The following is a 52,139-nucleotide window of genomic DNA, read 5'->3' on the forward strand; positions in this document are numbered from 1 at the left end:
GAGCCTTCGCCGCTGGCACCGCTGGCACCGCTGGCACCGCGGGCGCCGCGGCGGTCCCGCCGGTCCCGCCCGCCGGGGCCAGCCCGCACTCGTCGCAGTAGCCGTCGGCGTCGATCCTGCCGTCGCCGGAGCACTCCGGCCGTTCGCACCTCTCGCCCATCACCCTCAGCCCCCCTGGACCTGTCCGTCGGCCGGCGCCTGGCCGGCCGCCTCCTGAGCCTGCCCGGCCCCGGCCTCGGTGTGGGCCGGCCGCAGCGACTGCTGGAACCGGGCCACCGCGGCGGCCGCCGCCCGCAGGTCGCAGGGCGCGCTCCACAGCAGCCAGCGCGCCTTCTCGTACCGTTCGATCACTTCCGGGTCCTCAGAGACCCGCAGCCGGGCCGCCATCGCCTTGTAGGCGTCCAGCCGGCCGCGCAGCTCGGCCCGGACGGCCAGCGGCTGGGTCACCTCGGTGAGCGACTGCCTGGCCCGGGTCAGCTCCTTGGCGGCGGCGTCCTCCAGGGTGTCCAGCAGCGGCGCCAGCCGGCCCCACTGCCCGGCCTGGCGCAGGTCCAGCGCCGCGACGATCCGCTCGCGCAGCGCCGAGGCGGGGCCGGGCACCGCGGGGACGTCGCTGGAGGCTATCTTCGCCAGCACCTCGCCGCGCGCCCGGCGGGCCTCGGCCAGGGTGGCGTCGGCCCGCTGGAGCAGGTCGCCGACGCCCTGGAGACGCTCCTCGGCCTCGTCGCGCAGCCGCAGCAGGTCCTCCAGCTCCAGCCGGACGCCGTCCAGCGCCCGCCCGGCCCGGTCGAACCGCTCGGTGTCCACCATCCCGGCCGGGCCGGCGAAGGCCGAGCCCTCGGGGACGGTGCCGCGCTGGGCGGGCACCCGGGCCGGACGCCACAGCGCCAGCGGGTCCCCGTGCACCTCGGTGCGCAGCCCGGTGAGGTCCTTCTCGATCCCGGACAGGTCGTCGCCCAGCGGGTGGCTGCCGGTGCGCACGCCGAGCGAGGCACCCAGGGTGCGCACCCGCTGGAGCTCGGCCAGCAGCAGGTCGATCCGGGCCGGCAGCGCCGACCAGACCGCGTCGGCGGCGCTGACCACCTCCAGCACGGTGGCGTACCAGGAGTTCATCCGGGTCATCAGCGCGTCCAGGCTGATCCGCTCGACCAGCCTGGCGGGCGCGCCGAGCACCTGCGGGCCGTCCGGCACCACCCCGCCGGGGACGGTCACCGCGTCGCCGGTCAGCAGTTCGCTCAGCTCGGCGAGTTCGGGCGAGCCCGGCTTGGCCTTGCGGGCCCGGACGGCGCGCGCCGAGGCCAGCGCCTCGGAGTAGCGGTCGAACAGCGCCCACAGCAGCGGCAGGCCCTTGCCGGCGACGGACCAGCGCTCCAGGGTGCGCCCGGACAGCTCGGCGCCGTCCAGCAGCCGCAGGCCGGGGTGGTCCTGGAGGGCGAGCAGCGCGGACTCGACCGCGTCCCGCTCCGCTCCGAGGCGGGCGAGCGCGCGGTCCACCTCCTCCCGGTTCAGTACCGGGCCAGCCGATGCCGCCACCGCGGTGCCCTTCCTTCCTCGGGTGCGTTCCCGACGTTCCCGACCATTCCGACGTGCCTGACGATCCCGGTGTTCCCGGCCTGCGGTCCCACGACAACCCCCCCCATGCCCACCACCGGTCTCCCCGGGGTGATCGTCCCGAACCCTAACCGGTGGCCGTCCGGGCGGAGCGGGCGCGGGGCGTCCGGAGGCCGTCAACGCCCCGCTGACGGCCCGTGCGCTACCTCCTCCGCGCCGCCCCGCGCGTCACTCCCCGGCCGGCTCAGCGCGTGCCCGGCCAGTAGCGGTCGGCCTCGTTGAGCATGTACGGCTTGAGCCAGCGGTCGTACGAACGGGCCCAGTCGCCGCGCGCGTAGTAGTCGGCCAGCACCTGGTTCACCCGGGCGGTCAGGTCGGTGCTGTCCTTCAGCATGGCGACGCCGGTCACCTCCGGCTGCGCCTCGCCGTCCACGATCCGCACGGTCTGGTCCTGTGCGGCCTGACCGGCCGCCAGACCGTTGTCGGTCATGACGGCGTCGACCTTGCCGAGCTGCATCAGGACCAGGCAGTCCAGCTGGTTCTCCACGGTGACGACCTGCCGGGCGGTGTTCTTCTCCTTGACCACGTTCAGCGCGGTGGAGCCGTCGGCGGCGCAGACCGCCTTGTCCTTGACCGCCTCGTCGATGTTCTTCGCCGGGGACGACTTCGGCACCAGGACGCGCTGGCTGATGTTGAAGTACGGCTTGGAGAAGGCGACGTCCTCCATCCGCTTGCAGTTGATCGTCATGGTGCGGACGATCAGGTCGACCCGGCTCTTCTTGATGGCCTCGACCCGGTCGGCCGTGGCCACCGGCTTGAGCACCACCTTGTCCGGGTCGCCCATGACGGCGGCGCCGATCGCCCGGGCGAGGTCGATGTCGAAGCCCTCGATCTGGCCGGTGTTCGGGTTGCGGGCGCCCCAGCGGTAGCTGTTCTGGTCCACGCCGATCACCAGGCTGCGCCTGGCCTTGATGGCCTTCACGGCCGGGCCGTCCTCGGTGCTCGGCGGCACGCTCTTGTAGATGTCGCAGCCGTCGGCCTGGGCCTGCTGGTCCTGCTGCGCGTCCCGTACGGCCAGGGGCGCGGCGGTGCCGGCCGGTGCGGCGCCGACCGGGCCGCCGCCGGCCAGCACGGTGGCGCCGGCCGCCAGCAGGGCCAGCGCGACGGCGGGCCTGGTCCTTCTCCTGAGGCTTCTCTCGCTCATCGGTCCGTCTCCCCCTTGCCCGTTACCGGTACTCGGCCAGTCGCCGGCCCAGGCCGCGCAGCGCGGCGGCCGCGGCCACCAGGCCGAGCAGCACGGTGGCGACGGCGGCGGTGCGCAGGTCCCCGCGGGTGCCCTCGGCGGCCTGCGTGAAGCGCTTCTGTTCGATGTCGGCGGCCCGCGCGAGCGCCTTGTCGGTGGCGTTGAAGATGACATCGGCGGTGGCCGTGTCGCCCTTGGCCGTCACGGTGGCCTCCAGGGCGCCCTGGTAGTCGGCGTGCGCGACCTCCAGGTCGCGGGCGGCGTCGTGCTGCACGCGCCACTGGCCGAACTGCTTCGCGGCCTCCTGGACGTCCGGTTGCGCGGCCTCCGGCGCCAGCCGGACGGCCTCCGGCAGCGAGCCGCCGGACCGCTCCGGCGGCAGGTTCCCGGCTCCGGCGAGGTGCTCGGTGGCCTTCGCCCACTGGTCGGCGTACCTGGTTGTCGAGCCGCGGGCGACGAAGTGCAGGTTCTCCGCCAGCCGGGCGGTCAGCACGTCCACCCGGGCGGAGTTGAGCGCCCGCAGCGGGGTCGCGCCCTCGCGGTCGCTCTGCTTGAGCGCCGCACTGGTGGTCAGGCCGGTGACGGTCAGCCACAGGGCGCCGGACAGGACGGCGGCGGTGGCGCCCAGCAGTCCGATGTTGAACACCCGGTTGGTGCGGCGGAACAGCGTCAGCTGCACCCAGACCAGCGCGGCCAGGGTGACCAGCGCCAGCCCGTACGCCCCCCACGGCACCGCCTTGGCGGCGGCGTAGTCGTCGGCCAGCTCCCGGTTCTCGGCGGCGGCCAGTTCGGCGGCGGCCGGCAGCAGCACGGTCTGCATCTGCTCGGAGGCGTACCGCAGGTAGGCGCCGCCGAGCGGTATGCCCTGCCGGTTGTCGGCCCGCGCGGTCTCCACCAGGCCCGAGTACACCGGGAGTTGCTGGTTCAGCCGGGCGAGCGAGTCCTGTGCGGGGGAGGTCGCCGTGGTGCGGGCGGCGGCCTGGGCGATCAGCTTGGCGGCGGTGGCGATGTCCTGCTCGTAGCGGCTGCGGACGCTGTCGGGCTCGGCGCCGGCCAGCAGGAAGCCGCTCGCCGCGGTGGTGGCGGCGTCGGCCAGGCTGCGGTGGATCTCGGCGGCGTCCCGGCTGAGCGGCTGGCTGTACGAGACCACCCGGTCGGCGGCCTGCGTCCTGGTCTCCAACTGCCAGGCGGTGAGGCCGCCGAAGGCCACGGTCAGCACCGCGAGCACCACCCCGGCCAGCCGCAGGCGGCCGGGCGGCGTGCGGGTGGCCTGCGCGAGCCGGGCGCGCACGCCGGTGGCGACGGCCTTCGGGGGGCGCTTCGCGGGCGCCCCGCCGGGTCTGGGCGCCGGGGGAGCGCCGCCGGGCGTCGCGAGCGGGGCCGCTCCGCGGACGGCCGGTGTTCCGGGCGCAGCCGTCGTCACCGGCGTGCCGTTGCCTACTGGTGTCGCCACCCGCCTCATCCTCCCCTGGGGCCCGGCCCGCTCCCCGGGGCCCGACCGATGGCAGCAGTATGGCCGCGAGTCCCTCCGGCCACACCCGACTTGCGCCGGACTTGAGCATGTCGTGCACGTTCTCCCGGACGGCTCGTGCCCGCTCGTGCCCGTGCGTGTCCGGCGGTGCTCGCCCGCCCGTGCACGTGCCGCCCGCCCCGAGAGGTGGCGAACCGTCCGACGCGCGCCGCACCCTACGCGGTTCCCGCGACCGGGCGGAGCGCGGGGGTCCGGTTACGGGCGCGCGTTCCCGGGTGCGGCGCCCCCTCCCTCCGTACGATGGAGACATGCGCCTGCTTGGAACGATCTCGCCCGACCGTCCGCTGCTCGTCGTCGCCGTGCGCGAGGAGGCCGCCCACCTGGACGACCGCCTGCCCGTGCTGCTCACCGGGATCGGGAAGGTCAACGCCACCGCCGCGCTGGCCACCGTCCTCGCGCAGGGCGAGAGGCCCTCCGAGGTGATCAACCTCGGCACGGCCGGTGCCCTGCGCCCCGGCTGGGAGGGCACCCACCACGTGGTCCAGGTGATCCAGCACGACCTCGACACCGCGTCCCTGCACGCGCTCACCGGGCGTGAGTACGGCGCCCCGCTGGTGATCGGCAAGGGCGACGGGCCGGTGCTGGCCACCGGTGACCTCTTCGTCTCCGACACGGACGCCCGCGACCGGCTCGCCGAGCACGCCGACCTGGTGGACATGGAGGGCTACGCCGTCGCCACCGTCGCGCACCGGGCCGGGGTGCCGGTGCGGCTGGTCAAGCACGTCAGCGACGAGGCCGGGGACGGTGCGGGGCACACCTGGAAGCAGTCGGTGGACGACTGCGCCCGGCACCTCGCGGACTGGGTGACCGCGCAGGGCTGGTGACGGCGCATGGCCGGCGACGGAAAAGGCCGGTGACGGTGGATCAGCGGCTGGCTAGGGTGGCGCGGTGACCGAAACGAACACCGAGGCGCCCACGTTCTCCGACGTCCGTCCGCCGAGCCTGAACGCGGACGAGCCGACCACCCTGCTGGCCTTCCTGGGCTACCTGCGCACGGCGGTGATCGCCAAGCTCGACGGAGTGCCCGACGAGGACGCCCGGCGTCCCGGCGCCGCCTCCGGCACCAGCCTGCTGTGGCTGGTGCGGCACCTCGCGGTGGTCGAGGACAACTGGTTCACCTGGGCCTACCAGGGCGTGGGCGAGGAACCGGGCTCGACGGACGAGGTGCCGCTGGACGGCGCGACCGTGGCCGCGGAGGTGGCCGCCTACCGGGCGGCGATCGAGCGGTCCGACGCGGTGGCCGCGGCCGCCCCGGGCCTGGACCGTCCCGGCGTGCGCTCGCTGCGGCCGGACGACGCCGAGGGGCCGTCGCTGCGGTGGGTGCTGGTCCACATGATCGAGGAGACCGGGCGGCACGCCGGGCACGCGGACATCATCCGGGAGCAGCTGGACGGCGCGACCGGGCGCTGAGGGGGCTGAGAGGGCACGCCGGGCCGCCGGGGGTGGCGGGGGCGGAACGGGGATGAAGGGCCGAGCCCTGCCACCCCCGTTCCGTCTTCCCGGCGGCTCCACCGGTCGAGCCGGTCGTACCGGTTCTGCCGGTCCGGCCGGCTCTACCGGTCCCGGAAGGCCGTGAGGTCCAGCGCCGCCAGCCGCTCCGGATCGGTGAGCACGTCGATCGCGGCGATCGCGCCGCCCACCACGGTGAACGCCATGACCGACAGCGCCCGTCCGTTGTCGCCGATGACCACCGCGCCCGCGGTGCCGTTGACCAGCGCCGGGCGGGCGAACGGCGACAGCGTGCCCCACAGGACGGCCTGGCCGGCCACCGTGCCGGCGCCGGAGAGCACCACCGTGTGCCGGGCCATCGCCGCGCCGCCGTCCGAGCGCAGCACCACGTCCGGGTCGAGCACGGCGAGCAGCGCGCCCAGGTCGCCGTTGCGGGCGGCGGCGAAGAACGCGTCCACCGCCAGTCGCTGCCGGCCGAGGTCGGGGTCGGGCGCGGGCGCCTGCCCCCGCACCCTGCGGCGGGCCCGGCTGGCCAGCTGGCGGGTGGCAGCCGCGGTCCGCTCGATCAGCGGGGCGATCTCCTCGAACGGCACCGCGAACAGGTCGTGCAGCACGAAGGCGACCCGCTCGGCCGGCGACAGCGACTCCATCACCACCATCAGCGCCAGCCCGACCGAGTCCGCGAGCATCACCTCCTGCTCCGGGTCCACCACTCCCTCGCGCCGCAGCAGCGGGTCGGGGATGCGCGGCGGGCCCGGCTCGCCGTCCGGTCCGGCGGGCTCCAGCGGCTCCTCGCGGCGCTGGGCGCGGGTGCGCAGCAGGTTCAGGCAGACCCGGGAGACCACCGTGGTCAGCCAGCCGCCGAGGCTGGCCACGTCGCCGGTGTCGGTGCGGTCGTAGCGGAGCCAGGCCTCCTGGACGGCGTCCTCGGCCTCGCTGATCGAGCCGAGCATCCGGTAGGCGACCGCGCGCAGGTGCGGGCGGTGCTCCTCGAAGAACACGGCCCGGGCAGATTTCTCATCCACCGTCTCGTCCACGTGTCACATTCCTTCGTCGCCGGGGGTCAGGGCAGCAGGAGCCACCCAACAACGGCCGCGGCGGGGAGATCAACTCCCTTCCCGGCCGAGGATGAATCGGAGACGGTCATGACGAAGAACACCGTGCTGGTCACCGGCGGCACCGACACCCTCGGCCGGCAGGTGGTCCCGCTGCTGCGCGCGGCCGGACTGCCGGTGCGCGTGCTCAGCCGGCGGGAGCGCCCGGCCGCCGACGGCGTGACGTACGCGCGCGGCGACCTGCTCGGCGATCCGGCGGCGGTGGCCGGGCAACTGGACGCGGCGCTGACGGACGTGGACATCGTGCTGCACCTGGCGGGCGGCCCCAAGGGCGACGACGTCGCGACCCGGCTGCTGGTCGACGCCGCGCGGCGGGCCGGGGTGCGGCACCTGGTGTACATCTCGGTGATCGGCGCGGACCGGCTGCCGCTCGGCTACTTCAGGGCCAAGCACGCCGCCGAGCGGGCGGTGGCCGGTTCGGGCCTGCCGTACACCGTCCTGCGGGCCGCGCAGTTCCACGACCTGGCGTTCACGGTGGCCGAGAAGATGGCGAAGCTGCCGCTCGTCCCCGCGCCCGGCGGCATCCGCTGGCAGCCGGTGGACGCGCGGGAGGTCGCCGCCCGGCTGGTGGTGCTGGCGCTGGGCGAGCCGGCCGGGACGGTGCCCGACCTGGCCGGTCCGGCCGTGTACGAGATGGGCGAGCTGACCAGGGCCTACCTCGCGGCGCGCGGCCGCAGCCGCCGGCAGCTGCCGGTCCGGGTGCCGGGCAAGGTCGGGCGGGCGTACCGGGCGGGGGAGAACCTGGCCGCGGCGGGGGCCGAGCACGGGCGGCGGACCTGGGAGGAGTACCTGGCGGAGCGGCTGGCGGCCTGAGCCCGGCGGGGCCGGCCTGAGGGGCCGGCCGGAGAGCTGTCCCGAGGGCGGCCGTGCTGTCGGAGGCCGGTCGTAGGGTGGCCGCCATGTCCCTCCTCGATGCGATCCGCGCCGACTCCGCCGCCGCCGGCTTCCTGGCCTGGCCGGGCGACTTCTCCCTCGACGCCTACGAGCACGGGGAGGAGGTGGTGCTCGCCTCGGGCGAGGCCCTGGAGCCGGTGGCCAAGGACGGCGCGGGTGGCACCTTCTTCCTCTGCGGCGAGGGCGGCGAGGAGCGCCCGGTGCTGTACGCCGACTCGGAGGGCGGCGCGGCGCTGCTGGCCGTCGGGCTGCCGGAGCTGGTCCGGCTGCTGCTGGCGGTGCCGTGGTGGCGGGACTGCCCGCGGCTGACGGTCGAGGAGAGCGGCGAGGCGGCCGAGGAGTACCTGGAGGACCAGCCAGGGCTCTACGCCGAGCGGGACGCGGCGGCGGCCGCACTCGGACTCGACGTCCCCTCGGCGGCCGAGGCCCTGGCGCGGCTGCGGGAGCTCACGCTGGGCCCCGGGGCCTCGTACGTGCTGCTCAACGCGGAGGAACGCCTCGCGTACGAGCCGCTGTTCAGGCCTTAGCGGCCCGGAGCACGTCCTCCGTCGTCACCACCTTGGCGAAGCGCATCGCGTGCAGGGTCGTCGCGGTGGCGCGGGCGAGTTCGGCGGCGGGGACGGTGGTGCCGTCGGGGCCGGTCATGTCGAAGGCGTGCATGGCGTCGGTGGGGAAGACCGCGTCGTAGCCGAGGTTGCCGGCCATCCGGGCGGTGGTCTCGTTGCACACGTTGGTGATGATCCCGGTGACCACCACCTGCCGGGCGCCGCGCTCCCCGAGCCAGGCGTGCAGGTCGGGGGTGCCGTAGAAGGCGCTGTTGACGGTCTTGGTGACGTGCAGCGCGGGAGTGAGCCCGGAGACGAAGTCCTTCAGCTCGTACCCCGGGGTGCCCACGGCCAGCGGGCCGGCCGGGGAGGTGTGCTGCACGGTGACGATCGGGCGGCCGGTGGCCTGCCAGGCGGCGATCAGCTCGGCCATCCGCTGCTCGGCCTGCGGGTTGTCACGGGGGCCCCAGAACGAGGTGTCCTCGAAGCCCTTCTGGACGTCGATGAGCAGCAGGACGGCGTCGGGGTCGAGGGTGAGCGGGGCGTCGAGGGCGTCGGTGTTCGTCATGCCGTCCATGGTGGTCGGCGCCGCGGGGGAGGCGTGATGGGCGGAGAGGCCACCCCTCGATAGATTCCTGCCATGCGAACCGTGGGCTGCCTGATCTTCGACGGTGTCCGGGCCTTCGACTACGCGGTGATCGCCGAGGTCTGGGCGAACCGGACCGCCCGGCCCGGCCTGCCCGCCTTCGACCTGAGGGTCTGCGGACCGCAGGGCGTCCGGGTGCGGCTGGGCGGCGGGCTGGAGCGGGTCCCCGACCACGGGCCGGCGGCGCTGGCCGACTGCGACCTGGTCGTGGTGCCGGGCGTCGAGGACCCGGCCGCCCGGCGGAGCCCGGAGATCCTGGAAGCCCTGCGGGCCGTCGCCGCCGCCGGAATCCCGGTCGCCTCGCTCTGCGCAGGCGCCTTCGTCCTCGCCGAGGCCGGTCTGCTGGACGGCCGCGAGGCCACCACCCACTGGTCGCTCGCCGCCGAACTCGCCCGCCGCTTCCCGGCGGTGACGGTCCGGCCGGAGGTGCTCTTCACCGGCGGCGAGGGCCTGTGGACCTCGGCCGGGGTCGCGGCGGGCATCGACCTCTGCCTGCACCTGGTGCGCACCGCCCACGGCCAGCAGGCCGCCGCCACCATCGCCCGCGGCATGGTCACCGCCCCCTACCGGGCGGGCGGCCAGGCCCAGTTCATCCCCACCCCCGTCCCGGACGCCACCGCCGACGGTGACCCGCTCGCCCGCCTCCGCGCCGAGATCCTGGCCACCCTCGGCACCCCCTGGACGGTGCGCCGGATGGCCGCCGCCGCGCTGATGTCCGAACGCACCCTGGCCCGCCGCTTCACCGCCTCCACCGGCACCACCCCGATGCGCTGGCTCCTCGACCAGCGCGTCCTCACCGCCCAGCGCCTGCTGGAGGAGACCGACCTGCCCGTCGACACCGTCGCCACCCGCTGCGGCTTCACCTCCGCGGTCTCGCTGCGCCCGGTCTTCACGGACCGGGTCGGCGTCGCTCCCCGGGAGTACCGTCGGGCCTTCCGGGGCCGGTCGGAGGGTTAGGGAGTAGGTGTAGGCATCTCCGAGGGCGCAGCCGATTCGGGTGGTGGCATCAGGCAGGGGGTCCGGACGACGAGGGACAGGCGGTTGTGGCCCGCCGTGCTGTCGACGTCGATGACGTACCGGCTCTCGGGGTGACGGGCGGAGAAGGCGGCGATGGGCTGGGCCGAAGGATCCCCGGTGGGAACCTCCCGGTACTCGGTGACCTTGAGGCCTTCGCGGGTGAGCAGGTCCCGGGCCTTCCTGAGGACTTCGTTGTGCTGGTCGTCGGGGACGTCGGCGTGCACTCCGTAGTCGAGCGTGTAGCGGCCGTCCGGTGCGGACTCGCCGTTCCTGCCGATGCAGGGAGTGAACCCGAAGTTCTCGGGCTCCGGGTTGATGCGGGCTCCGGTCTCCTGAGCCACGTGCGCGATGATCTGGCGCGCCCAGTCCAGGGAATCCTGCTTGGACTTGACGGGCAGTGGGTCGTCCTTCCCGTCGAACCTTCCGTTGCCGGGCCCGGCCATGCAAGCTCCAAGGGTGGTGGTCAGCAGCACTGCGGCCGTGAGCCGGCTCAGCTGCGTGGCGATGTGCCGTGTGCGAGAGGGCGAGATGGTCATCGGTTCCAATCAGGGATTCGTCAGTGGGGTATCGAGCCCCAGATCGGGTCCTCCTTCGGCCCGGTGGTGGGCGGAACACCGGCGATGATCTTCCCGATGTTCTTGAGGCTTTCGGAGTCCTGGGTCCAATATCCGTCGTGGCCCGATGTGTCGACCTTGATGTTGTGACCGCCGAAACCGGCGATGTGTGGTGCGGTGCCCAACACCGTGCTGCCGACGGCGCGGATGGGGTCGTCGGTCGCCGTTCCGGCCCACACGTGGTCGGGGTCGATGTTCAGCTGGTCGGCGAGGAGGACGCCCATGCCCGGACTGCCGAGGGCGAGGATGTCGTCGGCGTGCAGACCGCCCGCGTCCTGGGCGGCCTCGCCGACGGCGTAGGTCCCGTAGCTGTGCGCCATCCACGTGAGATGGGTCTTCGGTTCGCCGTGGGCCACGCGGAGTCCGTTCGAGAATCTCCGCATGTCCTCGGCACCGTCGATGCCCCGCATGAGATTTGCTGCTCCCGGCAGACTCTCCGGGGTGTCGTAGCCGAGGTAGGAGATCACTGACACGGGCTTGCCGGCGCCGGCTTGATACTCGGCAGCCCGCTGGAACTGGCGGATGCGGTCGATCTGGTTCGGGACGCCAGGGAGTTCGGTGCCTGTGCCCGGGGCGAACACGGCGGTGTGGGCGGCCTTGTCGGGGTTCCCGGTGGCGATGATGGCGCGTCCGTCGCCGTCGAACCGCTCCGGGTCGATGGCGAGGAGGAACATCTGCTTCGATTCGTCCTTCTCGTTCGCGCTCTCCTCCAGTTTCTTCCTGATCTCCATCAGCGCGTTCTTGCGCTTGTCGTAGTCCTTCTGGTCCAGGCCGAACACGGAGGCCGAACCGGCCTCCAGTGCGTCGATCTTCTGGTCCAGTACGAGCCGGTTGGCCCTGTCACGGGCCCCGGCCGGGATGCCGTCGAGGTCGCCCACCTGTGCGGCGTTCAGCGTGAGGTAGGTCTCCTGCTGGTCGAGGGTGAGGCTGTTCCACCAGGCGGCGTTCTTCGCGGGGTCCTTGCCGTCCGGGATGTAGGGGTCGACCAGGTGGAGGTCCCGCATGATGCCGTCGACGGCGTACTTCGCCGTGAGGAGTGATCCGTTCGCGCGGGACGGGTCCAGTGTGTTGGCGCTGAGCCGCACGAGGGCGTTATGGCCTTGGTCGCTCGCCTCCTGAGCCGCCTTCAGTGCGGCGTTGATACGGTCCTGGAAGCCCTTCATCTCCGAGCCGAGTTGCTGGCGGGCCTTCTGGGCCTCCGGGTCGTTCGCTTCACCCTTGCCCTGAGCCGGGAGACTGAGGGTACCTTCGGCGGACACGGTCAGGCCGGCGGCGTCCGCCCGGTGTACGGCGTTGGTGAGGTTGGTCTGCGCCTGGTACATCCGCTCGGCCACGGTGTTCAGTACCAGGGCCGCCGCCTCGGACTCCATCCGGATGATCTCCATCTGGACTTCCGTCTTCAGCATGAAGGGCTGTGCGGCCTTGGCGTCGGCGCCCTCCCAGCCGGGGCCCTGTGGTCCGTTGGCCTGGAGCGGTCCGGTCACCTGATTGCGGTGGCGTTGCCCGGTGTTGTCCATTGCGTGGCCGAGAGCTTTCCAAGCCTTCGCGGCGTCGCGCAGGCCGTGCGGATCGAACTTCAGCAGGAGGTCGTAGAGGTTGGTCACTTGGGCCCCTGCTGGGGTACGGCCCACCCGCCGGCGACTGCCTGATCGCGGTGCTCGTGGGCGGACGCGTTGGCGTTGAGGTTGGTCGCGGTGTCCGCGAGCCGCTGCCGTAGGTCGCCGAGCGGTTTGGCCCAGCCAGTCCCCAACTGGCCGAGTCCGCCGGAGATCGACCAGCCGGTGAGCTGGGTCGAGACCGTGGTGCTGGTGTTCAGTGCGGCCTGGACGGGTTTGTCCAGTTCGTCACTCAGCGTCTTGGCAATGCCTGCGGATGCCCACAGGTCAGCCGTTTGAATCGCGATCCTGTCGCTCATCTGGGTTCCCCTCCCCGGAGACGGATGCGTAGGCCGCGCTCGTCCAGCGAAAACGCCAGGTGCGAGCGAAGCGCTGCGTATCCGTACAGATATTCAGATGATATTTGCGACTCGGGCGGTAGGTCGGCGGATCTCGGGAATCTGTTGGCCGCCATCGTGCGAGCTCGCGCGGGTACGGTCACCCGGGAGGGCGCAGTCGGGAGGCGGAGTGGTGGCGGAGCGGGTGCCGGGGTGGTTCTGGGAGGTCCTGGAGGCGGCGCGGCCGCGGGTGGCCGCGCTGGAGGCGTGGCTGGGGGGTCAACCGCGGGAGGTGCTGGAGGAGTTCGCGTGGGCGTACGCGACGGCGGCGGAGGAGCTGGCGGACTTCGCGGAGGGGGTGGGTGTCGACGGGGAGGTGTGGTCGGAGGACAGCACCGAGGACCTCTGCCTGTGGGTGGTCGGGCAGGGGTACGGGCTGTGGCGGGCGGTGCTGGAGGGGGAGCGGGCGCTGGAGGAGGCCGCGCGGGTGTACCTCGGAGGGGAGGCGGCCTGGGACGGGGAGGTCGCGGATCCGGCGCACCGGGGCTACCAGTCGCCGGACGCCATCGTCCACGGCGTCCACCGGTCGCGGTTCGGCGAGGAGTTGCGCGAGCGGCCGGAGGACTACTGAGGACGCCTGAGGGCGGGCGGCGGGCGGCGGGCGGGGTGGCGGTTCTCGGTGCCGCCACCCCGCCGGCCTCCCGGCACGCGGCCGTGGTCCGTCGGGCCGGACGGTCCGTCAGCCGTCAGCCGGCGTGGGAGTCGCGCAGGAGCTTCTTGTCCGGCTTGCCGACGGGCGTCAGCGGGATCTCGTCCACGAGGTGCAGCACCTCGGGGGCGAAGATCCGTCCCTTGCGCTCGGTGACGAACGCGCGGAGTTCCGCCAGCGTCGGCCGCTGCCCGGGGGCGGGGACGACGGCGACGTGGACGTGTTCCGTCTCCTGGTCGTCGCGCACGCCGAAGACCGCGCAGCGGGCGACCGCCGGGTGGGTGATCAGGAGGTCCTCCACCTCGGACGGGTAGACGTGCCCGCCGACCACGATGATCAGGTCCTTGGCCCGGTCGGCGAGGTAGAGGTAGCCGTCCTCGTCGAAGTAGCCGACGTCGCCGGTGTTCAGCCAGCCGTCCCGCAGCACGGCGGCGGTGAGGTCGGGCCGCTTCCAGTACCCGGCCATGACGGTGTCGGAGCGCAGGTGGACCTCCCCCTGCCCGCCGGTCGGCAGGTCGGTGCCGTCGAGCGCGCGGATCGCCACCTCGACGCCCGGGACGGGCCGGCCGACCGAGACCTGGCCGCCGTGGCCGATCCGGTCGTGCTCCTGCGGGGTGAGCATGGAGATCAGCTGCGCCTCCGACATCCCGTAGACGCCGAACAGGACCGGCCCGAACACCTTGAACGCCTCGCGGATCCGGGTCGGTGAGGCGGCACTGCCCCCGTACGGGATGGTCCGCAGGCTGGACAGGTCGGTGTGGCCGACCGCCGGGTGGTCGAGCAGCTGGTGGAGCAGCGGAGGCAGCAGCCAGAGGTCGGTGATGCGTTCGCGCTCGATGGCGGTGAGGACCGCGCCGGGCTCGAAGGAGCGCTGGAGGACCACCGTGCCGCCGCGCTGGAGGGTCAGGTCGGAGAGGATGCCGGAGAGGTGGGCGAGCGGGGTGGGGGCGAGGAGGCGGGGCGCGCCGGCGGCGGGGTCGCTGCCGACCGGGGCGTCGAAGACGCGGCGGTAGGGCCCGTGCAGGCTGAGGATGCCCTTCGGGATGCCGGTGGTGCCGCCGGTGTGGCGGATGCCGAGGTCGTCGTCGGGCCCGACCCGCACGGCCGGCGGCTCGGCGGGGCGGTGGGCGGAGGCGGCGATCACGTCCTCGCCGACGGCCCCGTCGGCGGCCACCGGTCCCGGGCCGAGGGTGAGGACGGCCGGGACGTCGACCAGCGGGAGCAACTCGGGTGCGGTGGCGTACCGTTCGGCGTCCACGAGCAGGAGGCTGGTGTCGACGCTCGCGGTGATCTCGGCCAGGACCGGCGCGCTCATGCCGTCGTACAGGTTGACCACCCGGGCGCCCGCGAGGCCCGCGGCGTAGCGGGCGCTCAGGGCCTCGGGGGTGTTGCCGGTCAGCAGGGTCACGGTGCTGCCGACGGTCACTCCCCGGGCGATCAGCTCGTGGGCGAGACGGTAGGTGGTGGCGGCGAAGTCGCCGGCGGTGATCCCGGCGCCGTCGGCGGTGACGAAGGCCTGACGGCCGGGGTCGGATGCGAGGGCCCGGAGGATCAGCGCGGGGCCGCTGACGAACTCGGAGTCCCGCGTGGCCACTTCGTGCTTGTAGTTTGCAACCATGGCCACAGGCTAACCCCAACCCCGGTGCCGTACTGGGGATGCCCGGAGGGTAATTGGCGTGAACCTTGCGCTGACGGCGCATTCATGACGGTGCATCAGGGTACCGCTGCTGCCCGCGCCGCCCCGTCCGGGTGAAGCGTGCGGGTGAAGCGTGGGCGAAGTGAGGGTGGGTCGCGGGGCTGGGCGGCCCCGCTCAGAACGCCGTCGGAGACCGGAGGGCGAGGTCGGTGGCGGTGGCCCAGTGGGCGGCGGTGGCGGTCACGATCACGTAGCCCTGCTGGGAGGGGAGCCGGGGGACCGTGGCGCTGAGGCAGCCGTGGCTGCGGTGGACCTCGACGGGGACGGGGACGCCGTGGAGCAGCACCTCGCCCGGGGTCGGCGGCCCGTCGAGCGGGGCGAGCTGGGTGCGGGGGTCGAGACGGCTGGAATTGGCGAGGAAGGTGGAGAGTTGGGACTGCGGGGTGGTGAGGGAGCCCACCCGGTGGCCGGGCGGAACGGGGCGCGAGGTCTGGACGACGGCGACGAGTTCGCCGTCCAGGTGGTAGTTGAGGTCGAGGTGGCAGAGGTAGCCGTCCGAGGAGAGCCGCCCCAGCAGGAAGAACCACCCGGGCGGGGCGGCGCGGAGTGCGGCGATCTGCTCGCCCCACTCGTCGGCCGTCTCGCGGTGGGTCGGTATGTGGATGCTGCGCGGGCGGGTGTCGCGGAACAAGGGCTTCCCCCAACGGTCGGCTGACAGGCGGTCGTTGGGACGAGTATGCGGTTTCGCCCGGAGGTTCGGGGACGGATCGGCGGCGGATCGACCGTTGGGGCCGGCCGGGTGGTGTCGCTGTGGGCTTCTTCGTCGGCCGGAGCGCGTGAGAAGTCGGCGGGGCCGACGTCCGATGCGGGGCCCGGCGGCGCGGGGTCAGCCGGGCCGGCGGTGGGTGCGGGCGGCGTGGAGGGCCAGGGGGGTGACGAGCGCGGCCGTCAGGGCGCAGGCGAGGGCCAGGGTGCCGTAGCCGCCCGCTGCGGCGAGCGGGGCGGAGAGCAGGCCGCCGGTGCTGCCGGCGACGGCGAGGCCGACGTCGGCCAGGCCCTGGGTGGAGGCGCCGCGGGCGGACGGCGCCGCGGCGGTGACGATGGCCGTCCCGCTGACCAGGCCGAGGTTCCAGCCGGCGCCCGCCAGGGTCAGGGCCACGGCCAGGACCGGGACCGAGTCCGCCGGTGCGAGGGCGGCGAGGAGGGCGGCCGCGGAGAGGAGGGTGCCGCAGGCCGCGGCGACCGGCAGAGCCCCCCAGCGGTCGACCAGCAGGCCGCTGAGCGGGGACGGGAGGAACATCGCGGCGATGTGGAGGGAGACGACGAGGCCGATCGTGCCCGTGCCGTGGCCGTTGGCGGCCAGGTGGACGGGCGTCATCGTCATGATGGCGACCTTGGGCAGCTGGGCGAGCAGCATGATCCACAGACCGGTCGCCACCCCGGGCCCGCGGCCCGGCCGCCCGGCCGGGGCGTCCGCGATCGGGACGTCGTCAGGGACGTCGCCAGGGACGTCGTCCGGTGCGGGCCCGGGAGCCCGGGTGCGTGCCAGACGGAGGGGATCGGGACGCAGGGCGGTGGTGAGGACGACGGCCGCCACCGTGTAGCCGAGGGCGGCGAGCAGGAACGGTCCGGCCAGCGGGGGGATGCCCCAGGCCTGGGCGAGCCGGCCGGTGAGGGGCACCAGGTTGGGCCCGGCGACCGCCCCGAGCGTGGCGGCGAGCAGGACCCGGCTCAGGGCGCGGGCACGCCGCCGGGGGGACGCGAGGTCGGCGCCGGCGTAGCGGGCGAGCAGGTTGGTGGCGGTGCCGGCGCCGTAGACCAGGAGGGAGGGCAGGAGCAGCGCGACCTGGTCGGCGGCCACCGCGGCGACCACCCCGACGCTGCCCAGGGCGCCGGCGGCGTAGCCGAGGCCGAGCCCGGGGCGGCGGCCCCTGGACTGGCACAGCCGGCCGATGGCCAGGGCGCCGAGCATCGATCCGCCGGTGAACAGGGCGGTGGGGATGCCGGCGAGGCCCCTGGAGCCGAGCATGTCCTCGGCCAGCAGTGCTCCCACCACGATGCCGGCGGTCAGTCCGGCGCCGCTGACCAGCTGGGAGACGACCAGGACGGCCAGCACCCGCCGCTGCTCGGGCGGTTCGGGCGGTTCGGGGGCCCGGCGGGGCCTGGTGGCGGCCCGGGCGGGCGGTGTCATCCGGTCGCCAGGGGGCGCAGCGCCGAGATCTCCGCCAGCGGCATGTTCAGCTGCTCGTGGAGGTAGCGGACGATGGTCCAGTGGGCGAGGGCGCCCTCGTCGAAGGGGCCGAACTCCCGGCAGTAGAGCGGGATCCAGCGCAGTGCCTCCTCTGCGGCGCGCGCCCGGCCGGGCTGCTCCTGGTAGGACTCGTAGGGGATGCCGCGGTGGTGGATGAAGTACCGGCCGGGCAGGCGTTCCTCGCACAGGGCGCGGTACTCGCGGGTCTGGAGGATGAGGTAGTGCCAGACCTCGTCGATGTGCTGTTCGACGGGGAGGAAGAGGCCGGCGAGCTGCTCGCGGTGGCGCGAGACGAGGTAGAGGTAGCGCAGGCACTCGGTGACCTGGCGCTCGGCCTCGGCGGGGGTGGTGGCGGTGCGGGCGGCCGTGTGGGCCACCACCTCGGCGTGGAGGTCGTCGTCGAGCAGGGCCCTGAGCTGCCCGGCCGGGACGCGGGGCGCGGGCTGCGACGGCGTTCCGGGCCGGGGCTGGGCGGTCATCGGAGGTCTCCGTGGGTGGTCCCGGCCGCCGGGCCCGAGGACGGGGCCGGGGCGACGGTGGCGGTGGCGACGGTGGCGGTGGCGGTCGGGGTGGCGGGCGAGGACGGGGGCGCGGCGAGCCACGGGTACTTGCCGGAGGGGCCGATCGGCAGCTGGGCGTGGTGCTCGACGCGGCAGCGCCGTCCGGTGAGTTCGCGGACCGCGTGGGCCAGGGCGTCGGTCTCGTCCGCCCGGAGCGGGGCCCCGTCGAAGGTGGTGCAGCGCAGGACGGCTCCGTCCTCGTCCCCGTCCCCGAGGTGCAGCCGGTGGAGGAAGACGCGGGGGGTGACGGCGCTGACGGCGTCGTCGAGGTCGCCCTGGGCGACGGGGCCGCGGGGGGTGGGGAGCAACTCCTTCTCGCGGCCGCAGAAGCGGGTGATCAGGGCCGGGTCGGTGCTGCCGTCCGCGGTGCGCACGCAGTCCCCCGAGCGGTAGCGGACCAGCGGCATGTACGGGTTGCGCACGCTGGTGACGATGAGGCTGTGGATGGTGCTGTCCGGGGCGACGGGGAGGAGTTCGACGCTCATGTCCTCCAGGTGCGGCCGGTAGCCGCCGTCGCGGTCGCTGGAGTAGAGGTAGCCCAGCTCGGTGCTGCCGAAGAGGTCGACGATCGGGCAGTCGAAGTGTTCGCGCAGGTACCGGGCCACGTTCGCCGGGGTGTACTCGTAGGCGTGGACGATGCTGGCCGGCCGGGGGAGGTGCTCCCACAGGCCCCAGGCCACGGCCTTGCGCACCAGGTGCGCCAGGTGGGAGGAGGAGCAGTCCAGGTGGTAGCGGCCCCCGGGGTGGGCTCGGGCCGCGTCACGGATCTCCGTGAGCATGCGCTCGACGTCCGCGCGCTGCCAGTGGCCGGGGTCCAGGGTCAGGTTGAGGTAGAAGGTGTGCTCGTCCAGCCGGCGGTCGGCCGGGGAGGGGGCGCCGGACGGCTCCTCGCCGCGCTTGCGGGCGTTGACGCGGGCGACGTGCTCGGTGGCCAGCACGGTGGTGAGCGAGACCCTCGGACAGCCCTCCGCCCAGGTGGCGGCGATGTCGGGGTGTTCGCTCCACAGCCGGTAGTAGGAGTTCAGCAGGAAGTAGGGCGGCCGGATGATCTGCATGCGGGCGTGGTTCGTGCCGGTGGAGAGCACGAACTCCGCCTCACCGGTGGCGAGCGCCGCGGCGAGGCGCGGTGTCATCCAGTTGTCGGGAAATCCCCGGGCGATCTCCGGTTTCTCCAGAATGGGGAAATGCCCCCGCTCGATCGCGGCGCGGTAGAGCGGGATGTCCCTGATCCGGTCGATCACGTCGGGGGTCGGCTGACCGTTCACTGTGTCCTCCAGTCGGCGCCCGGCACCCGGACCGCCGGAGCCCGACGGCCCGGACGACCGGGCCGGGCAGGTGGTCCGGGTGCCGGGCGGTGCGTCAGGAGATACAGCCGGACTTCGCGACGCTGATGCACCCGTCCTTGGCCACGCTGATGCAGCCGTCCTTGGCGGTGCCTCCGGAGTTGGCGGCGACCCAGCCCTTCCACACGTCTTCCTGGATCATCTTCTTGACGAGCTGTTCCATTCGGACCTCCGAGATGTGTCGGTATTCCGGCGGCGCGGATCGTCGCCGCCAAAACGACAGTAAAGCGATGGTCAAGGAAGTGTCAATGATGGTTAATCAGACAGCGATGAGTGGCGTGTGGCCGAGAGTTGACGGCCCGACAGATCGGTGCCGAAACGGCGGATCCGGTTCCGGAAACGGCCCGCCGGGCGGCCGCGGGGGTGCTCGTCGGCAGGGGCGTCCCGGCCGTTCGCCCGAGGCGGGGTCCCGGCCGGTCGGCCGGCGGTCCGTTACGGCCGGGCGCGGTTGACGATGGTGCAGATGTCGTCCGCGGTGCAGGCGGCGGGATCGGTGCTCGCGGCGCGGTCCGCGAGGCCGCGGAGCGCCTCCCGGGTGGTGGCGAGGTCGGCCATGCGCCGCTCGATGTCGGCGAGGTGCTCGTGGATGAGGCCGGTGACGTGACCGCAGGGGGCGTGGCCGTCGTCGCGCAGCACGAGGACCGAGCGGATCTCGGCGAGGGTGAGGCCCGCGCGCTGGGCGTCGCGGACGAACCCCAGCCGGGTCACGGTGCTCTCCGGGTAGTCGCGGTAGCCGCCCGCGGTGCGCGGCGGCGCCGGCAGCAGGCCGCTGTCCTCGTAGAAGCGGATGGTCCTGCCGGTGAGCCCGGTGCGGGTGGCGAGGTCGCCGATGCGCATGCCTCCAGGGTAGCCCTTGACCTTCCAGTGCACTGGAAGGTCTAGCGTCGGATGGAGAAGCGGGGAAGCCGAACGACGGTCCGGAGGACTGGGCACATGCGGATCACGGTGCTGACGGTGGCGGACTGCCCGAACGCGCGGCCGGCGCTGGAGCTGGCCACCGCCGCGCTGGACGGCCGGGAAGCCGAGGTGGAGCTGGTCGAGGTGGCCGACGAGGCCGAGGCCACCCGGCTGGGGATGTGCGGTTCGCCGACGATCCTGATCGACGGCACCGACCCGTTCCCGCCGCCCGGGGCGGCGCCCAGCCTGTCCTGCCGCCTCTACTGGAGAGCGGACGGCACGATGTCCGGCCTGCCGGAGGAGACCGCCCTGCGCCTGGCCCTCGCCGGGACGGCCGCTCCGGTCCGGGGCGCCGGGGCGGCGGACTGCTGCGCCCCGCCGCCGGACGTCCGGGATGTCGTCGACCGCTCCGGCCGTGGCCGCCGGGCCCCGGCCGAGCGCGGCCTGCGCGCGGTGCAACAGCGCATCCTGCGCCACTTCTCCGCCACCGGGACCGCCCCCGGGGCGCGGACGCTGCGGCCGGAAGCGGCCGAGGCCGGGCGGAGCGCCGGCGAGGTGCTCGCCGAGCTGGCCGAGGAGGACTTCATCACCCTGGACGAGGCGGGGAACATCCGCGCCGCCTATCCCTTCTCCGCCGTCCCCACCCGGCACCGGGTCCGCCTCGGCATCGGGGTGGAGGTGTGGTCGATGTGCGCCATCGACGCCCTGGGCATCCCGGCGATGCTCGGCCAGGACGCGGTGATCTCCTCCACCGACCCGGTGAGCGGCGACGCCGTCACGGTCACCTCGGCCGACGGCGTCCTGCGCTGGGACCCGGTGGACGCCGTGGTCTTCGTCGGGCAGCGTCCCGGAGGCGGTCCCGCGGCGGCGGCCTGCTGTGACGCGCTGAACTTCTTCACCGGTGCGGCGAACGCCGAGGCCTGGACGAGCGGGCACCCGGACGTCCCCGGCCGTACGGTCGGCCGGTCCGAGGCCGAGCGCATCGGCCGGGAGACCTTCGGGCACCTGCTCGCGCCCTGAGCGCCGGCCGACGGGCGGGCGCGGCGGGGCCTGCGGGCACGGCGCGGGCCGGTGCCGGCTCGGCTGGCCTCCGCCCGGCCGGCGCCGGTCAGGATCCGGTGGGCAGGAGCGCGGCGAGTTCCCCCAGGACCCGGGCCGCCGGCGCCGGGTGGACGAGCCAGCGCAGGTGGCCGCCTTCGAGGGTCCGGACGTCGAAGGGGTTGTCGGGGGTGAGCGCGTCGGCCTCGCGGATCATGCGGTCCTGCATGGCGGGCGGAATGCTGGTGTCGGCGGCCAGACGCACGTAGGTCCTGGGAATCCGGCCCCAGGTCGTGGCCTGCGCCCGGTCGGCGGACGTGCCGGCGTCGAGGTTCTCGTCGGGCTGGAAGGTGTTCAGGAAGGTCCGGAACTCGTCATCGGTGAGGTCGGCGGCGAACGCCTGCCGGAACGCGGCGAGCGCCGTCGGGTCGGCGGTGCGGAAGTTGACCCGGAGCAGGCCGAGTTCGGCCGGGTTCCCGGCGAGCGCGGCGGCGAAGGCGGCAGGGTCGACGGTCGCCATCTCCGGCTGGGCGTAGTAGCCGCTCACGTCCAGATCGACAGGGCACCAGGCGGAGACGTAGACGATCCGGTCGACCAGCTCGGGCCGAGCGTTGGCGACGGCGGTGGCCGTGATGCCGCCCCTGCTGTGGGCGACGAGGACGGTGGGTCCGTTCCGCTTGGCCCGTTCGAGGACGTCGGTCACGCGGGCGGCGTTGTCGGCGAGCGTGACCCCCTTGATGCTCCCCGGCTCCGCGGCGAGCGCTTCGAGGTCCTGGGGAGCCTGGTAGGGCGCGGGGAAGGTCGCCTCGAATCCGTGCCCCGGAAGGTCGACCGCGACGGATCGGTGCCCGAGCAGGGCGAGTTCGGCCTGTAGCGGCGCGAACGAGAACGAGTTGGCGAAGGCCCCGTGGACGAAGACGAAGGTCGGCAGGTTCTGCATGGCCTCAGCCTCCAGCAGAACGATCTTCGGAACAAGACCGGACCGAGGAGGGATCAGCTCCGGCGGGCGGGTGCGAACAGGCCGGTCCGCGTGACGCGTCCGGGCGGCCGGGGCCGGGAGGGCCGCGGAACCCGCGTGCGTCACGCGGCAGTCGGGCCTCAGCCGCCGGTGGTGGTCCGGGCGGCCTGGGTACGGCAGTGGGTGAGGGCGTAGGTGATGCGGCGGTCGGGGCTGGGGGTGGTGGCGAGGAGTTCGCCGGCTGTGACGAGGGTGGTCCAGTACCGGGCGGGGTTGCCGGTGCGGGGCAGGGGGCGGGCGGCGGCGAGGGAGAGGTAGGCGGTGGTGAGGTTGCCGGTGGTGAACCAGCGCTGGAGGCCGTGTTGGTGGCCGGGGCGGATGCCGCCCATGGCGTCGATGGCGGTCAGGAAGTGTTCCACGACGGCGAGTTCGGTGTCCGTGAGGCTCTTGGGGATGTCGAAGACGCCGAGGGCTTCGAGGAGTTCGCCGGTGTCGTTCTCGGAGTTCGGGCGGGGGTCGGCGAGCAGGGCGTCGCGGCAGTCGGCGAGGCGGCGGGTGGTCTCGGCGAGGGGGATGGCCAGGGCGAGGCAGACCGCGCGGGCGGAGGGCAGGGGCTTGCCGGAGCGCTTGGCGAGGAGCGCGTAGGTGGCGGCCGGGGTGGTGCCGCGGGACATGGCGTGGCGGGCGAGGGTGGCGAGGTTCATGGGGGCTCTCAGATGCTGACGAGGGTGGGGGCGCACAGGGCCCAGACGAACTTGCCGATGCCGCAAGGGCGGGTCTCGCAGCCCCAGCGGTGGGCGAGTTCGTTGACGAGGAACAGGCCGCGGCCGCGCTCGTCGTCCGGAGCGGCCGCACGGAGCGTGGGGTGGCCGGCGCCGGCGTCGTGGACTTCGAGGCGCAGGAGGCGGTCGGGGGTGAGGGTGAAGCGGATCTCGATGTGGCGGTCGTCGGGGGCGTCGGAGTGCTGGACGGCGTTGGCGAACAACTCGCCGAGGAGGAGTTCGGCGGTGTCGGCGTAGCGGTCGCCGGCGGGGAGACCGGAGAGGTAGGCCCGCAGCAAGTACCTTGCCAGGGGCGTGGATTCGGTCTCGGAGTCGAGGCGCGCGACGAACATACGGGGGCGACGGGCAGTGGGCATGGGGGTGCACCTCAGGGGGCGGAGGGGGCGTGCGAATGGGGCGCGCAGTTCACTCTGTGCATGCGGGTGACTGCGTTCCGGTAACAATGATCGACCTGCGGAGGTACGGTGACGCCCAGATCCACGTGTTGGGCGCGTGGCGCACAAGCAGGGGACAGCGATGGCACAGCGGAAGATCAAGCGCGGACCGACGGCCAGCTCCGCGATCATGTTCGGCGAAGAGCTCCGCTACGCGCGGGAGTCGGCGGGCTACACCCAGGAGGACCTGGGCAAGCTGATGCACCTCGACCGCACGGTGATCTCGCGGATGGAGACCGGGCGGCGGAAGCCGTCGGTCTTGGAGGTCGAGGAACTCGAAGGGATCCTGAACGCGGGTGGCCTGCTGAGGCGGTTGTACGGCCGGGTGGACTGGAACGCCTCGATCGAGCACCCGGATTGGTTCCAGGAGTATGTGGACCATGAGGCCGTTGTGGTCGGGCTGCGTGCGTACCAGGACAGCGTGATGTACGGCTTGTTGCAGTGCCGGCAGTACGCGCGGGCGCTCTTTACTAGTGGCGTTGCGGGCGGGAATCTGGAGGAGGTCGAGGAGCTGACCAGGGCCCGACTGAGTCGGCAGAGTCGCTTTCTCGAACCCGGTGGGCCGTTGTTGCTCGTCATCCTTGACGAGAGCGCCATCCGAACGGTCGTGGGTGGACCAAGTGTGATGAGGAGCCAGATGGAGCATCTGCTGCGCGTGGCTCAGCTACCGAACATCGTCGTTCAGGTGGCGCCGTTCTCGTGCCGTCGGATCATCTTCAACGCGGCTATGGTGTTGCTGGAGTTGCCGGACGGGCAACGCTCGGTGTACTCGGAGAGCCTCGATCGGGGTCATTTGACCGATGCTGCCGAAGCTGTGGCCAGGCATCAGCTTCGCTATGATCAGCTCCGGGCTGAATGCCTGTCAGAGGGTGACTCGCTTCAACTGGTCGCCGATGCGCTGGAGGGGTTCAAGGATGATGAGCAACGAGCTCGCCGCAGCCGCCTGGCGGAAGAGCAGCTACAGCGGCGACAACGGCGGCAACTGCATCGAGGTAGCCCCCGGTTTCCCGGGCCTCGTTCCTGTGCGTGATTCCAAGGACCCGCTGGGCCCGGCCCTCGTTTTCCCGGCCGCCGCGTGGGAAGCCTTCGTCAGGGCCGTCCGTGAGGGCGACTTCCCGGCGTAGCGCTCCCGGTGCCGGCGGCGCCTCCGGGGTGACCAGGGCCGTACCCGGGAGAGGGGACCTCCGGCCGTCGCCCGGAGGTGGCCGGAACCACCCCTCCGGATGGTCTATAGTTGTCCTCATCACCCAGATGCGCGGGTGGCGGAATAGGCAGACGCGCTGGATTCAGGTTCCAGTGCCCGAAAGGGCGTGGGGGTTCAACTCCCCCCTCGCGCACAGCGAACGGCCGTTCGCTCCGACACTTTGTCGGAGCGAACGGCCTTTTTGCTGTCCTGGCACCTATCAAGGTCGTCCCCTGGTGACATCGGGCCGACGGTGTTGCCGCTGTTCAGGTGGGTTTCGCAAGGTGGGGCGCTGGTGCCGTGCGGTAGTGGGGACCGGACGGTCGGTCCCCCGTCGACGGTGGGCGCGTCGAAGGCCGCGGTGGGTGGATCGTCGTCGGGCGAACGATTCACGGGTGACAGAGGGAGCCGGAGGATCGGGAAAGTACGCCTGCTTCTCCTCCGGTGCGAAGTCACGGGCAACGGCCGCACAGATCGCATTGATCGCTTCGGCGGTGTCCCACAGTCGCACGGTGGCGTCGTCGCCGGCGGTGGTCATAGAGACGGACCGGGCGGCGAGCATCCGAGACCGGTCGGCTTGACCGACGGCAGTTATGGTCCGGGCAACTGCGGCCTTCAGGTTGTCGTAGTGGACCTTGCTCCGCGGAACCCCGCCCAGCGTTCGCGAGGTTGGCACGACGCTCATGGCGTGCGAAGTGCGCCTCAGGTGGGGGATAGGACCGGGTGGTGGTCGTGCAACTGCGTCTCGCCGGCGGCGGACTGGAACGCCTCCGGCTCCCCGGCGTGCTTCGGTTCCCTCGGAGGGCGGGTCTCGGACTGCGGCATCGCCAACCGCTCCAGGCGGCCGCGTCGTACGCGCGCAGCGCCATCAATAGCTTGCTCAGCCCGTCGCAGGCCCAGGAGGCCAGCTGGTTCCCGTTCTCGCCGACGCCGAGCAGGACTGGAACGACGACGGTGGCGACCTTGCCGCTGCCCGGCCTCATCCGCAGCGCCCGCCCGACGGCCTGGCCCAAATGATCCGGCCGGACCCGCCACAGCCCGCCCAACGGCCCCCCGAGCACGCCGCCGACGCCATGCCGCGCTGCGTGGTCAACCGACGCAATGGGGCCGGCCGATCCGACCCTATGTCGGGTTGACCGGGGTACTTGCTGTCCGGGCCCGTATCAGGGTCGTCCCTTGCTTGCATTGGCCTGGTGGCGTTTGGGCTGGTCAGGCGGGGTTTGGAGGGTGGGGCAGATTGCGGTGCCTGGTGGTCTGCGGTAGTGGGATTCGGATGATCGGTTCCGTGCCGGCGGCTGGGGTGTGCTGCGACGCGTGCTCCGTGGCAGGACTGTCGTTGGGCGGATGGTTCATGAACGGCAGACGGGCTCGGAGGTAGCGGGTAGGTATGTTTGCTTTTCTTCGGGGGTGAGGCCACGGTCGACGGCCGAACAGATCTCGCTGATCGCGGTGTCCGGCGCGGTGTGGAACCAGAGCCGCACGGTGCTGTCGTTGCCGCCGGTGGCGAGGGTGTGTCCGTCCGGACTGAACGCCACCGCGAACACGGGACCGGTGTGGCCGGTGAGGGTGGTGGTGGTCTTGCCGGTGGCCATGTCCCACAACCGCACGGTGCCGTCGGCGCCAGCGGTGGCGAGGGTGTGTCCGTCCAGGCTGAACGCCACCGCCTTCACGGGACCGGTGTGGCCGGTGAGGGTGGTGGTGGTGGTCTTGCCGGTGGCCATGTCCCACAACCGCACGGTGTGGTCGTCGTCGCCGGTGGCGAGGGTGTGTCCGTCCGGACTGAACGCCACCGCATACACGAAACCGGTGTGGCCGGTGAAGGTGGTGGTGGTCTTGCCGGTGGCCACGTCCCACAACCGCACGGTGCCGTCGGCGCCAGCGGTGGCGAGGGTGTGTCCGTCCGGACTGAACGCCACCGCATGCACGGAACTGAACCGTACCGGGTACACGGTATCGGTGGAGACGGTGAGGGTGGTGGTGGTCTTGCCGGTGGCCACGTCCCACAACCGCACGATGCTGTCGCCGTCGCCGGTGGCGAGGGTGTGTCCGTCCGGACTGAACGCCACCGCATGCACGGAACCGGTGTGGCCGGTGAGGGTGGTGGTGGTCTTGCCGGTGGCCACGTCCCACAACCGCACGGTCCTGTCGCCGCTGCCGGTGGCGAGGGTGTGTCCGTCTGGACTGAACGCCACCGCGTACATGGGACCGATGTGGCCGGTGAAGGTAGTGACGGTTCTGATGGCGGCCACGTCCCACAGTCGCACGGTGTGGTCGTAGCCGCCGGTGGCGAGGGTGTGTCCGTCCGGACTGAACGCCACCGCGTTCACGGGACCGATGTGGCCGGTGAGGGCGGTGATGGTCCTGCCGGTGGCCACGTCCCACAGTCGCACGGTGTGGTCGTAGCCGCCGGTGGCGAGGGTGTGTCCGTCCGGACTGAACGCCACCGCGAACACGGGACCGGTGTGGCCGGTGAGGGTGGTGGTGGTCTTGCCGGTGGCCACGTCCCACAACCGCACGGTGTCGTCGCCGCCGGCGGTGGCGAGGGTGTGTCCGTCCGGGCTGAACGCCACCGCGTTCACGGTATCGGTGTGGTCGGTGAGGGTGGTGGTGGTCTTGCCGGTGGCCACGTCCCACAGTCGCACGGTGTCGTCGCCGCCGGCGGTGGCGAGGGTGTGTCCGTCCGGGCTGAACGCCACCGCGTTCACGGGACCGGTGTGGCCGGTGAGGGTGGTGGTGGTCTTGCCGGTGGCCACGTCCCACAACCGCACGGTCCTGTCGTAGCCGGCGGTGGCGAGGGTGTGTCCGTCCGGGCTGAACGCCACCGCGTTCACGGTATCGGTGTGGTCGGTGAGGGTGGTGGTGGTCTTGCCGGTGGCCACGTCCCACAGTCGCACGGTGTGGTCGCCGCCGGCGGTGGCGAGGGTGTGTCCGTCCGGGCTGAACGCCACCGCGTTCACGGTATCGGTGTGGTCGGTGAGGGTGGTGGTGGTCTTGCCGGTGGCCACGTCCCACAGTCGCACGGTGTGGTCGTCGCCGGTGGCGAGGGTGTGTCCGTCCGGGCTGAACGCCACCGCGTTCACGGTATCGGTGTGGTCGGTGAGGGTGGTGGTGGTCTTGCCGGTGGCCACGTCCCACAGTCGCACGGTGTGGTCGTCGCCGGTGGCGAGGGTGTGTCCGTCCGGGCTGAACGCCACCGCGTTCACGACACCGGTGTGGCTGGCGAGACGGTGGCGCAAGGGGAGGTTCGCGCCGTTGCTGAGGGCTGCGGCGGCCTCCGCGGTGCGGCTGGTGCGGTAGGCGGCGACCGCGAGAAGCGCGGCGAGGTCGGGGTCGGTGGCGATCAGGGAGGCGGACTGGGCGGCGAGCTGGCGGGACTGCGCGGTCTGCTGGGCGGTGACCGCCGTCTGCCGTTGCCAGAGTGCGATTCCCGCGGCGATCAGGGCGAGGGTGAGGACGGTGGCCAGGATGGTGTTGAGGCGTCGGCTGCGGCGGGCGGCGGCCTGCTGGCGGTGGCGCCCGGCTTTCAGGAAGTCGTCGATTCCGCCGGGCAGCCGACGGCGGTTCGACCAGTCGGTTCCCTCGGCGAGGAGGGTTCCGGAGGGCAGGTCCTGGGGGTCGCGGTGCTCCTGCCAGCGGACATGCTGCTGGCGGGCACGGTGGAGCCAGTCGTGGAAGCGGAGGTCCTGTTCGACCCAGTCGCGCAGGGTGTCCCAGTCGCGGATGAGCGCGTCGTGGACCAGTTCGGCCACCGCGGTTCCCTCCGCGTCCTGCGCAGGGGCTGGCCGCGTGTCGTCGCGGACCTGGTAGGTGGTGACGATGCGGTGTCGGGAGAGCACCGCCAGGACGTCGTCGACAGCCCGTAGGGCCTCGGGGGTTGTATCGGCCGCGGCGAGGTCGCGCAGTTCGCCGAGCGGGAGCTGCTGGCGCGCGGCCGGGATGTTCAGGGATGCGTCGGCGGGGCGTACCAGGGCGGTGAGGATTCCGCGGGCGGTGTCCCGTTGCCGGGGATCAAGTTCGCGCAGGGCGGTGTCGCACCAGTCGGTCAGGGCGCCGGTGACGGCGCCGATGCGGCGGTAGGCGTCGTGGGTGAGGCGGCCGTCGTAGGCCAGGCGGCGCTCCCACAGCCGGGTGAGGGCGACTTCGAGCAGGGGCAGCACGGTGACGGGCGCGCCGCCGGCACCGGGGCTGAGCTCCAGGACGTCGGTGATGATCTGCTCGGCCAGGCCCGGTTCGAAGGCCGTGTCCAGGTCGTGGGCGGGGCCGGTGACGATCGCGTCCAGGTCCGCGGCGCTCAGGGTGGCGGGGACGTTGAGGACGCCCTTCCTCTGGAGTGCGGTGTCCAGCAGGTCCGGGGCGAGCGTGGACAGGCGGGAGTAGAAGTCGTCGCGCATGACGAGGACGACGCTGAGTGGGGCGTCGGAGCGGATCGCGGCGGTGATCCGGGCGAGCGTCTGGCGGGCCTCGGGGCCGGCGGAGGGGGCGAGGAGTTCCTCGAATTGGTCGACGACCAGCACGACACGGGACGATTCAGGGGGCGCACCGGCCGCCCGGCCGGCGGCATCCGCCCCGCCGCTCCCGGGCAGGCCCGCGCGGGTGAGGGCGCCCGGCAGGTCCGGTCCCGGTCGCGTGAGGACCTGCCGCCAGCGGTCACTGCCCGGCAGGCTCCCCGCGGTCAGCGCGGGCAGCACTCCGGCCTGGACCAGCGAGGACTTCCCCGAACCGGACGGGCCCAGCAGCAGCACCACCCGCTGCCCGCCCCTCAGTCCCTCCAGGACCTGGCGCACCGCGTTCTCGCGGCCCCGGAACCAGCGGGCGTGCTCGGCGGTGAACGGTTCCAGCGCCCGGTAGGGCGACACGTCGTTCTCGCCGAGCGCGGGCCACACCTCGCGCAGGACGGAGGTGGGGGTGACGTAGGCGATGCCGTGGCCGCGGTGGTGTCCGTCAATGGCGGTGATCGCGGTGAGCATCCCCACCACCAGGCCGGTCACCTCGTCCAGGACCGGCCCGCCGCTGAACCCCTGGGTCAGGTCGTTGGCATCGGTGAGCTGCAACACCTCACCGACCTTGCCGTCGTCCGGGAGGATTCCGCCGGCCGTGGCGAACCCCAGGTGCCCGCCCGGAGGCGCCTGCACGGGAAAGCCGAACGAGCGCACCCGGTGCCCGCGCGCGCCCGCCGCCGACCCCAACTGCAACCGCTCCACCCCGACCGGATGCTCCAGGCGCACCAGCGCGACGTCCTGCTCCCGCGCGTCGCGCCACGCCTCCTCCAGCACCCGCCCGGTGACCTCCGGGGCGCCGGGTGCGCGCGGGAAGACCAGCGTCACCACCGCGCCGGGCCCGTAGCCGCCGTCCTCCAGAACGTGCGCACACGTCACCAGCAGGTCGTCCTCGACGAGGAAGCCCGCCCCCACCACCAGCCCGTCCCCGTCACGGACCTGCGCGACGGCCGCCGCCAGGCCATCGCCCGCACCGGCCGGCAAAGTCCCCCGTCCCGCCGTCATCCGCTCATGCCTCCGGCTCGTCGTCGGTCTCGGGAGCTTCGGCCACGGCCTCACCGGTGTCGGCCTCGTCCTTGCGCCACGTCACGCGCACCGTCAGATGGCACTTGGCAGCGGTCTTCGTGATCACCACCCCCGCCGCGGCGGAGAGGTCGACCCCGAACTCCACCTCCACCTCGTCCGGCCCCGCCTCCCGCAACCGGTGCAGCACCGTGCGCGCCAGACCGGTCACCGGCTCCAGCGCCGACCCCAGACTCTCCGGAAGCTCCCGCACCGCGTCACCGACCCGGCCCGCCTTCACCGGCCCCGCCGCGGCCTCCTCCGCCTCCACGAGGATCGAGCCCCCGCCCTCCAGCGGCACCCGCGCCAACTGCTGCCCCATGTCACCCCTTCCCAAGCGCCGCCACACGGCGGACACGGCCACACCGTAGTACTCGCACCGACGCGCAGAGAAACCGCGAACTCCCCAACAGACAGGGATGATTGGGCCGTTCCGACCGCTGCACGAACGGTCGCACCGACACCACGCTGCGGGGATGTGCGCGCGCCGGCCCGGGAAACGAGCTACATGCCCTGGGGAAGGAGGTCTCCAAACCGGGCATGGAACCCGACGTCACCGAATTCTGCCGGTTGACCACAATCCCCTGGGTGTCGAGCAGGCAGTCGGCGACCGGTCCGGCCGGGCCCTGCCTGGCGGTGCAGCCGGTGCCGTAGGCGTCGCCGCTGCCGGAGGTGAAGGTCGTCCCGGCGGGCAGCTTCATGTCCACGCGGACCCAGCTGGAGCGGTCGTCGTCGGGAGTGGTGACGGAGACCGTGTAGGCGATGTTCCCGTCCAGCAGCCCGATGCCCTTGGGGCCGGCGGACAGGGCTACGGCCAGGTGGGAGCTGCCCTCCCTGGTGGTCCCGGCCTCGGCGACGCTGCGCGGCTCGTCGCGCACGTGTGGAACGAGCCGTGGTCGTCCGGGTTAGGGACGTGAACCGAGGCACCGTTGTTCTCGGGCAGGCGGGCAGGCGGGCAGGCGGGCAGGCGAGCGGTTCGGTGGCCGTCGCGGCCGGAGCGGCGGCGAGCAGGGTGCCGGCGCCGATCAGCAGCGCGGCGGCGGGCAGGGCGAGAGCGCGGAACGGGCGCATGGCGGTGTCCACGGGTGACGGCGAGTGGGCCGTCCGTGATCATGCCGAGCGCTCGGCCCGGCCGAGAAGGGGCCCGCACGTTCCGGCCGAACAAGGCCACATCCTGACGGCGGTCCGTATCGACGACCACACGGCCGACGCCATCCCGCCGATCCGCTCGCGGCGAGGCCCGGGACAGCGCGGACCCGGCAAACCGCGCGGCGACGAGGCCGCGCCGGATAGCCGCTGGTCAGCGGATCGTGCCGGTCGGCCGCAGTGAACGGCCGGTCCCAGTGAACGGCCGGTCCCAGTGAACGGCCGGCCGCAGTGAACGGCCGGTCGCAGTGAACGGCCGGTCGATCTTCGGACCGTCCGGCCGTCCTGGCGTTCGGGGACGCCGGTGGCGGTGCTCCCCGGTGTGTGTACTTACGACTTTCCCCGTCGCCGTTTATCCCTCCCCCCGGCGGTGGGATCCCCCTCTCGAACGGCGAGGCCGCTCCTCGTCGAGGAACCGGAAGGGGGCCCGCGTGCAGTGGTCCGTGCCGAGGCGGGCGGCGGTCTCCATGACCGCGGCGGCGATCGCGGGTGCGGCCGTGATCCCCGGAGCCCGCGCACCCGCCGTCCCCAGACAGCTCGGCCGGCCCAGGGGCCACTCGGTGTGCGCGTTCACGGAACAGGACTTCCGGGGTCTGCTCGCGCACATCAGGCTGCCGCGGCTCCTGATCGAGCCGCCGATCGAGAGCGCGGCCAACCACAGCCACGTCACCTGGTGCTTCTACGAATCGCCCGCCTACGGAGGCCTCCACGTCGTCCTCGAACCGGGCCGCGGTACCGCCCGATTCCCCTACCCCGTCCGGTCCGCCCGGCCTGCCGGAAAGGGGTGAACGGTCCTCAGTCGCGCTCCGGGCGGCGGGCGTGGCGGAGGACGGCCAGGGCTGCCGCGCCGGCGAGGGCTCCGAGGGCGAGCACCGAGGCCACGGTCACCACGTCGGGGGCGGTGACCGGCTGGGAGCGCAGCGCCTGCCAGGTCAGCAGGAGCACCAGGCCCAGGTAGGCCAGTGCGGCGGTCCATACCAGGGCGACCCGGTGGCGCTCGGACAGCCCGCGCGGCCTGGTGACGAGCAGGAAGCCGACCAGCGGCAGCACCTGGAACGCGTGGAGGCCGACGAAGTGGGGCACCCGCAGATCGCCGCCGAGCGTGCTCCAGTCGGTGACCGGAAGCCCCGTACCGCCGTCGGCGAGCCCGACGGTGTGCGCGCCGATGACCGGCAGACCGTGGCCCTGCGCGGCGGCGGCGCGCTGCCGGGAGGTGGGCGTCGTCATCAGGAACGCGACGGCCATGCCCAGGGCGCACACCGCGAGGCCCAGGCGGAGCCCCCAGGCGAACACCGGTGGTTGCAGCCGCTGGCGCAGCACCAGGACGACGGTCGCCAGGGCCATCGTCCAGGTGGCGACGATGAAGGCGGCCATCGTCATCCACACCGTCGTCGCCGTCGCCGTACCGAAGTTGAAGTGGCTGGTGGTTCCGGACGCCGCCGCGGCGGCGATCAGGGCCATCTCGACGGTCAGGGACACGGCGGTCACCCGGGAGACGAGCCGGACGAGGCGGTCGCGGCCGCGGACGAAGGTGAGCAGCCACAGCAGGGTGAGCGTGTAGACGCTGATCGAGAGCGCGAAGCGGGCCGGTTTCGCCCAGGCGGGCTGCCCGGTGATCGACCGGGAGTCGGCGATCAGGCCCACCAGGGCGATGACCAGCATGACGCCCATCAGCACGGCCGTGCCGGCCGGCGGCCTGTTCGCCGTCCACGCCTGCCGCGCCGGCTCCGGGGACCTGCGGACCCACGCCATGTGCCGCCCTTCCCTGTGACCCACGGGTGTCTTCACGAGAACGGCCGGTCGACCTCGTGGTCGACCGGCCGTTCTGTCATTCCGGGAACCGGATGGCGGCGGCCCGCTCCGGGGCCTCAGGCCGCCGGTGGTGCGGGGTCCGTCACCCGTTGTTCCAGGTGGCGCCCGAGCCGGTGAACCCACCGGTGACGCCGGTGTCGTCGGACCAGACGAAGAAGTCGGCGTGCGAGACACCCTCGGGGCTGACGGAGGACTCGACGGCCGCCGCACCGGCACCGTTCTGGTTGGCGACGAAGAAGCCCTGACCGAAGGACGCGTCCAGGCCCTCGGTGGCCGAGGCCAGGCCGGCGCAGCCGATCACGAGCGGGACGGTCAGGGCGCCGACGGCCAGGACACGCTTGAGAGCACGCATGATGATTTCCTCCGTGGAGTTCGAGGTCACAGCTGGCAGCACCGGTCGGCCCCGCCGGAACCAGACAGCCACGCGCCGCCACCCCCCGCAAGCGCCGCCGCCATCCGAACAGACCCAACGGCCCGTCAGACACACCGCGCCGACCTGCGGAAATGGCCGACCGGGTGATCGTCTCGCAAGGTCGTTCGGGCGGAGCAGACGGTGCACCCGGGAGGCAGTGGGACGGCCGGCCGAGCCGAGGGGCGACCGGCCGCCGGGGCCGGCCGGGGCGGGTGGCGCAGTGGCCGGGGAGGCCACCGGGAGGAGGCTCCGGTGGAGGGATGCGGGAGCCGTGGCGGAACTCGCTTTCGGGGCCGGCCCGTGACGTCGGCACGGACCGGGTGACATTGCCCACACGCGGCCGCCGAATGGCGCAATACGAGAAAGGACGAGAAAAGGGCGCGACGCGTCGAGTGGAACCACGGGCCCGGCTCCGCTTCACCGTGGAATCGTCGGCGCATCGGTCGGCCGACGGCGCGAACCGGATGGCCGATCGCATCGGCGCACGTCGGACGGTACGTCCTGTCGGCCGGCGAGCCGCCCGGCAGGTGGCCGGAAAAGGACCGGCAGGTCCACGACTTGACCATCCGTTTGCCCTCATAATGGGTGCGGTCAGGGGTGTTCACGGGCCGCGCCGAGGGGATTTCCGTCAGGAAGTCCGGATCCGGCGCGCAGGTGGCGGGGCCGGAACTGCGCGGGAGGGGAACGGCGGTGGTGGGCGGGGACGGAGCCGGAGTGCTCGGCGTCGGGGAGCGGGCGCTGGTCGGCCGGGACGGTGACCTGCGGCTGGTCAGGGAACGGCTCGGCCTCGGGTCGGGCGGCGGGGCGCTGCTGCTCTCCGGGGAGGCCGGGGTCGGCAAGAGCGCCGTGCTGGACGCGGTCGCCGGGTGTGCGCTCGCGGACGGCGTCCGGGTGCTCAGGGCCTCGGGCGTGGAGTTCGAGGCCGACTGCGGCTACTCGGGCCTCAACCAGATCCTGTTCGCGCACCTGGGTGCCCTGGAACACCTCGACGCCGCGCTGCGCGACGCCCTGCGCGTCGTCCTCGGCTTCGACAGCGGCCCGCCGCCGGAGCAACTCCTCGTCTCCAACGCCATGCTGAGGCTCATCCAGACCGTCGCGGGCGGGCAGCCGCTGCTGCTCGTCGTCGACGACCTGCACTGGGTCGACCAGGCCAGCACCAGCGTGCTCGGCTTCGCCGCCCGGCGGGTGGCCGGCCTGGGCGTGAGCTTCGTGGCGGCGGCGCGCTCCGGCGAGCTGGGGGCCAGGGAGAGCGGAGCCTTCCCCACGTACGAACTCCCGCCGCTCGACGAGGAGTCGGCGGCCCGGCTGCTCACCGACCGGTTCCCCGGCCTCGCCCGCGGCGCCCGTCGGCGGCTGCTGGCCGAGGCCGGCGGCAACCCGCTGGCGCTGCTGGAACTGCCGACCGTCGTGCAGCCCTCCGTCGACTCCCCGGCCGTACCGTCGCTCAGCTGCCGGCTGGAGACGCTGTTCGGCTCGCGGATCAGCCGGGTGCCCGCGCCCTCCCGGCAACTGCTGCTGCTCGCCGCCCTGGAGGGCAACGGCGACCTCGGCGTGCTCCAGGCGGCCGCCCGGCACGCCGACGGCGGGTACGGCCTGGAGGACCTCGCCGCGGTCGAGCGCGAGCGGCTGGTGCACATCGAGGAGGGCGGGCAGCGGCTGAGGTTCCGGCACCCGCTCATCTGCTCCGCCGTGGTGAGCCCCGCCCTCAGCAGCGAACGGCGCGCCGCGCACGCGGCGCTCGCCCACGCCCTCGCCGACCAGCCCGAACGCCGCGCCTGGCACCTAGGCGAGGCCACCCTGGAGCCCGACGAGGAGGTCGCCGCGGAGCTGGAGCACGCCGCCGGCCTCACCCTGCGGCGCGGCGACGCCGCCGGGGCCATGCGGACGCTGGTCCGCTCGGCCGCCCTCTCCCCGGAAGGGCCGAACCGCGGCCGCCGCCTCGCCGAGGCCGCCTACCTGGGGGCCGAGTCCACCGGGGCCCTGACCAGCGCCCGCAAGCTTCTGGACGACGCGCGCCAGGCCGTCCCCGCGGGCGAGGACTCGCTGCACTCGGCCACCGCGTCCGCGCTGCTCGTCCTCAACGGGGACGGCGACGTGGGGGCCTCCCACCGGCTGCTGACCGCCGCCATCGAGTCCGCGGCCGGCGCCCACGGGTACCGGGCCGACGACAAGGCACTCGTCGACGCGCTGCACGTCCTCGCGGTGGTCTGCTTCTTCGGCGCCCGGCCCGACCTGTGGCGCTGCTACGACCGGGCGGTGGAACGCCTCACACCCGAGCCACCCGCCATCCTGACCGTCCTGGGCCGCACCTTCGCCGACCCCGCGCGCACCGGCGCGGCCGCACACGGCAGGCTCGACGCCCTGATGGCCTCGCTGGGCGAGGAGGCCGACCCGGTCCTGGTCACCAGGGTGGGCACCGGCGCCCTCTACCTCGACCGCCTCGGCGAGGTCCGCGACGCGGCCTGGCAGGTGGTGCGGGCGGGACGCGAGGGCGGCCCGGCCAGGCGGTACCTCTCCTCGCTCATCCACCTGTGCCTGGAGGACTACCTCACCGGACGGTGGGACGAGGCGCTCGCCCTCGCCGCCGAGGGCCTGCGGGCCTGCGAGGACCACGGCTACCGCGCCTTCGCCTGGTACTTCCTCTACATCGACGCCATCGTCCTCGGCGCCCGCGGGGACACGGAGGAGAGCCTCACCACCGCCGGGCAGATCATCGACTGGGCCGAGAGCCACGACGCGCCCTGCGCCGCGCACTACGCCCACCACGCCGCCGCCGTGGCGGCCCTCGGCAGCGGGGACTTCGCGCTCGCCTACGGGCACGCCGCCGCGGTCAGCCCGGCCGGCACCCTCGCCTCGCACGTCCCCCACGCGCTGTGGGTGGCCGCGCACCTCGTGGAGGCCGCCGCCCGGAGCGGCCGGCGTGAGGAGGCCGCCGCCCACGTCCTGGCCATGCGCGGCGCCGGCCTCGGCGCCGTGTCCTCCCGGCACGCCATGCTGCTGGAGGCGTCGGCCGCGCTGTGTGCCGACGACGACGAGGAGGCCCTGCGCCGCTTCGCCCTCGCGCTCGGCACCCCCGGCGCCGAGCGGTGGCGCTTCGACCACGCCCGGGTCCGGCTCGGGTACGGCGAACGGCTCCGCCGGGCCCGGGCGACGGCCGAGGCGAGGGCCCAACTCGGCGCCGCACTGGCCGTCTTCGAGGAGCTGGACGCCCGGCCGTGGGCCGAGCGGGCGAGGAACGAGCTGCGGGCGACGGGCCGGAGCGGCCCGCGGCCCGAAGCCGTGGACGGCGGCCACGGACTGAGCGCCCAGAAGCTGGAGGTCGCCCGGCTGGCCGCCTCCGGGCTCACCAACAAGCAGATCGCCGAGCGCCTGTTCCTGTCGCACCGGACGGTCGGCGCGCACCTGTACCAGATCTACGAGAAGCTCGGCATCACCTCCCGCACCATGCTGCGCGACGCCCTCGCCGGTGCGGTGAAGCCGCCGCGGTGACCGGGCCGGGGTGACCGGGCCGCGGTGGCCGGGCCGTGCCGGGGCGCGTGGGCTTCGCTACCGGGCCGCGGCCGCCGGGCCGTCGTTGCCTCCGGCAGCTCCGGTGGCTCGGGCACCCCGGGCGTACACGGTGAAGGAGGCCAGGCCGGAGGGTAGCGTCCAGGCCCCGTGCGCCGCCCGGACGGACACCTTGTAGCGGTGCGGCCTGTCGTCCCGCCGGCCGGGCGCGGCCTGGCCGGCCTGGGCGGTCGTCGTGGCCAGCACCGTGACGGTCGACGCGGTCGCCAACAGGCCTTGCCGGAAGAGTTTTTGATTGATCGTCATCAATGCCGATGGTCTGGAATTCCGGCGGCTCTGGCGATGGCTTCCACCCGGATTCATGCGAACGAGTGGTCGCGATCCGGCCGGGTTCGAGGCGGCCCGCGACGTGCCTCCGGTGGCCCGCCGCGGGCCCTCCGCCGGCCGCCGGAGGGGTGGGCGCCGTCGGCGGTCCTCCCTCGATCGGGGGAGGACCGCTGGTCGGAAGGCCGGTGATACTGACGGACATGATCAAGGGACTGCGGCCGCTGTTGCGCGGCTCGACGTACACGGGTGTGCTGTTCGCGGTGCTCGGGGCGCTGGCGGCGCTGCCGGTGGCGATGGTGGCGCTCGGGATGACGCTGGGAGTGTCGGGCCGGCCGGACGCGGTCTGGGTGGCGCTGCCGCTGTGGGCGCTGCTGCTCGCGGTGGCCGGGCTGCCGCGGGTGGTGCGCCGGGTGCTGGTGGCGGGGGCACGGCGGCTGCTGGGTGTCGCGGTGCCCGACCCGGTGAAGGGGGCCGCGACGGAGCGGTGGCGGACACCGGTGTTCGTGGTGGCGCACGTGGCGCTGGGCTGGACGGTGCTGATCGGCGGCAGCACGCTCCTGGTGATGGGGGTGGCACTGCCGGGGCGGTGGGCGGAGGGCTCGGCGCGGGTGAGCCTCTTCGGCTGGGGCGCCGAGGTGACGGGCGTCTGGGCCTGGGTGATCGCGGTGCTCAGCCTGCTCCTCGCGGTGGTGCTGTTCGCGGGGGTGTCGGGGGCGCTGCGGTGGCTGGCGCCCCGGCTGCTCGGGCCCTCCCCGGCCGAGCGGCTCGCGATGGCCGCCGAGCGGGAGCGGCTGCTGGCCGAACGCAACCGGCTGGCCCACGAGTTGCACGACTCGATCGGGCACACCCTGACCGCCGCCACCATCCAGGCGGCCGTCGCCGGCGAGGTGCTGGCCGACGATCCGGCGGCGGCGCGGGCCGCCATGCGCAGCATCGAGGAGTCCACCCGGGCCGCGCTGGAGGACCTGGACTACGTGCTCGGCGCGCTGCGCGAGGAGCAGTCGGGCACCGCGCCGACCCGCACCCTCACCGACCTGCCCGAGCTGGTCGACCGGCTGCGGCACGCGGGCGCGGTCGTGGAGCCGCGGACCACCGGGGACCTGGCGCAGGTGCAGGGCACGCTCTCCCGGGCCGCCTACCGGATCGTCCAGGAGGGCCTGACCAACGCGCTGCGGCACGGTGGGGGCGGGCCGATCGGGCTGTGGGTGGCGGCGGGGCCGGAGGCGCTGGAGCTGAGCGTGGTCAACGGCGTGGCGGGCGGCGGGGCCGGGCCGGGGTCGAGCGGGTTCCCGACCTCCGGCCACGGGCTGCCCGGCCTGGCCGAGCGGGTGCGGCTGCTGCACGGCGAGTTCGAGGCCGGCCCGTACGGCGAGGGGCAGTGGCGGCTGGCGGTCCGGCTGCCGATGCGGTGGTCGGCGTGAGCGGCCCCTTCCCCGGTCCCGGCCCCGACGCGGGCGCGCCGCGCGAGGTCACCCTCCTGATCGCCGACGACGACCCGGTCACCCGCAGCGGGCTGGGCACCCTGCTGGGTGCCCAGCCGGGCATCACGGTGGTCGGGCGGGCCGCCGACGGCGTCGAGGCCGTCGAGCAGGCCCGCCTGCTGCGGCCGGACGTGGTCCTGATGGACGTGCGGATGCCGCGCCGCAACGGGATCGAGGCGACCCGCGAACTGCTGGAGCGGGACGCCAACCCGCCCAAGGTCGTGGTGATCACCACCTTCGAGAACGACGGTTACGTCACCGCCGCGCTGAGCGCCGGCGCCAGCGGCTTCGTCCTGAAGCGGCGGCCCGTCCCGCAGATCGCCGAGGCGGTGCGGGTGGCGGCGGCCGGGGAGGCGGTGCTGTTCCCCGCCGCGCTGCGCCGGATGGTCGCGGCCCGGCCGCTGGACTCCGCCGAGGCGCTGCCCCGGGCGGCGCTGACCGGGCGGGAGGAGGGGGTGCTGCGGCTGATGGCCACCGGGCTGTCCAACCCGGAGATCGCGCAGGCGCTCGCGGTGAGCCAGGAGACGGTCAAGACGCACGTCGGGAACGTGCTGAACAAGCTCGGCGCGCAGAACCGGACCCATGCGGTGGTGATCGCCTACGAGAGCGGGCTGGTGGTGCCGGGGCTGCCGGGCACGTAGGGCCTACAGCTGCGGGTCGACCGGCGTGAGGGTGCCGAGGCGGTCCTCGACGGCCTGGGCGGCGGCCAGGCACAGGTCCTCCCGGAACGCCCGGCCGACGAGCTGGACGCCGGTGGGCAGGCCGTCCGCGTCGAGGCCGGTGGGCACGGCGACGGCCGGGACGCCCACGAAACTGGTCACCGAGCAGAGCCGCATGGCGCCGGCGACCCGGTCCCGGCCCGCCTGGTCCCTGGACTCCAGGCCGGGTTCGACCGGCGGCTCGGTGAACACCGGCCCCAGCAGCAGCGGGTACTCGTGCAGGAACTCCGTCCAGGAGCGGCGGATGCCCATCCAGGTGCTCATCAGCCGGATCAGCCCGGCGGCGTCCGCGGGCGGGGCGATGCGCATCGTCAGCTCGATGAAGCGGTCGCCGCCCTCGCCCAGCAGCTGCCGGACGGCGGGCCAGCTCGGCGCGAACTCGGTGTTGGTGAGGCGGTAGTAGGTGTCGAGGGCCTCCTCCATGCGCGGGACGTCGGGGACCTCCCGGACGTCGTACCCGGCGTCGCGCAGCGCCTCGGCGGCCGTCTCGACGGCGTGGCGGACGGTCGGGTGGACGCCGCGGCCGCCCGGGTCGGCGACGACGGCCACCCGGACCGGGGCGGTGGGCGGCTCCCCGTACAGCGGGACGGGCACGGCGCGCGGGTCGCGCGGGTCGGTGCCCGCCAGGATCTCGTAGGCGAGCCGCAGGTCGGCGACCGTACGGGCCAGCGGGCCGTCGGTGACCAGGACCTGGGAAGCCGGGCCCGGGTCGTCCGGGCCGATCAGGCGCTGGTCGGCGGGGAAGCGGCCGGTGGTCGGATTGAGAGCGGCGACCCCGCAGAAGGAGGCGGGGACGCGGACCGAGCCGCCGGAGTCGTTGCCGAGTCCGAGCGGGGCCATCCCGGCGGCGACCGCGACGCCGTCCCCGCCGCTGCTGCCGCCGGGGGTGCGCCGCGCGTTCCAGGGGTTGCGGGTGTCGCCGTACAGCTCGCTGCGGGTGTGCATCCCGGCGAGGATCAGCGTCGGCAGGTTGCTGTGGCCGATCGGGATCGCCCCGGCCGCGCGCAGCCGGGCCACCGGGACGGCGTCGTCGGTGGCGACGTGGTCGCGGAAGCGCGGGGTGCCGAAGGTGGTGGGCACGCCGGCGATCGGGGTGCACTCCTTGACGGTGAACGGCACGCCGGCGAGCGGGCCCAGTGGCTCGCCCGCGGCCCGGCGGCGGTCGGTGTCCAGGGCGGCCGCGCGGGCGCGGTCGGCGAGGAGCCGGGTGACGGCGTTCAGGTGGGGGTTGACCTCGGCGATCCGGGCCAGGTGGCTGTCCATCACGTCCAGGGCCGACACCTCGCCGGTGCGCACGGCGGCGGCGAGTTCGGTGGCGGGCCTGCTCCACAGGGGCATGAGGGTCTCCTCGGCTCGTTTTCCGATGCGGTCGCATCGGAAAGCGAACGATAGCCCGGAAGCCGATACGCTTGCATCGGAATATCGGGGGACGTACCGAGGAGGTCGTAGATGCCCAAGCAGGTGGACCACGAGGGCCGGCGCCGGTGGATCGCCGAGGCGGTCTGCCTGCTGGTGGACGAACACGGGCTGGAGGGCGTCACCCTGCGGGACGTCGCCGCCCGGGCGGAGGTCTCGATGGGGGCCGTCCAGCGCTGCTTCCACACCAAGGAGGAGATGCTCCTGTTCGCCGTCGGGCACGTCGGCGAGCGGGTCACCGAGCGGGTGCGGAGCCGGCTCGCGGCCGGCCCCGCGCAGTCGGCGGCCGGTGAACTCGCCCTGGTGGCGGGAGAGATGGCACTGCTGCGGGAGGAACACCGGGCCGAGGCCAGGATCTGGCTCGCCTTCGTCGCCGGGGCCGCCGTCAACCCGGCACTGGCGGCGGCCCTCCGGAGCAGCTACGCGGCGCTGGAGGAGCTGATGGTGCGGCTGGTCACGGAGGCCGCCGGCGGGGAGGTCGTCGGCGGCTCGGTGATCGGCGGGGAGGCCGCGGGTGGCTCGGTGGTGGCGCGGACCGAGGCCCGTACGCTGCTCGCCCTCGCGGACGGGCTCACCGCGCACGTGCTGGTCGGGCACCGCAGCCCGGCGGAGGCGGAGGAGGTCCTGCACGCGCACCTGGCCGGGCTCTGGGCGCGCTGCTGACCGGTGCCGCGGGGGTCCTGCTGGAAGGCTGCGTCGCGGCCGGACTGCGCGAGCGCGGCGCCGTCCCCGGCCTGACCCTGGTGGCGCGGCTGCGCGCCTCGATGCCGCCGGCCCGCCGGACCTCCGCCCGCTGAAACCCCGCCCGCTGCGGGGCGCGCCCCGGCCCGCCGCCGGGAATCCCTGTTGCCAGGCGGCGGGCCGGGCGGCGAGGATTCCGTTCGTGTCCGAGACGGTGTCCGAAGCGGTGTCAGAGACGGTATTCGACGGGTCCGAGCTGCGGCCCTACCCCAAGATCCCCGCCCGCGGCCGCTCCGGCGGGCCCGGCAGCCGCGAGTGGACGGCGGCGGAGAAGGTGCACGGGGCGCACTTCGCGGTGGTCTGCGAGGGCGGCGCGGTACGGGCCGCGAAACGGCGTGAACTGCTGGACGACGAGGGTCTGGACGGCTTCTTCGGGGTCAGCCGGATCTGGCCGGGACTGTCCGTCGCGGCGGCCAGGTTCGCCGCCGCGCTGCGCGGGGCCCGGGGCCCCTCGGCGGTGGTGACCGTCTACGGCGAACTGGCCGGCGGCCGCTACCCGCACCCCGGGGTGCCCGCCGTCCCCGGGGCCGACCCGGTCCAGACCGGCGTCTGGTACGCCCCCGGCCTGCGCTGGCTGCCGTTCGACGCCACCGTCGAGACGCCCGAAGGCCGCTGGTGGATCGCCGACCGTACGCTGCGCACCGCCGCCCGGGCCGCCGGGCTCACCTGCGTGCCCCTGCTCGGACACGGCCCCCTGAACTCCCTGCACGACCTGCCGGTGCGCTACCCCAGCCGGGTGCCCGCACTGTTCGGCCTGCCCGAGCTGCCGGACAACCTCGCGGAGGGCTACGTCCTCAAGCCGGCCGGCGAGTGGCACGAGTCGGCCACGGCCCGCCCGCTCGTCAAGGTGAAGCAGCGGGCCTTCGCCGAGGACGACCGCTACGACGGCGCCCGCCCGTACCTCCCCCCGCCGGAGGGCTCGGCCGGAGTCCCGGCCTGGCTCCTCGTCCAGGCCTCGGCCCTGCTCACCCCCGCCCGGGCCGCGGCGGCGGTCAGCAAACTCGGGCCCCGCACCCCGGCGGAGACGGTGGCGGCCGAGATCGCCCAGGACGTGGCGGAGGAACTCGCCGAGGCGCTGGGCGGCTTGGAGGCTTCCGTCCTGGCCGCACTGCGCCAGGCCCTGGAGCCGGGGGCGCGGGCGCTGGCGGCCTTCGACACGGAGGACCGGCGCGGCGGCTGACCGGGGGCGGAGCGGGCCGGAACGGGGGACCCGCAGGGGGCGCGCGCCGTACGGCCGCACGCCGGGTCACTGTCGCGCAGGGGGTTCTCGGCGACCGGCTCTTATTGTACTGTCCGTCTAATAAGCGGGTGGGCGGGAACCCGCGGGAGCAGGAACCTGGAGGCAGCCATGGCGCTCACCCGGCAGACGGGGCACGGTCACACCGAGGCCGACGACGACGTCTCGAAGCGGCTGCTGGAGTCGGCCGCCGCCCTCTCCTACGACCCCTCGGCCGAGATCGACTGGGACGCCCCGCTCCCGGACGACCACTACGGCCTCAACCCGGAGTGGAGCACCCTCTACGGCACCCGGCTGTGGGACGGGATGACCGAGCGGCAGCGGGTCACGCTCACCCGGCACGAGGTCTGCTCGATCATGAACACCGGCATCTGGTTTGAGATGATCCTCCAGCAGATGGTGCTGCGCGACCAGTACCTCAGGAACCCCGCCACCGCCGAGTTCCAGTTCGCCCTCACCGAGATCGCCGACGAGTGCCGGCACTCGATCATGTTCGCCCGCGCCTGCGCGAAGATGGGCGTCCCCGCCTACCGGCCGAACAAGGTGATCGCCCAGGCCGGACGCGCCTTCAAGGCCCTCGCCAAGGGCGAACTCGCCTACGGCGGCATCCTGGTGGCCGAAGAGGTGCTCGACGTCATGCAGCGCGACTGGATGCGCGGCGAGAACGTGCTGGAGATCGTCCGCGGCACCTCCCGGATCCACGTGGTCGAGGAGTCCAGGCACATGAAGTTCGCCCGGCAGGAGATCCGCGAGCGGATGCGCCACGCGAGCCCGGCCCGCCGGCGCGCCTCGGCCACCGGCATCGCCGTCGGCGCGTACGTCATCGTCAGCAGCATGGTCCACCCGGGCGTGTACAAGGCCGCCGGGCTCGACGTGCAGCGGGCGCTCGCCGAGGCCCGGGCCAACGAGCACCGCAAGGCGATGATGCGCACCAGCTCCCGGCACCTGATGGCCTTCCTCGCCGAGACCGGGCTGCTCACCGGCCGCTCGGCCGCCGTCTACCGTCGGGTGCACATGCTCTGACGGAGCGCCGGAACACGCCGTCCCATCCCCCCACGCGCAGCGAGGACCCCACCCGGCCATGGCCTACGCGATCACCCAGACCTGCTGCAACGACGCCTCCTGCGTGTCCGTCTGCCCGGTCAACTGCATCCACCCGACCCCGGACGAGCCGGAGTTCGGCACCACCGACATGCTGTACATCGACCCGGCGGCGTGCATCGACTGCGGCGCCTGCGCGGACGCCTGCCCGGTGGACGCGGTGTTCCCGGTCGACCGGCTGCGCGGTCCCGACACCGTGTTCGGCGACCTCAACCGCGACTGGTTCCGCGACCACCCCAGCGACCACGCCTGGGGCGCGCCCGGCTTCCCGCGCAGCCTGCCCGGCGAACTCGGCACGCTGCGGATCGCCGTCGTCGGCACCGGGCCGTCCGCCGGGTACACCGCGCAGGAACTGCTGCGCGGCACCAGCGCCGAGATCACCATGATCGACCGGCTGCCGGTCACCGGCGGCCTGCTGCGGCACGGCGTCGCGCCCGACCACCAGTCCACCAAGCGGATCGCGGAGAGCTTCGCGAGCGTCTTCCACGACCCGCGGCTGCGGATGCACCTCAACCTGGAGATCGGCACGGACCTCACCCACCGGGAGCTCGCCGCGCACCACCACGCGGTGGTGTACGCGGTCGGCGCGGCGGCCGACCGCCGGCTCGGCATCCCCGGCGAGGACCTGCCCGGCAGCCTGCCCGCGACCGCCTTCGTCGGCTGGTACAACGCCGACCCGACAGTGCCCGCCGACGCGGTGGAACTGTCGGCGGAGCGGGTGGCGGTGGTCGGCAACGGCAACGTCGCGGTGGACATCGCCCGCATCCTGCTCACCGACCCGGACCGGCTCGCCGCCACCGACATCGCCGACCACGCGCTGGCCGCGCTGCGCCGCAGCCGGGTCAGGGAGGTCGTGCTGCTCGCCCGGCGCGGGCCGGAGCAGGCGGCGTGGACCAGGGCGGAGTTCCTGGCGCTGCGGCAGCTGCCGGGCGTCGAGGTGGTGGTGGAGGACCACCCGCAGGTACGGGCGGCGATCGAGGCGGCGGAGTCCGGGGCGGGGGCGCGGAGCGGGCCGGGCACCGGGTCGGGCGCGGGGCTGCTGGCCGGGCTGCCGCTGGTGCCGTACGACGGGTCCGCGGCGCCAGGGCCCGGGCGGCGGATCGTGCTGCGCTTCCTGTCGGCGCCGGCCGGGCTGTCCGGGGACGGGCGGGTCGAGGCGCTGACCGTCGAGCGGACCACCCTGGCGGCGGACGGCCGGGTCGAGGGCACCGGGACGACGGACGTGCTGCGGGCCGGTCTCGTGGTGCGCTCCATCGGGCACCGCGGGGTGCCGCTGCCCGGGCTGCCGTTCGACGAGCGGACCGGCACGGTCGCCCACCGGGAGGGGCGGGTCGTCGACCCGGCGACCGGCCGGCCGCTGCCGGGGACGTACGTGGTGGGGTGGGCCAAGCGCGGTCCCTCCGGCGGGATCGGCGCCAACCGGGCCTGCGCGCGGGAGACCGTGGGCGCGCTGCTGGACGACGCGGTCGCCCGCGCGCTGCCCGTCCCGGAGGCGGGCCGCAGGGACTTCGAACGGCTGGTGCGGCGCCGGCGCCCGGACGCGGTCGGGCTGCGGGAGCTGCGCGCGGTGGACCGGGCCGAGCGCGAGCGGGGTGAGGCCGAGGGGCGGCCGCGGGTGAAGCTCGCCACCGTGTCCGAGCTGCTGGCGGCGGGGCGCCGGCGGTAGCGGGGCGCCGACGGCAGCGGTTGCCGGGTGGCCCGCCGTCCGGTCCGGGACACCCGTACGAGACGTGCGCGGGAGGTCGGGTGGGCCGACTTCCCGCGCACCGGACTGCTCCCGTGGGGGGTTGGCGCGCGGCCCGCCGGGTTGACGCGACCGTGTCCCGGTGCGGACGGGATGCGTTGGGCGGGCGTGAGTGGTTCTGGGAGGACGCCGGTACCGGAGGGACAGCCGGATGAAGAAACGATCCTGCGCGGCATCCCGAACAGGGCGGAGCAACCCCCGGCGCCCGTGCCGGAACCCGGCCCCGAGGCGCCCATCTACGCCGAACTGGCCCGGCGGTGGCAGGCCGAGGGGCGCTTCGTGCCGGGGCTGCCCGACCCCACCCGGGGAATGCCAGCCGCGCCGACCGGGCCTGGCACGCCCGCCGCGCCGGTCGTGACTCAGCCGGCGGAGTCCGGCTCGGGCCAGGGCTCGGCGTGGAGCCCGGGGGCCGGTTCACCGTGGAAGCCGGAGGCCGGTTCGGCGTGGAGCCCGGGATAGAACTGCCGCGCCCAGCGCCGGAACAGCCCGATCGAGCACTCCCCGGGGACGAGCCGGGGCTGCGTCAGGTACCGCTTGTGGGCCAGGACCGGGCGGTCCTGCTTGATGATCCGCACCGCGGTCCGCAACGCCGCCCAGGAGGCCGCCCGGTCGACGGCCCGCGCCGAGCCGACCCCCGGCACCGGCACCGTGGCGGTCACCGCGAAGCGCACCCTGGTCCGCCACGGCGCGACCGGCGTCGGCAGCGTCCACACCCACAAGGTGCCGCCCAGCTGCGGCAGTTCGACCGGCACCCGCATCATCCCGAGCCCGGCCAGGGTCACCGGCTGCTCCAGGCTCACCGCGCCCAGAGCGGGGAACCGGGTCGTGGTGCGCTGGTGGACCGTGAGCAGCGGGCCGGCCGGCTCGGGCGGGGCGGTCTCCCGGGTGTCCAGGCCGTGCAGCACCCGCACGTGCCGGAAGTCGACACTGTTCTCCATCACCTCCTGCGGGTGGGAGAGCACCTCGCCGCTCCACCAGGCCAGCGGCCGCACCCCGACCGCCGGCGGCAGCTCCCAGGTGGGTGCACCGGCGTCCGGACCGCCGGACGGCCCGCACCAGACGAACAGCGCGCCGTCCCGCTCGCACAGGTGCCGCCGGGCCAGCGAGGCCCGGAACCGGACGCCGTCCGGCGAGCCGGTGCACGAGCCGTCCGGGCCGAAGGCGAAGCCGTGGAACGGGCAGACCAACTCCTCGCCGCGGACCGTCCCGCCCGCCCCGAGGTGCGCGCCCAGGTGCGGGCAGTGCGGCCCGACCGCGCGCACCGTGCCCCGGCGGGTCCGGTACAGCACCACGTCCTCGCCCATCAGCCGGGCGGTGCGCACCCGCCCCGGCGGCAGGTCCCGCACCCGGCCGACGCAGAACCAGCCACTGGGGTACGGACGGGGCGGAGCGCTCGTCCATGCGGAGTTCACCTCGATGGCTTGACAGCCGTGTGAACGTACCAGGCGACGTGCTCGCGCACCTCGTACATCTCCACCGTGGACCGCAGATTGATCCACTTGGCCGGATCGCCGAAGCGTCGCGCCACCTCCCACGGCAGCCGGAAGTACGCGTGCACCGCCTCGAAGGTGGGCGTGTAGTACGGCGTCGCGTCCAGCGCCTCCTCCACCTCGAACCCGGCCTCGCCGAGCAGCCGCGGGAGGTTGCCGGCGTGGTAGATCATGGCGCCGGTCATCGTCATCGCCTCCAGGAAGGACTCGATCAACGCCCTCGGCCGCGGCTCCAGTTCGTCCAGCGGGCCGACGCTGATCGGTCCGAGCAGCACCAGCCGCCCGCCCGGGCGCAGCACCCGGTGGAACTCGGCCAGGGCCCGGGACGGGTCGGGGGAGTGGACGAGCGTCTCCATCGAGTACACGCCGTCGAACTCGCCGTCGCCGAAGGGGAGCCGGTGGTAGTCCCCCCACCGGAAGACCGTCCGCTCACCCATCCGGGCCCTGGCGCTCAGCCGTTTCGCCTCGGCGAGGTGGAAGTCCAGGACGTCGACCCCGGTCACCCGCAGCCCGAACCGCACCGCCATCGCCCGCGCCACCACCCCCGCCCCGCACCCGGCGTCCAGCACCCGCGCCCCCGCGGACAGCGCCAGCTTGCGCCCCAGCACGTCCTGCAACTGCCGCTGCGCCCGCCACAGCCGCCACTTCGACTGCCCGGGCTCCGTCCACCCCCAGTGCCGCGCGTTGCGCGCCACCCGGGTGTAGAACCACCGGCTTCCGAACTGCCCGTACACCCTGCGCAACCCGGTCAGGTCGAGCCCCTCAGCACCCATGCCACCGGGCTACCCACGCACCGGCGCCTCCTATCGCCGACGCCCGCGGATTGCCCGATGGAGGGAATCGCCGGGTCATCCGGTCATCGGACCGGTGGCGACGACTTTCAGCCGACCGGGACGGCCGCGCGCCGCAACCTGACCGCCCGCGCGGCGTTGAACCGGCTATGGACAACAACCATCTGCCGCTCGGCCCCTGGCGTGGAGTCTCGTGGGCCGCGGACACCCCGCCGGCCCTCGACCGCCACATCCTCAGGGCACGCCACGCCGTACGGATCGGCGACCACTGGTCCGCGCTGATCGCGGCGAACGAGCTGGCCGTGCTGGCCGACCGGCCGGACGCGGCCGAGGTGCTCGGGGCACGCCGGGGCTACCTGCCGGACAGTCCGGTGAACCGGTCCTTCGCCGACGCGCTCCGTGAACGGCCGGAGGACGCCGGGATCTTCGGGCCACCGGTCGTCCTCAGTGCGCGGAGCCTGCACTGGGAGCCCGACTGGTCGGGCGGGGCCGGGCGGCTCGGGCTGGTGGGTGTCCGGATCGTCAACGGGTTCCAGCGCCTGGTCGAGGTGGCCCACCGGGCGCGCGAACTGTCCCCGGAGGAGCTCGACAGGGCCCTGCTGTGGGTCGTCGTCGTCGCCGACGAGGACGGCGACCGGGCCCGCGGCATGTGCGACCGGGCCGCCCACCGCGTCAACCCCTTCGTACCGCAGGACAACCTCGCGCTCTGCCCGCACCTGCGCCGGGCCCAGGCCGAGTTCCGGAAGGAGGGGAGCTACTTCGATCCCCGGCGCGGGGTCGTGTCCGGGCCGCACCCGGTCGGGTTCACGCCCGCGGACGTGTTCCGCTCGCTCGCCGCGCTCTCGCCCGTGCAGCACCCGTCGATGAGCAACCAGCTCCAGACCGGCGAGGGCCTGGACGCGCTCTGGTCGGACATCACCGGTCCGGCCTACCGCGGCCTGGTGCACGAGGGCCTGCACGCCATCGGCATCCAGCGCGCGGTGGAGGCCCGACGGGAGACCCAGCGGGTGATCGCCCGGCTGCTCAAGCGGAACGGCAGGGGCCACCGGAAGCTGCTGGAGTACGCGCCCGAGCTGGTCACCTGGACGGCCTGCCGGGTGCTGCCGCTGGAGACGCTGCACGACGGGAGCAGGACGTCACCGAACTGGACGAAGCTCATCAACGGCACGCTCCCGGCCGAGACCGAGCGGGTCGCGGACCTGCTGGTCGGCGGCTACGTCCGGCTGCACGGCTCGGACCGCACCTTCAAGCCGACCGCGCCCACGCTGGGCCTCTGGCTGGAACTCGTGGACGCCGTGCTCGGCGGGGCCTGATCACTCACCCCGCCAGGAGCGCTTCACCTCCGCCCAGCGGGCCGCCTGGGCGTCCGTGAGGGTGCCCCGGAGCTCGGCGAGCTTGAGGAGCTGGGCCTCGGCGTCGGCGCCCAGGGGCTGGGCCTCGGCGCGGTAGTGGTCGGTGAGGAGGGCGTCGAGTTCGGGGCGGGTGAGCGCGGGGTCGAGGCGCTGGGCGAGCTTGGCCATGTTGCGGTAGGAGCCCTGGAGCAGGAAGGGGGGCTCGGTGCGGGTGCGGTCGTCCTGGGCGGCGGAGGCCAGGTAGGCGCGGTTGACGGCCAGGACGGTGGAGCGCAGGTGGAGCAGGCCGGAGAGGACGGCGGTCATCCGCTCGACCTCGGCGGCGGGCCAGGCGCCGGCCAGGGTGCCGCCGGGCAGGCCGCCGGCACGGGCGAGCAGGGTGTCGAGGTCGGCGCGCTCGGCGGTGGCCAGCGGGGCCAGGTGGGGGCCGGCGGGCAGGGCGTTCTCGACGAAGCTGAGCGCGAAGAGGTCCTCGCGGCCGGCGACGGCGTCGCCGAGGTTCCACACGTCGGCGCGGTTGGCGAGCATGTCGGGCAGCCGGAAGAGGCGGCCGGACTCGGTGTACGGGTTGGCGGCCATCACGACGGCGAAGCGCTTGCCGCGCAGGTCCCACTCGCGGGCCTCGCCGTCCCAGACGCCGTCGATCCGGCGCTGGGCGTCGCACAGCGGGATGAAGCGCTGGAGGAACTCGGGTGAGGTGTGCTGGACGTCGTCCAGGTAGAGCAGCACGTTGTCGCCCGCGTGCAGGGCGAAGTTGAGCTTCTCGACCTCGCGCCTGGAGGTGGCGTCGGGGGCCTCGGCCGGGTCCAGCGAGGTGACCCGGTGGCCGAGCGCGGGGCCGCTGACCGAGACCAGCAGCAGGCCGAGCCGCTCGGCGAGGTACTCGACCAGGGTGGTCTTGCCGTAGCCGGGCGGGGAGACCAGCAGCAGCAGACCGCTGCGGTCGACCGGGCCCGACGACTGCGCCGTGCCGAGCTGCTTGGCGAGGTTGTCGCCGACCAGCGGCAGGTACACCTGGTCGATCAGCCGGTTGCGGACGAAGCCGTTGAGCGGGGCGGGCCGGTACTGGTCGAGCCGCAGCCGGGCGTGCTCGGCGGCCAGCAGCTCGCCGCGCAGCCGCTGGTAGGCCCGGTAGCCGGGCATCTCGACCTGCTCGAACTCGCGGACCCGGGCGAGCAGTTCGTCCAGCCGCAGGTCGAGCGCGCCGCCGGCGACCCTGGGGTGGTCGCCGAGCAGCCCGGTGATCCTGGCGCCCACCGCCCCCTCGGCCGGCCGGCGCGGCAGGGACGGGCAGAGCAGTACGGCGGCGGCCTCGGCGAGGTCGCCCGGGTCGGCGTCGGCGGCTCCCGACTCCAGCCAGGCGGCGGCGAGCTGGCGCCGTACGGGCAGCAGCTCCGGCTCCTCGGGCAGCGCCGCCAGGGCCTCGGTGAGGCCGGCCGACTCGGGGGCGGCGCGGAACTTGTCGAGCAGTGCGGCGGCGCCCGCCGAGTGGGCGAAGCTCGGTGCGGCGGCGGCCAGTTCGGCCACCAGGTAGGGGCCGGCGGGGTCCGCGCCGGGGACGAAGTCCGCCACGGCGGCCGAGAGTTCGGCGGCCAGGGCGTCCAGCGCGCCCTGCGCGGGGGCGCCGCCGAAGGCGTCCCTGGCGAGGCCGAGCGAGCGGGCCCTGGTGTGCCAGAGCAGCCGCCGGCGCCCGTCGGCGCCGTGCGCCCAGTACAGCTGCGCGGCCGCCCTGGCGCCCGCCGGGTGGCGCAACAGGCCGGCCCCGGCGCCGAGTTCGAGCAGGGCGCGGAGCAGCAGCGCCGCGTCGTGGTCGTGCACGCCGCGCTGGTAGCCCTCGTCCGGCCGCTGCTCGGCCGCCCGCCGGACGTACTCCAGCAGCTCGGCTTCGCCGGAGAGCGAACCGGACAGCGCCCCCGGTTCGGCGGCCGGCAGCAGGCTCGCGGCGAGGTACTCGGCGCGGTACAGCCGGGGGGTCTCCGAGGGCAGCGGGCGGTCCCAGTAGCGCTCGGTCGCGGCGAAGGCCGGGTCGGTGACGGGGGAGCGGTAGTCGGTGCCGGTGAGGGTGAAGGCGGGGCGCCCGCGCCAGGGGACCAGGGCGAGTTCGGGCCGCTGGGTGGTGACGGCGAACAGGTGCCGGCCCAGCCGCAGGGTGCCGGGGCCGTCCCCGGCGAGTTCGGCGCGGTCGCGCAGGGCCCGGTGGGCGCGGGAGCGGGCGGCGCGCAGCCGGCCGGTCAGCTCCTCGGCCCTGACCCGGTCGCCGAGCCCGGTCAACTGCCCGGCCAGCTCGCGGAGTTTGACGGCGGTCGGATCGGCGGCCAGGGCGGCGTCGATCTCGGCGGCGGTGTCCAGCGCGGCCAGCCGCCGGTGCAGGGTGTCGAGGATGCGGTCGGCGGAGGCGGCCAGCCGGTCGGCGCGCCGGGCCCGCTCCTCCAGCAGGTGCTGGCGGCGGGCGGTGAGCGCGTCGTGGATCTCGGTGCGCCGGGCGGTGAGCTGTTCGCCGAGGGCCGGGTCGGCGTCGGCGAAGCGGGTCTCCAGCTGCTCGATCCGCAGCAGCAGCCGGCCGAGCTGCTCGTCGCAGGCCTCGGGGGTGTCGGCGGCGGCGAGCGCGGCGGTGGTGGCCTGGCCGAGCAGGGCGGTCTCGGCGGCGAACTCGGCGGCGGCCTCGCGGGTGCGCAGCTCCCGGCGGCGCACGGTCAGGGCGGTCCTGGCCCGGTTGAGCAGTCCGAGCACGTCGGCGAGCCGGTCGAGGATCGCGGTGCGGGTGGTGGCGTCGGCCAGGTCGAGGGTGCCGACCAGCTCCGAGACGGTCTGCAACGCCTCGCTCTGGGCGCCGAGTTCGAGGCCCAGCGGCTCGGCCTCGGCGGCGGTGGCGATGCCGGCGCAGCGCTCGGCCAGTTCGCCGGCCCGCTGCCGGTGCGGTTCGAAGGCGGCCGGCTCGGCGAGCTGCCCGACGGCCCGGTCGGCGGCCTCGGCCAG

Annotated in this window: 46 protein-coding genes and 1 tRNA gene; 19 read left to right on the forward strand and 28 right to left on the reverse strand. The window is 74.1% G+C overall.

Going from position 1 to position 52,139, the window contains the following annotated elements; genetic code table 11:
• Positions 1–165: 165 nt before the first annotated feature.
• The 3 genes from BU198_RS05110 to BU198_RS05120 all read right to left on the reverse strand — a co-directional run bounded on the left by BU198_RS05110 (position 166) and on the right by BU198_RS05120 (position 4,247).
• Positions 166–1,533: a hypothetical protein gene (locus BU198_RS05110; RefSeq protein WP_317619966.1), complete on the reverse strand. Its 1,368-nt coding sequence runs from the start codon at positions 1,531–1,533 to the stop codon at positions 166–168.
• Positions 1,534–1,795: 262 nt separating this feature from the next.
• On the reverse strand, positions 1,796–2,755 hold the full coding sequence (locus tag BU198_RS05115; protein WP_188295632.1) for a glutamate ABC transporter substrate-binding protein: 960 nt from the start codon (positions 2,753–2,755) through the stop codon (positions 1,796–1,798).
• Positions 2,756–2,777: 22 nt separating this feature from the next.
• Positions 2,778–4,247 carry a hypothetical protein gene (locus tag BU198_RS05120; RefSeq protein ID WP_188295633.1) on the reverse strand — a complete coding sequence of 490 codons (1,470 nt, stop codon included), beginning with the start codon at positions 4,245–4,247 and terminating at the stop codon, positions 2,778–2,780.
• 326 nt (positions 4,248–4,573) lie between these two features.
• Between BU198_RS05120 and BU198_RS05125 the strand changes: the two genes are divergently transcribed.
• Positions 4,574–5,149 (forward strand): nucleosidase, encoded by a 576-nt coding sequence (locus tag BU198_RS05125; RefSeq protein ID WP_188295634.1) that lies wholly within the window; start codon positions 4,574–4,576, stop codon positions 5,147–5,149.
• A 64-nt stretch (positions 5,150–5,213) separates the two neighbouring features.
• Positions 5,214–5,735: a DinB family protein gene (locus BU198_RS05130; RefSeq protein WP_317619967.1), complete on the forward strand. Its 522-nt coding sequence runs from the start codon at positions 5,214–5,216 to the stop codon at positions 5,733–5,735.
• Between the two features lie 143 nt (positions 5,736–5,878).
• Here the strand turns inward: BU198_RS05130 and BU198_RS05135 are convergent, their stop codons facing one another.
• Complete coding sequence (locus BU198_RS05135; protein ID WP_188295670.1) at positions 5,879–6,799, reverse strand: sigma-70 family RNA polymerase sigma factor; 921 nt, start codon at positions 6,797–6,799, stop codon at positions 5,879–5,881.
• 120 nt (positions 6,800–6,919) lie between these two features.
• Between BU198_RS05135 and BU198_RS05140 the strand changes: the two genes are divergently transcribed.
• On the forward strand, positions 6,920–7,702 hold the full coding sequence (locus BU198_RS05140; RefSeq protein ID WP_188295635.1) for an SDR family oxidoreductase: 783 nt from the start codon (positions 6,920–6,922) through the stop codon (positions 7,700–7,702).
• A gap of 86 nt (positions 7,703–7,788) precedes the next feature.
• Complete coding sequence (locus BU198_RS05145; RefSeq protein WP_188295636.1) at positions 7,789–8,310, forward strand: hypothetical protein; 522 nt, start codon at positions 7,789–7,791, stop codon at positions 8,308–8,310.
• Here the strand turns inward: BU198_RS05145 and BU198_RS05150 are convergent.
• Positions 8,300–8,896 carry a cysteine hydrolase family protein gene (locus BU198_RS05150; RefSeq protein ID WP_188295637.1) on the reverse strand — a complete coding sequence of 199 codons (597 nt, stop codon included), beginning with the start codon at positions 8,894–8,896 and terminating at the stop codon, positions 8,300–8,302. The genes BU198_RS05145 and BU198_RS05150 overlap by 11 nt on opposite strands.
• A gap of 72 nt (positions 8,897–8,968) precedes the next feature.
• Between BU198_RS05150 and BU198_RS05155 the strand changes: the two genes are divergently transcribed.
• Positions 8,969–9,931, forward strand: coding sequence for a GlxA family transcriptional regulator (locus BU198_RS05155; protein WP_188295638.1), 963 nt, complete (start codon positions 8,969–8,971; stop codon positions 9,929–9,931).
• On the opposite strand, the gene BU198_RS05160 is transcribed toward BU198_RS05155, so the two are convergent.
• The 3 genes from BU198_RS05160 to BU198_RS05170 form a co-directional block, all read right to left on the reverse strand.
• Positions 9,928–10,434, reverse strand: coding sequence for a hypothetical protein (locus BU198_RS05160; RefSeq protein WP_188295639.1), 507 nt, complete (start codon positions 10,432–10,434; stop codon positions 9,928–9,930). The genes BU198_RS05155 and BU198_RS05160 overlap by 4 nt on opposite strands.
• A gap of 113 nt (positions 10,435–10,547) precedes the next feature.
• Entirely contained in the window at positions 10,548–12,209 is a 1,662-nt protein-coding gene (locus tag BU198_RS43720; RefSeq protein WP_188295640.1) for an alpha/beta hydrolase, read from the reverse strand.
• Positions 12,206–12,520 carry a hypothetical protein gene (locus BU198_RS05170; RefSeq protein WP_188295641.1) on the reverse strand — a complete coding sequence of 105 codons (315 nt, stop codon included), beginning with the start codon at positions 12,518–12,520 and terminating at the stop codon, positions 12,206–12,208. Before BU198_RS05170 ends, BU198_RS43720 begins: the two co-directional genes overlap by 4 nt.
• A 211-nt stretch (positions 12,521–12,731) precedes the next feature.
• Between BU198_RS05170 and BU198_RS05175 the strand changes: the two genes are divergently transcribed.
• Entirely contained in the window at positions 12,732–13,169 is a 438-nt protein-coding gene (locus BU198_RS05175) for a hypothetical protein (RefSeq protein ID WP_317619969.1), read from the forward strand.
• Positions 13,170–13,284: 115 nt separating this feature from the next.
• Here the strand turns inward: BU198_RS05175 and BU198_RS05180 are convergent, their stop codons facing one another.
• From BU198_RS05180 to BU198_RS05210, 7 genes are all read right to left on the reverse strand, one after another.
• A complete protein-coding gene (locus BU198_RS05180) occupies positions 13,285–14,865 on the reverse strand; it encodes an AMP-binding protein (protein WP_188295643.1) in 1,581 nt (526 codons plus the stop codon).
• A 193-nt stretch (positions 14,866–15,058) separates the two neighbouring features.
• Positions 15,059–15,574 (reverse strand): hypothetical protein, encoded by a 516-nt coding sequence (locus BU198_RS05185; protein ID WP_188295644.1) that lies wholly within the window; start codon positions 15,572–15,574, stop codon positions 15,059–15,061.
• Positions 15,575–15,769: 195 nt separating this feature from the next.
• Positions 15,770–17,074, reverse strand: coding sequence for an MFS transporter (locus tag BU198_RS05190; protein WP_223243949.1), 1,305 nt, complete (start codon positions 17,072–17,074; stop codon positions 15,770–15,772).
• On the reverse strand, positions 17,071–17,613 hold the full coding sequence (locus BU198_RS05195) for a hypothetical protein (protein ID WP_223243950.1): 543 nt from the start codon (positions 17,611–17,613) through the stop codon (positions 17,071–17,073). The genes BU198_RS05190 and BU198_RS05195 overlap by 4 nt, the downstream gene beginning before the upstream one ends.
• Entirely contained in the window at positions 17,610–18,959 is a 1,350-nt protein-coding gene (locus BU198_RS05200; protein ID WP_317619970.1) for a hypothetical protein, read from the reverse strand. Before BU198_RS05200 ends, BU198_RS05195 begins: the two co-directional genes overlap by 4 nt.
• A 94-nt stretch (positions 18,960–19,053) precedes the next feature.
• Positions 19,054–19,200: a hypothetical protein gene (locus BU198_RS05205; RefSeq protein ID WP_188295645.1), complete on the reverse strand. Its 147-nt coding sequence runs from the start codon at positions 19,198–19,200 to the stop codon at positions 19,054–19,056.
• Between the two features lie 269 nt (positions 19,201–19,469).
• Complete coding sequence (locus tag BU198_RS05210; RefSeq protein ID WP_188295646.1) at positions 19,470–19,874, reverse strand: heavy metal-responsive transcriptional regulator; 405 nt, start codon at positions 19,872–19,874, stop codon at positions 19,470–19,472.
• A gap of 96 nt (positions 19,875–19,970) precedes the next feature.
• Here BU198_RS05210 and BU198_RS05215 point away from each other — a divergent pair, with 96 nt between their 5' ends.
• A complete protein-coding gene (locus BU198_RS05215; RefSeq protein ID WP_188295647.1) occupies positions 19,971–20,954 on the forward strand; it encodes an alkylmercury lyase family protein in 984 nt (327 codons plus the stop codon).
• An 88-nt stretch (positions 20,955–21,042) separates the two neighbouring features.
• Here the strand turns inward: BU198_RS05215 and BU198_RS05220 are convergent, their stop codons facing one another.
• From BU198_RS05220 to BU198_RS05230, 3 genes are all read right to left on the reverse strand, one after another.
• Entirely contained in the window at positions 21,043–21,912 is an 870-nt protein-coding gene (locus tag BU198_RS05220; protein WP_188295648.1) for an alpha/beta hydrolase, read from the reverse strand.
• Between the two features lie 158 nt (positions 21,913–22,070).
• Positions 22,071–22,634, reverse strand: a complete 564-nt coding sequence (locus tag BU198_RS05225; RefSeq protein WP_188295649.1) for a hypothetical protein — start codon at positions 22,632–22,634, stop codon at positions 22,071–22,073.
• 8 nt (positions 22,635–22,642) lie between these two features.
• Positions 22,643–23,068 carry an ATP-binding protein gene (locus BU198_RS05230; protein WP_188295650.1) on the reverse strand — a complete coding sequence of 142 codons (426 nt, stop codon included), beginning with the start codon at positions 23,066–23,068 and terminating at the stop codon, positions 22,643–22,645.
• 160 nt (positions 23,069–23,228) lie between these two features.
• Between BU198_RS05230 and BU198_RS05235 the strand changes: the two genes are divergently transcribed.
• The 3 genes from BU198_RS05235 to BU198_RS05240 all read left to right on the forward strand — a co-directional run bounded on the left by BU198_RS05235 (position 23,229) and on the right by BU198_RS05240 (position 24,483).
• Positions 23,229–24,176, forward strand: coding sequence for a helix-turn-helix transcriptional regulator (locus BU198_RS05235; protein WP_317619972.1), 948 nt, complete (start codon positions 23,229–23,231; stop codon positions 24,174–24,176).
• Positions 24,133–24,270: a DUF397 domain-containing protein gene (locus BU198_RS41820; protein ID WP_317619974.1), complete on the forward strand. Its 138-nt coding sequence runs from the start codon at positions 24,133–24,135 to the stop codon at positions 24,268–24,270. Before BU198_RS05235 ends, BU198_RS41820 begins: the two co-directional genes overlap by 44 nt.
• 129 nt (positions 24,271–24,399) lie before the next feature.
• A tRNA-Leu gene (locus BU198_RS05240) sits at positions 24,400–24,483 on the forward strand.
• A gap of 1,195 nt (positions 24,484–25,678) precedes the next feature.
• On the opposite strand, the gene BU198_RS05245 is transcribed toward BU198_RS05240, so the two are convergent.
• Genes BU198_RS05245 through BU198_RS05255 form a run of 3 tightly spaced genes read right to left on the reverse strand, consistent with a single transcriptional unit; the run spans position 25,679 to position 30,765 of the window.
• Positions 25,679–29,830 carry an eIF2A-related protein gene (locus BU198_RS05245; protein WP_188295651.1) on the reverse strand — a complete coding sequence of 1,384 codons (4,152 nt, stop codon included), beginning with the start codon at positions 29,828–29,830 and terminating at the stop codon, positions 25,679–25,681.
• 4 nt (positions 29,831–29,834) lie between these two features.
• Positions 29,835–30,209 (reverse strand): CU044_2847 family protein, encoded by a 375-nt coding sequence (locus BU198_RS05250; RefSeq protein WP_188295652.1) that lies wholly within the window; start codon positions 30,207–30,209, stop codon positions 29,835–29,837.
• Position 30,210: 1 nt separating this feature from the next.
• Positions 30,211–30,765 carry a hypothetical protein gene (locus BU198_RS05255; protein WP_188295653.1) on the reverse strand — a complete coding sequence of 185 codons (555 nt, stop codon included), beginning with the start codon at positions 30,763–30,765 and terminating at the stop codon, positions 30,211–30,213.
• Between the two features lie 699 nt (positions 30,766–31,464).
• Here BU198_RS05255 and BU198_RS05260 point away from each other — a divergent pair.
• Entirely contained in the window at positions 31,465–31,821 is a 357-nt protein-coding gene (locus tag BU198_RS05260) for a peptidase inhibitor family I36 protein (protein ID WP_188295654.1), read from the forward strand.
• A 7-nt stretch (positions 31,822–31,828) separates the two neighbouring features.
• On the opposite strand, the gene BU198_RS05265 is transcribed toward BU198_RS05260, so the two are convergent.
• Together BU198_RS05265 and BU198_RS05270 are read right to left on the reverse strand one after the other, a co-directional pair.
• Entirely contained in the window at positions 31,829–32,785 is a 957-nt protein-coding gene (locus BU198_RS05265; protein ID WP_223243952.1) for a hypothetical protein, read from the reverse strand.
• A 142-nt stretch (positions 32,786–32,927) separates the two neighbouring features.
• Positions 32,928–33,197, reverse strand: a complete 270-nt coding sequence (locus BU198_RS05270; RefSeq protein WP_188295655.1) for a hypothetical protein — start codon at positions 33,195–33,197, stop codon at positions 32,928–32,930.
• Between the two features lie 753 nt (positions 33,198–33,950).
• Here BU198_RS05270 and BU198_RS05275 point away from each other — a divergent pair.
• A complete protein-coding gene (locus tag BU198_RS05275) occupies positions 33,951–36,746 on the forward strand; it encodes an ATP-binding protein (protein WP_317619973.1) in 2,796 nt (931 codons plus the stop codon).
• Positions 36,747–36,803: 57 nt separating this feature from the next.
• Here the strand turns inward: BU198_RS05275 and BU198_RS05280 are convergent, their stop codons facing one another.
• Positions 36,804–37,070 (reverse strand): hypothetical protein, encoded by a 267-nt coding sequence (locus tag BU198_RS05280; RefSeq protein WP_188295656.1) that lies wholly within the window; start codon positions 37,068–37,070, stop codon positions 36,804–36,806.
• 221 nt (positions 37,071–37,291) lie between these two features.
• On the opposite strand from BU198_RS05280, the gene BU198_RS05285 reads away from it, so the two are divergent.
• On the forward strand, positions 37,292–38,512 hold the full coding sequence (locus tag BU198_RS05285) for a histidine kinase (RefSeq protein WP_188295657.1): 1,221 nt from the start codon (positions 37,292–37,294) through the stop codon (positions 38,510–38,512).
• Entirely contained in the window at positions 38,509–39,213 is a 705-nt protein-coding gene (locus tag BU198_RS05290; protein WP_188295658.1) for a response regulator, read from the forward strand. Before BU198_RS05285 ends, BU198_RS05290 begins: the two co-directional genes overlap by 4 nt.
• A gap of 3 nt (positions 39,214–39,216) precedes the next feature.
• Here the strand turns inward: BU198_RS05290 and BU198_RS05295 are convergent, their stop codons facing one another.
• Positions 39,217–40,629 (reverse strand): amidase, encoded by a 1,413-nt coding sequence (locus BU198_RS05295; protein ID WP_188295659.1) that lies wholly within the window; start codon positions 40,627–40,629, stop codon positions 39,217–39,219.
• 111 nt (positions 40,630–40,740) lie between these two features.
• Between BU198_RS05295 and BU198_RS05300 the strand changes: the two genes are divergently transcribed.
• The 4 genes from BU198_RS05300 (at position 40,741) to BU198_RS05315 (ending at position 45,452) form a co-directional block, all read left to right on the forward strand.
• Positions 40,741–41,370 carry a TetR/AcrR family transcriptional regulator gene (locus BU198_RS05300; protein ID WP_188295660.1) on the forward strand — a complete coding sequence of 210 codons (630 nt, stop codon included), beginning with the start codon at positions 40,741–40,743 and terminating at the stop codon, positions 41,368–41,370.
• 244 nt (positions 41,371–41,614) lie between these two features.
• Entirely contained in the window at positions 41,615–42,628 is a 1,014-nt protein-coding gene (locus tag BU198_RS41830; protein WP_188295661.1) for an RNA ligase family protein, read from the forward strand.
• Between the two features lie 168 nt (positions 42,629–42,796).
• Positions 42,797–43,708 carry an AurF N-oxygenase family protein gene (locus BU198_RS05310; protein ID WP_188295662.1) on the forward strand — a complete coding sequence of 304 codons (912 nt, stop codon included), beginning with the start codon at positions 42,797–42,799 and terminating at the stop codon, positions 43,706–43,708.
• Between the two features lie 58 nt (positions 43,709–43,766).
• Positions 43,767–45,452, forward strand: coding sequence for a 4Fe-4S binding protein (locus BU198_RS05315; RefSeq protein ID WP_188295663.1), 1,686 nt, complete (start codon positions 43,767–43,769; stop codon positions 45,450–45,452).
• A 437-nt stretch (positions 45,453–45,889) separates the two neighbouring features.
• Here BU198_RS05315 and BU198_RS05320 read toward each other — a convergent pair whose 3' ends face one another.
• Both BU198_RS05320 and BU198_RS05325 read right to left on the reverse strand, forming a co-directional pair.
• Positions 45,890–46,942, reverse strand: a complete 1,053-nt coding sequence (locus tag BU198_RS05320) for an aromatic ring-hydroxylating oxygenase subunit alpha (protein WP_188295664.1) — start codon at positions 46,940–46,942, stop codon at positions 45,890–45,892.
• On the reverse strand, positions 46,939–47,793 hold the full coding sequence (locus BU198_RS05325) for a class I SAM-dependent methyltransferase (protein ID WP_188295665.1): 855 nt from the start codon (positions 47,791–47,793) through the stop codon (positions 46,939–46,941). Before BU198_RS05325 ends, BU198_RS05320 begins: the two co-directional genes overlap by 4 nt.
• Positions 47,794–47,960: 167 nt before the next feature.
• Between BU198_RS05325 and BU198_RS05330 the strand changes: the two genes are divergently transcribed.
• Positions 47,961–49,124, forward strand: a complete 1,164-nt coding sequence (locus tag BU198_RS05330) for a hypothetical protein (RefSeq protein ID WP_188295666.1) — start codon at positions 47,961–47,963, stop codon at positions 49,122–49,124.
• Here the strand turns inward: BU198_RS05330 and BU198_RS43245 are convergent.
• Positions 49,125–52,139 (reverse strand): AAA family ATPase (locus BU198_RS43245; RefSeq protein WP_188295667.1); only part of this gene is annotated, 3,015 nt, incomplete at its 5' end.

This window comes from Streptomyces sp. CBMA156 (assembly GCF_014596515.1).
Taxonomy (GTDB): Bacteria; Actinomycetota; Actinomycetes; order Streptomycetales; family Streptomycetaceae; genus Kitasatospora.

Coding starts and splice junctions, on each gene's coding strand:
- BU198_RS05160 (WP_188295639.1), bottom strand. CDS start 10,434: ATGGCCGGGCCCGGCAACGGAAGGTTCGACGGGAAGGACGACCCACTG.
- BU198_RS05195 (WP_223243950.1), bottom strand. CDS start 17,613: ATGACCGCCCAGCCCCGGCCCGGAACGCCGTCGCAGCCCGCGCCCCGC.
- BU198_RS05230 (WP_188295650.1), bottom strand. CDS start 23,068: ATGCCCACTGCCCGTCGCCCCCGTATGTTCGTCGCGCGCCTCGACTCC.
- BU198_RS05205 (WP_188295645.1), bottom strand. CDS start 19,200: ATGGAACAGCTCGTCAAGAAGATGATCCAGGAAGACGTGTGGAAGGGC.
- BU198_RS05170 (WP_188295641.1), bottom strand. CDS start 12,520: ATGAGCGACAGGATCGCGATTCAAACGGCTGACCTGTGGGCATCCGCA.
- BU198_RS05300 (WP_188295660.1), top strand. CDS start 40,741: ATGCCCAAGCAGGTGGACCACGAGGGCCGGCGCCGGTGGATCGCCGAG.
- BU198_RS05145 (WP_188295636.1), top strand. CDS start 7,789: ATGTCCCTCCTCGATGCGATCCGCGCCGACTCCGCCGCCGCCGGCTTC.
- BU198_RS05115 (WP_188295632.1), bottom strand. CDS start 2,755: ATGAGCGAGAGAAGCCTCAGGAGAAGGACCAGGCCCGCCGTCGCGCTG.
- BU198_RS05250 (WP_188295652.1), bottom strand. CDS start 30,209: ATGGGGCAGCAGTTGGCGCGGGTGCCGCTGGAGGGCGGGGGCTCGATC.
- BU198_RS05265 (WP_223243952.1), bottom strand. CDS start 32,785: ATGGCGTGGGTCCGCAGGTCCCCGGAGCCGGCGCGGCAGGCGTGGACG.
- BU198_RS05315 (WP_188295663.1), top strand. CDS start 43,767: ATGGCCTACGCGATCACCCAGACCTGCTGCAACGACGCCTCCTGCGTG.
- BU198_RS05280 (WP_188295656.1), bottom strand. CDS start 37,070: ATGACGATCAATCAAAAACTCTTCCGGCAAGGCCTGTTGGCGACCGCG.
- BU198_RS05220 (WP_188295648.1), bottom strand. CDS start 21,912: ATGCAGAACCTGCCGACCTTCGTCTTCGTCCACGGGGCCTTCGCCAAC.
- BU198_RS05140 (WP_188295635.1), top strand. CDS start 6,920: ATGACGAAGAACACCGTGCTGGTCACCGGCGGCACCGACACCCTCGGC.
- BU198_RS05285 (WP_188295657.1), top strand. CDS start 37,292: ATGATCAAGGGACTGCGGCCGCTGTTGCGCGGCTCGACGTACACGGGT.
- BU198_RS05325 (WP_188295665.1), bottom strand. CDS start 47,793: ATGGGTGCTGAGGGGCTCGACCTGACCGGGTTGCGCAGGGTGTACGGG.
- BU198_RS05190 (WP_223243949.1), bottom strand. CDS start 17,074: ATGACACCGCCCGCCCGGGCCGCCACCAGGCCCCGCCGGGCCCCCGAA.
- BU198_RS05235 (WP_317619972.1), top strand. CDS start 23,229: ATGGCACAGCGGAAGATCAAGCGCGGACCGACGGCCAGCTCCGCGATC.
- BU198_RS05245 (WP_188295651.1), bottom strand. CDS start 29,830: ATGACGGCGGGACGGGGGACTTTGCCGGCCGGTGCGGGCGATGGCCTG.
- BU198_RS05215 (WP_188295647.1), top strand. CDS start 19,971: ATGCGGATCACGGTGCTGACGGTGGCGGACTGCCCGAACGCGCGGCCG.
- BU198_RS05180 (WP_188295643.1), bottom strand. CDS start 14,865: ATGGTTGCAAACTACAAGCACGAAGTGGCCACGCGGGACTCCGAGTTC.
- BU198_RS05270 (WP_188295655.1), bottom strand. CDS start 33,197: ATGCGTGCTCTCAAGCGTGTCCTGGCCGTCGGCGCCCTGACCGTCCCG.
- BU198_RS05155 (WP_188295638.1), top strand. CDS start 8,969: ATGCGAACCGTGGGCTGCCTGATCTTCGACGGTGTCCGGGCCTTCGAC.
- BU198_RS05150 (WP_188295637.1), bottom strand. CDS start 8,896: ATGACGAACACCGACGCCCTCGACGCCCCGCTCACCCTCGACCCCGAC.
- BU198_RS05125 (WP_188295634.1), top strand. CDS start 4,574: ATGCGCCTGCTTGGAACGATCTCGCCCGACCGTCCGCTGCTCGTCGTC.
- BU198_RS05330 (WP_188295666.1), top strand. CDS start 47,961: ATGGACAACAACCATCTGCCGCTCGGCCCCTGGCGTGGAGTCTCGTGG.
- BU198_RS05310 (WP_188295662.1), top strand. CDS start 42,797: ATGGCGCTCACCCGGCAGACGGGGCACGGTCACACCGAGGCCGACGAC.
- BU198_RS05225 (WP_188295649.1), bottom strand. CDS start 22,634: ATGAACCTCGCCACCCTCGCCCGCCACGCCATGTCCCGCGGCACCACC.
- BU198_RS05295 (WP_188295659.1), bottom strand. CDS start 40,629: ATGCCCCTGTGGAGCAGGCCCGCCACCGAACTCGCCGCCGCCGTGCGC.
- BU198_RS05210 (WP_188295646.1), bottom strand. CDS start 19,874: ATGCGCATCGGCGACCTCGCCACCCGCACCGGGCTCACCGGCAGGACC.